This window comes from Gordonia spumicola (assembly GCF_009932475.1).
GTDB classification, from domain to species: domain Bacteria; phylum Actinomycetota; class Actinomycetes; order Mycobacteriales; family Mycobacteriaceae; genus Gordonia; species Gordonia spumicola.
The window spans coordinates 1,606,885-1,664,555 of record NZ_BJOV01000005.1; the positions used below are offsets into that span (position 1 = coordinate 1,606,885).

The following is a 57,671-nucleotide window of genomic DNA, read 5'->3' on the forward strand; positions in this document are numbered from 1 at the left end:
CGAGCATGCGCGACACCTCCGTCATCGACGACGAGAAGCGCATCATCTTCGGGTAGTTGTCGGTGAGCGCCGAGGTCAAGGTGCTCATCGACTTCAGGATGTCGGTGATCGCGTCGCCGTTGTCGGCTCCGGTCTTCGCGGCCGACGACAGGGCGTTGAGCGCGTCGCGCAGCTTGGCTCCGTTGCCGTCGGCGATGCCCGACGTCACGTCGACCAGGTCGGCGATCGGTCCGGTGCCCGGCTTGTCTCCGGACAGGTTCCGCACCAGCGAGTCGATGGCGTCGAACAGGGTTCCGATCTCGACCGGAGACTCCGTCTTCGCGACCGTGCCGCCGTCGCCGAGCTGCGGGCCTTTCGTGTACGCCGGAGTCAGTTCGATGTGTCGGGTCGTGACGATCGACGTGTTCACGATCGCCGCCGTCACGTCCTCCGGGACGGGTACGTCGTTGTCCACCGTGAACTGGACCTTCACCCGCGTGCCCTGCGGCTCCACGTTGGTGATGCGCCCGACGGGCATGCCGAGCACCGCGACGTCGTTGCCTTCGAAGAGGCCCGCCACGTCGTCGAAGTACGCGGTGACGGTCTTGGCCTGCCCGAGGGCCGTCGTCCAGCTTGTCGGCATCAACGAACAGCCGCTGACTCCGACGGCGACGGCGGCCGCCACGGCGATCGCGGCGAGGCCGCGACGGGGTGCACTCAGCATCCTTCCACCACCCTTGCGGCGCAGAGCCAGTTGTCGGGGAACAGACCCCACGGCAGGTAGCCGTTGGCGTACGGGCCGTCGCCCATGAGATTTGTCGTCAGACGCGCGGTCACCGGCAGGACCTCCAGCAGTTTGCGCAGATTGTCACGGTTCTTCTCCAGTCCCGTGGAGATCGTGTCCAAGTTCGCCATCAGCGGTGCGAACGTTCCCGCGTTCTCCGCCGCGACCGCACGCGTCTGCTCGGTCAGCTTCGCGATGCCGTCGAGCATTCGGGTGACGAGCTGTTCGCGGGTCGCGATCTTGGTGGCGAGCTGAGCGCCCTGGCCGACGATGATCGACAGCTGGAACTGGCTGCTCTGCACCTGTTCGGTGACGGCGCGGGTGTCGGTGAGCAGCGTGTCGATCTGCGAACTGCGGTTGTTGATCACGTCCGACATCCGCGTGAGGGCCTCCAGCGTCGGACCCATGATGGCCGGCGCGCCCTTGAGCTGCGTGTTCAGCGTTCGGATCGAGTTGGCGAGTTCGTCGGCCTTGATGCCCGCGAGAACCGGCGTGCCCCGCTGAAGGGTCTGCTGCAGGTCGTACGGCACGCGGGTGATCGTGATGCGGTCGCCGGACAGCTCCTTGTCGGAGTCGCCGAGTTCGACGTCGACGTACCGCTGGCCCAGGAGCGTCGACATCTTGATCTCGGCCGACCCGTCCTGCTTGACGTTGACGTCGTCGTCGACGGCCATCGTGACCGTGACGTGGTCGCCGGCGAGCTTCGTGTCGGTGACCTCGCCGACGTCGATGCCCGCGACCCGGACCTTGTCGCCCGGCCGGATGCCGCCCGCCTGGGCGAAGTCGCCGGTGTACGTGCGCTTGCCGATGTTCGCCTGGCTGATGCCGACCGTCGCGACGAGGACGACGATGATGCCGATGGCCCCGAGGATGCCCCACCAGAGGCGCCGGTTGCCGTTGAACGAGGACTTCAGTCGTTTCTTCACTTGCACACACTCGAATGGTTGGTCCCACCGATCTGAGTGATCAGACCGGGCGGGAACAGGACGTTGCCGATCGCGATGTCGAGCTGGCACGCGTAGATGTTCAGATACGCGCCCTGCGACATCACGAACGGGAAGTGCCCGAGGAACACCGGCAGCTGGGTGACGAGCGAGTCGAGTTTGGCTCCGACGTTGATCAGGCTCGACGTGGCGTGCACACCGACGGCGCCGATCGACTCCAGGTCGGGGCGACTGCGCGCGAGGACGTCGCCGAAGCCCGCGGCCGTCTGACCGATCTTGGTGATCGCGGTGCCGAACGCACCCGAGTTCGAGTTCAGGTTCGCCACCAGCGTCGACGCGCTCGACAGCAGCGTCTTGACCTGATCGCCCTGCGACGCGAGTTCACGCATCACGACCGACAGGTTGGTGATGATCGCCCCGAGGACCTGATCGCGGTCGGCCATGTCGCTCGCGACCTGGCCGATCTCGGAGATCGTCCGCGACAAGGACACTTCGTCGCCCTGGAACGCCTGGATGAGACTCTCCGACAGCGAGTTGACCTGTTCCGGGGTCAACGTGTCGAACACCGGCTGGAAGCCCGCGAGCAGGCGGGTGACGTCGAACGAGTCCTCGCCCGGCAGATGCAGCGCCGCACCCTTGGACAGCTCGGTTCCCGGCTTGTCCCCGTCGAGGTTCAGCGCGAGATACCGCAGTCCGACGAGGTTCTGGTAGCGGATGGCGGCCCGGGTGTTGTCGAAGATCTTCTGGTCGTCCTGCACTTCGAACGTGACCTTCGCCTTGCCGTCCTCCAGGCTGATGTCTTGGACGCGGCCGACACGGACGCCTGCCATGCGGACGTCGTCGCCCGATTTGAGGCCGGACGCGTCGGAGAACGTCGTCGAGAAGTCGGTGGTGCTGCCCGAGATGGACCGCTCCAGCGTCGACCAGATGACGTAGGTCAGCAGGAGTGCGACCACCGCGAAGGCTCCGAAGCCGATCAACGGCTTGCGGATGCTCTCGGTGTTCTTGCTCACCGGTCCCCTCCCTGCTCGGGCGCCACCGACACGAGCGGTCCGACCATCAGCGTCTCGGCGGTCGTCGGCTTACGGCCGAGCGCCTTGCTCAACGTCTTCTGGTCCTGGCTCGTGGTGACGCCCCTGGCCTTGGCAGTCTTCTTCTTCACCGACATTCCGGGCGGGTAGACGGCCAGCGGACCGGACATCGTCGGTCCTGTTCCCGTGCCGGGGCCCACACAGCCCGGCCCGCGGAGCTGACCGTAGGGACCGCCGTCGTACACCGGGCAGTTCTGGTGCGTGTACATCTCGTAGGCGCTGAAGTTGATGCCCAAGTTCAGCTGGACGTGGCCGTTGACGCCGGTGAAGACACCGAGCACCCGAGTGGCGAGGGTGTAGATCTCGCGCAGGCCCTCGGGCAGCGAGTTCGGCTCGTACATGAGCGCGCCGAGCATCGTGTTCAAGTCCCGGACCAGTCGCTTGCCCGCGTCGCCGTTCTTGGCGAACAACGTCTGAGTGGAGTCGAGCATCGACTGCGCATTGGTGAGGAGCGCCGTCAACTCGTCCTGCTTGTCCGCGATGGTCATGGCGGGCTTCACCGACTTGCCGAGCGTGTCGAGCAGTTCCGGGGTCGACGCGGCGAGCGCGTTGATCGACCGGTTGAAGTTGTCGAAGCCCGACGGGGCCCCCGCGGGGAACTGCGCGTTGATCGTCTTCCAGTACTGGTCGAGCACGCCGACGAACGTGGAGAACGTGGCTCCACCGCCGTCGAGGGCGTCGGCGATGGTGCCGAGCACCATGCCGAGGTCCTCCGGCGGGACGCTCTTGAGCAGTGTCCGCAGATCGTTCTGCGCGTCCTGCAGACGGATCGTCGGCTCGGACGTGTCCGCCTTGACGACGTCGCCGGACGACAGCCTGTCCTGCGACGGGTTCTGCGGCGCGATCAATTCGACGGAGTTCACGCCGAACAGGTTCGACGGCACCGTGCGGGCCGTCGTGTTCGCCGGGATGCCCTCGGCCTGGCTCGGGTCGAGCAACATCGCGACGTCGCGTCGCTGATCGCCCGCGGCTCCGACGACCGAGACCGTGTCGACCTGGCCGACGATCATCCCGTTGTATCGAACGTCCGCGCCGCTGATCAGACCGTCGCCCACGTCGGTCAGCTGGGCCGTCACCTCGGTGTTGTCGTCGAACTTGCCCTCGTACCGCATCATCAGCAGCACGATGACGAGCGCCGCGACGGCCGCGAAGATCACTCCGCGCACGAAGTACGTTCCGACTGACGGGTCACGCCCTCCGGTGTCGATTCTCATGCCCGATTACCCCGATATCCTGATTCCGGCGGTCATGCCCCAGAAGACGAGCGTCATGACGAGGTTCGCGAAGACGATCGTGATGATCGACAACCGGATCGCGTGTCCGGCCGCGACGCCGACGCCCTCCGGTCCGCCCGACGCGAAGAACCCGTAGTAGCACTGGATGAACGTGGTCAACAGGACGAACACGATCACCTTCATGAACGAGAACACGACGTCTCGGGACATGATGAACGAGTTGAAGTAGTGCAGATAGGTGCCGGTCCCCTGGCCGCTCTGGACCTGAAACATCAGCTGGCAGGCGATGTAGTTGGCGGCGAGCGAGATCGCGTACAGCGGCACGATCGACAGGACGGCCGCGGCCATACGCGTCGTCACCAGATACGGCAGCGGCCGGATGGCGATCGATTCGAGGGCGTCGATCTCCTCGCTGATGCGCATCGATCCGAGCTGTGCGGTGAACCGGCAGCCCGACTGCGCGGTGAACGCGGTCGCCGCCAGCAGCGGGGCGATCTCGCGGGTGGTCGCGAATGCCGAGAGGCCGCCGGTGACCGGCGACATGCCGAGCAGGTTCAGCGCCGTGTAGCCCTCGATGCCGACGGTCGCCCCGCCCATCACGCCGAGGATCACCATGACGCCGACCGTTCCACCGCCGACCACGATGGCGCCGTTGCCCCATGCGACGTCGGCGAGCAGACGCCAGACTTCCTTCTTGTAGTGCCGGAACGTGATCGGCGCGAGTCCGATGGACTTCACCAGGAAGGTGATGAGGTGTCCCATCGCGACGAGCGCGTCGCGCGGGGCCTCGAGCCCCTTGCGTCCCCACTCGACCGGCTTCAGGAGAGGCGGCGTGTACCGCGAGGCCGTCATGTCACACCACCTTTGCCGGGACCACGAGGGCGAACAACTGCGTCATGACGACGTTGACGGTGAACAGCAGCAGCACCGAGTTGACGACGGCCGCGTTCACCGAGTTCGCGACGCCGGCCGGGCCACCGCTGGTGTTCAGACCGCGGTCGCACGCGACGACGGCGACGATCGCGCCGAAGATCACCGCTTTCACCAGAGCGAATATCAAGTCGGACGTCCCGGCGAACGATGCGAACGTCCCCGTGTAGCTGCCCGGCGTTCCACCCTGTGCGTACACGTTGAAGACGTACCCGGTGATGAAGCCGACGAAGCAGACGAAGCCGCAGAGCAGGAAAGCGACGACCATCGTGGCGAGCAGACGCGGCGAGATGAGCCGCTGGATGGGATTGACGCCCATCACCTTCATCGCGTCGATCTCGTCGCGGATCGTGCGCGAGCCGAGGTCGGCGGCGATGGCCGATCCGACCGCGCCCGCGAGCAGCAGCGACGTGACGAGCGGAGCGCCCTGTCGGATGACACCGAGACCGGTCGCGGCGCCGGAGAACGACGTGGCTCCGATCTGCCCGGCGATGTTCGACACCTGGATCGAGACGATGACCCCGATCGGGATGGCGACGAGCAGTGTCGGGAACACCGATGTCGACGCCATGAAGGCGCACTGGCGGACGAACTCCTTGAACGGGAACCGCCGCTTCGCGATGTCGGTGGCGAGGACTTTGAAGACTTCGACGAACATCGCCAGTTGTCGGCCGAACGTCTCGAACGACTTGGTGACGTGTTCGTGAAACCAGGTGCCGACACCGCTGCGAGACCACCGCTCGCCCAATCCGGCGCGACTGCCGATCGTTTCCGTGCTCACTCCCCTGCCTTCACATCGTCGAGTGTCGTGCGGGAAGTGGTCGACGTCGCCGTCGACCCATCCCCCTGGTCGTTCTCGATGCGTCCGGGCCATGCCTGGGCATCGTGTGCGTAGGAGCATACACAGAAGAGCCGCTTCGCAGTGCCAGGGGTCACAGATAAAATTCAATCGAGACCCGCCCCACAGCATAGGTCGTGGTCACAGGGTTTTCTCAGCTTTGACCCGACGGCATGCCAGATGAGTCAGGATTGTTCGACGGTTGATCGAACAGGTGAATCCGCTCGGCTCCTCGGGTCGCGGCCGATCGAGGAGGAATAGCGTTCTCAGCAGTCGACAAACCGGGATGCCCGGGAGCGACCGTCGCATGGAGGACGCCATGTCCACTGTCCGTACCGTCGTCACGAGCGCGCTCGCGCTCACCATCGCCTGCCTGACAGCCGTCGCCGCGCCAGGGGTCGCACACGCCGGGCCGCCGGGCCCGCGATCACCCGATTTCGGCTCGTCCAGCCTGCCCGCCCCCGGACGCGAACCACGCCAACAGTTCAAGGTCCACTTCAACTTCTTCGTCGACCGAACCGAAGAGAACTACGGCGTGACGATCAAGACCGCGTACTCGAACTGCGTCGAGGAGGCCGCACCCGCCAACCTGTCGTTCACGGTGCCGATGAAGCCCCGCGACTTCGACGTGGAGCGCACCGAGACGTTCACCATGCAGCCGGAGGACCGCCTCAGCGGTGCGGGCTTCCCGACCCTCTGCATGTTCCAGACCACCTACCAGGTGTGGGCCGTGCACGTGACGACGTCGACCGGGACCCAGGACTGGCAGGTCGAGTTGCAGAACGGCGACGTCGTATGGGGTAAGGCAGGCAAGCGGATCATCGTCGACCGGGTGGCCGACGGCGTCGAGGTCTACATCCTCGGATCGGACCTCGGATGAACACCGCGGTCAGGCGCTGCGCCCTCGCCGCCACAACACTCGCCGTGCTCGCCGTCGCGCCCGCGCCCCGCGCCGCGGCCCTCCCCGACTTCGGGTCGCTCGGCACCGGGTCGCTCGACCCGCGCCCACCGGGCGCCGACTACCTGGAGGAGCACTTCGACGTCAACTTCGTGTTCGAGTCACGCCCGTCGTCGTCCGTCCTCTATCGCACCGAGATCACCTCGGCGCGCAGCCACTGCGTCGACGCCATGTCGCCGACCTCGCTGACGTTCAACCAGACGGTCGCCGCGGGCGCCGCCGACGGGACGCGCAAAGAGGTGTTCAGCTACGACCCGTCACCCGAGTTCGACGGCCTCATCCCCAAGTACTGCTTCTGGGAGAACAACTACGCGGTGTGGGCGGTGCACATCTACATCGACGGAGCCGACCGCCAGGACTGGCAGGTGGAGTTCCTCAACGGCAGCGGCATCGGCTACGGCACCGCGGGCGGCAAGATCTCCGTCACCCAGCAGGGACTCAGCGTGACCGTCCGCATCAAACGCTGAACACCGGCTCGCCCGCGAACTCGGCGCTCCCGGACGGCTAAGTCAGGTAGCCGTACGCGGGAGTGCCGGGTTCGAGCCGCTCGACGTTCAGTCGCGAATGCGCCATCCGGCGTTCGAGGCCGTCGAGCCCGGACCGTTCGCCGAGTTCGATGCCGACGAGCGCCGCGCCGGTGTCCCGGTTGTTGCGCTTGACGTACTCGAACAAGGTGATGTCGTCGTCCGGTCCGAGGACGTCATCGAGGAATCGACGCAGGGCCCCTGGCTCCTGGGGGAAGTTGACCAGGAAATAGTGCTTGAGACCGCGGTGGACGAGCGACCGTTCGATGATCTCCCCGTAGCGGGACACGTCGTTGTTGCCGCCGGACACCAGCGACACGACCCTGGCTCCGGGGGCGATCGGCAGGTCGACCAGGGCCGCCGTGGTCAACGCGCCCGCGGGCTCGGCGATGATCCCCTCGTTCTGGTAGAGCTCGAGCATCGTCGAGCAGATCGCACCCTCGTCGACGTGGGTGATCGTCACGCTGCCCGGCGCGAGGTCGACGTCGGCGGCGTCGATCACCGGGACGGCCGGACTGTCCGTGATGTCGGCGAGCACCGGATGGTCGACCACCCGAGCTCCCGCCGCCGCCATCACAGCGTGACCGAGGCCGCCGATCCGCTTGACCGACGCGCCGTCGACGAACGGATCGATCGTCTCCAGCGTGTACGGCGAACCGTTGACCAGCGCGGCGGCGAGCGACACCGCCCCGGACGGCTCGACGCCGACGATCGCGACGTCCGGATGGACGGCCCGTAGATAGGTGACGATGCCCGCCATGCAGCCGCCTCCGCCGACCGGCAGGACGACGACGTCGGGAGCCCCGTCGAGCTGGTCGATGATCTCCCTGGCGATCGTGCCCTGGCCGGACGCCGTCCGGGCGTCGTCGAAGGCGTGAATCCAGGTGGCCCCGGTGCGCATCACGTCGGACTGGGCGGCCGACGCGGCGGCGTCGTACGTGTCGCCGACCGCGATCAGTTCGACGAAACCGTCGCCGTGCCAGACGATGCGGTCCCGCTTCTGCTTGGGCGTGGTGGTCGGCACGTAGATCCGGCCGCGGACCTTCATGGTGGCGCAGGCGAACGCGACGCCCTGCGCGTGGTTTCCGGCGCTCGCGGCGACCACTCCGGCCGCGAGTTCGGCGTCGGACAGCTGCGCCATCACGTTGTACGCGCCGCGGATCTTGTACGAGCGGACGGTCTGCAGGTCTTCACGCTTGAGGTGGATCCGTGCACCGGTGTCGCGAGACAGCCGCGGGCACGGGTCGAGCGGGGTGTTCGAGACGACGCCTTCCAGCCTCCGCGCCGCCGCGAGAATGCTGTCGCGGGTCAGACCGGGGACGGGATGCTCAGAACTCTCGACTGCTCTCGACGGCGTACTCACGTCGTCCATCGTCCCACCGTCGGCCGTACCAGGCGTACCCGCCCCACCATGCGACGGTCGCGATCACGACGGCCGTCCAGGCGGCCGCCGTCACCGAGCCGCCGACCGCCACCACGACCACGGTGCCGAGGACACCGCCGACCACCGCGAGAACCTTGTTCAACGGCCAGTCGACGCCCGCGACGTCGACGGTCGGCATCGCGTGTGCCGCGGCGCGGTTCAGGGTGGTCATACGACCATCGTAGACCATCCTGATCAAAAGATTCGGCTCCCCGAATCATGATGTGTCGCACACCCCATCGACTTCGCTCGGGGATCGAGACCCTCAGGTGAGGCAGCTGGGCCCGAGCAGTGCCTTCAGGTCTCCCATCAGCGCGGACGACGGGTTCACGCGCAACGCGTCCATGAGCCGCAGCTGGGTCTGCTTACGCTCGCTGACGAGCGTCACGTGGACGTCGGACGTGCCTGGATGCCGCACGAGGACCTGCTTCAAGGCGCCGATGCGGTCGGGAGTGCATCGGTTCGCTGCGAGCGTCAGCATCAGCGGCTTGGACGTGCCGACCGCGGTGAGGTCGGGCACCGCGAGGTCGTTGGCGCTGATCATCAGCGACTCGTCGCGCTTGTTCACCCTGGCCTTCACCAGCACGATGTTGTCCTGCACCAGATCCATGCCGTACGCGGTGAACGCGCGCGGGAAGAAGTACACCTCGACGCCGCCGACCATGTCCTCGATCGTGACGGCGGCCCACGGCTCGCCCTTCTTGTTCACACGACGCGTCACCGACGAGATGATGCCGCCGATCGTGATCTGCGCGCCGTCTGCCACCGTGCCTTCGAGAAGTGTGGTGATCGACGTGTCGGTCTGCGCCGAGATCGCATGCTCCACCCCGGCCAGCGGGTGCCCGGACACGTACAGGCCGAGCATGTCGCGTTCGAGCGCCAGCTTGTGCTTGTTGTCCCATTCCTCGTCGGGGACCCTGACGGCGAAGACGTCGCCGACGTCTTCCACGTCGGCCCCGCCGAACAGATCGAACTGGCCCATCGCCTCGGCCTTCTTGGTCCCGAGAACCGAGTCGACGGCGTCCGCGTGCACGAGGAACAGTCCCTTGCGCGGATGCTCCATCGAGTCGAACGCGCCGGCCTTGACCAGCGACTCGGTCACCTTCTTGGTGCACGCGACGACGTCGATCTTGCCGAGGTAGTCCGAGAAGTTTGCGTACGAGCCCTTGCTCTCGCGGGTCGCGATGATCGACGACACCACGCCGGAGCCGACGTTGCGGATCGCGGCGAGACCGAACCGGATGTCTTCGCCGACGGCGGCGAAGTCGGCCCGCGACTCGTTCACGTCCGGCGGAAGGACCGTGATGCCCATCTTCCGGCAGTCCGCCAGATAGATCGCCGCCTTGTCCTTGTCGTCGCCGACCGAGGTGAGCAGGCCCGCCATGTACTCGGCCGGGTAGTTGGCCTTCAGGTAGGCGGTCCAGAACGACACGAGACCGTAGCCCGCGGCGTGCGACTTGTTGAACGCGTAGCCGGCGAACGGCAGGACGGTGTCCCACAGTGCGGTGATCGCCGCCTGCGAGAAGCCGTTCTTCTTCATGCCCTCCGCGAAGCCGTCGTAGGCCTCGTCGAGGATCTCCTTCTTCTTCTTGCCCATCGCGCGGCGCAGCAGGTCGGCCTCGCCGAGCGAGTAGCCTGCCACCTTCTGCGCGATCTGCATGATCTGCTCCTGGTAGACGATCAGACCGAACGTCTCCGAGAGGATCTCCTTGAGCGGCTCCTCCAGCTCGGGGTGGATCGGCTTGATGTCCTGCAGACCGTTCTTGCGCTTGGCGTAGTCGGTGTGCGCGTTCACGCCCATCGGACCCGGACGGTACAGCGCCAGGACCGCCACGATGTCCTCGAAGCCGGTCGGCTGCATCAGCTTGAGGAGTTCGCGCATGGCGGCGCCGTCGAGCTGGAACACGCCGAGTGTGTCGCCGCGGGCAAGCAGCTCGTACGTGGCCGCGTCTTCCAACGGAAGCGTGTCGAGGTCGAGGTCGATCCCCCGGTTGGTCTTGATGTTCTCGATCGCGTCGCCGATGACCGTCAGGTTGCGCAGACCGAGGAAGTCCATCTTGAGCAGGCCGATGGCCTCGCACGACGGATAGTCCCAGCCGGTGATGATCGCGCCGTCCTGCGCGCGCTTCCACACCGGGATCGCGTCCGTCAGCGGTTCGCTCGACATGATCACCGCGCAGGCGTGGACGCCCGCGTTGCGGATCAGGCCCTCGAGACCGAGGGCCGTGTCGTAGATGCGCTTGACGTCGGGATCGGTGTCGATGAGGGTGCGGACCTCCGACGCCTCGCCGTACCGCTCATGATCGGGGTCGGTGATGCCCGACACCGAGATGTCCTTCGCCATGATGGGCGGCGGCAGCGCCTTCGTGATGCGGTCGGCGATCGCGAAACCCGGCTGGCCGAACTGGACGCGGGCCGAGTCCTTGATCGCGGCCTTCGTCTTGATCGTGCCGAACGTGATCACCTGGGCGACCTTGTCGTTGCCCCACTTCTGCGAGGCGTAGACGATCATCTCGCCGCGTCGGCGGTCGTCGAAGTCGATGTCGATGTCGGGCATGGACACGCGCTCGGGGTTGAGGAATCGCTCGAACAGCAGACCGTGCGGGATCGGGTCGATGTTGGTGATGCCGAGCGCCCACGCGACGAGCGAACCAGCGGCGCTGCCTCGGCCGGGTCCCACGCGGATGCCGACTTCGAGGGCGTGCTTGATGAGGTCGCCGACCACCAGGAAGTAGGCGGGGAAGCCCATCTGGTTGATGACGCGCAGTTCGTATTCGGCCCGCTCGGTGTAGTTCTCCGGGACGGTCTGGCCGGTGAAGCGGCGGTCGAGGCCCGCCATCACCTCGTGCGAGAGCCACGACTCCTGCGTGAAGCCCTCGGGCACCGGGAAGATCGGCATGCGGTCGCGGTGCGTGAACACGTCGGCGTACGAGGTGACGCGCTCCCCGATCTCGACGGTGTTGTCGCACGCGCCGGGGACCTGGTGATCCCACAGTTCGCGCATCTCGTCGGCCGACTTCAGGTAGTAGCCGTCGCCGTCGAACTTGAACCGGGTCGGGTCGGACAGCGTCTTGCCGGTCTGCACACACAGCAGCGCCTCGTGCGACGTCGCCTGCTCGCGCGTCACGTAATGGCAGTCGTTGGTGACGATCGGCTTGATGCCGAGCTTGCGTCCGATGTCGAGCAGACCCGAGCGGACCCTGGACTCGATCTCGAGACCGTGCTCCATGAGTTCGAGGTAGAAGTTGTCCTTGCCGAAGATGTCCTGCCATTTGGCGGCGGCGGCAAGCGCCTCCTGCTCGTGGCCCAGACGCAGACGGGTCTGCACCTCGCCGGACGGACAGCCGGTGGTCGCGATGATGCCCTTCGCGTGCTCGGCGATGATGTCGGCGTCCATGCGCGACCATTTGCCGAGCTGCCCCTCCAACGACGCCAGAGACGACAGTTTGAACAAGTTGCGCAGGCCGTCGGCGTTCTCGGCGACCATCGTCATGTGCGTGTACGCGCCCGAACCGGACACGTCGTCGGACTTCTGGTCGCGCGTGCCCCACAGGACGCGTTTGGTGTTGAAGCGGCTGTCCGGCGCGATGTACGCCTCGATGCCGATGATCGGGGTGATGTCGTGCTTGCGCGCCGCGTTGTAGAACTCGGACGCGCCGAACATGTTGCCGTGGTCGGTCATCCCGATGGCCGTCATCCCGAGCCGTTTGGCCTCGGTGAACAACGGCGACACCTTGGCCGCACCGTCCAACATCGAGTACTCGGTGTGGTTGTGCAGATGGACGAACGACCCCGACACGTGCGGCTCCCCTGATCAGATTCGGCTTCGAATGACACCACTGTATGCCGCGGGTACGACAGCTCGGATCCGGCACACGCGGCTGTGACGGATGAGACGACGACGGCCGCCGTCAGACCGCGCGCAACACGTCGAGAGCGTGCTGCAGATCATCCGGGTAGTCCGTGGTGAACTGCACCCGACGGCCGTCGGCCGGATGCGCGAACGCCAACGACCGAGCGTGCAGCCACTGCCGGTCCAGGCCGAGTCGCTCGGCGAGCTTCGGGTCGGCTCCGTACGTCGGGTCGCCCGCGCACGGATGATGCAACGCCGAGAAGTGCACGCGGATCTGGTGGGTGCGGCCCGTCTCCAGGTGCACGTCGAGCAGGGACGCGGCGGCGAACATCTCGAGCGTCTCGTAGTGCGTCGTCGACGGCTTGCCGTTGGCGGTGACGGCGAACCGCCAGTCCGACCCCGGATGGCGGCCGATCGGCGCCTCGATGGTGCCCTCCGGCGGGTCCAGGTGGCCCTGCACCAGCGCGTGATACACCTTCTCCACCGTCCGGTACTTGAATGCACGTTTGAGCAGCGTGTACGCCCGCTCCGACGCGGCGACCACCATGATCCCCGACGTCCCGACGTCGAGCCGGTGGACGATGCCCTGCCGCTCCTGAGCACCGGACGTCGAGATCCGGAAACCCGCAGCGGCGAGCGCGCCGATGACCGTCGGCCCGGTCCAGCCCTGAGACGGGTGCGCGGCCACGCCCGGCGGCTTGTCGACGACGACGATGTCCGAGTCGTGATAGATCACGTCGAGGTCGTCGACCGGTGTCGGCTCGATCGTCAGGGGACGCTCCGGTTCCGGGAGCGTCACGTCCAGCCAACTGCCCGCGACCAGCTTGTGGGCCTTGTCGACGCTCACGCCGTCCACCGTGATGTCGCCCGCGTCGGCCAGACCTGCCGACACGGTCCGCGACAGACCGAGCAGCCGTGCCACACCCGCGTCGGTCCGCATGCCGTGGAGTCCGTCGGGCACGGGCATCGCTCGTGAATCACGCATCTTCGGTGGTCTCCTCGTCGTCGGTGTCGGCGGGCAGATTGCGGGCGGCCCAGCCCGTGCGGGTGCCGTCGTAGTCGTACCCGAGCAGCGTCAGGACCACCAGCAGGATCGCGCCGCACACGACGGCCGAATCGGCGACGTTAAAGGTCGGCCACCAGTCCCCGACCTTGATGAAGTCGACGACGTGGCCGCGCAGCGGACCCGGCGACCGGAACATGCGGTCGGTGAGGTTGCCGATCGCACCGCCGAGGACGAGACCGAGGCCGATCACCCATCCCGTCGACACCAGCTTGGACGCGTACCGCACGATGCCGAGCACCACGGCCAGCGCCACGAACGTGAGGACCCACGTGTAGCCGGTCGCCATGGAGAACGCCGCGCCGCTGTTGCGGATCAGGGTGAACGTGACGACGTCGCCGATCACACGCACCGGCTCGTACGGCGTCAGGAATGCGACGACGAGGACCTTGGTCAGCAGATCGAGCAGGTACACGGTCACCGCCACGAGGGCGAGCAGGGTCACGGTCCGGGCGGTGCTGCGCCCGGGCACGGTTTGCATCATCCCTCGATTGTCCCTCATCGGCCGCCCACTACTCTCGGTGGCGTGAGTGATCCGCATGTGAACGCCCCCGCGCCCTCTCGACCGACGACCTCACGGCGCCGCACGGCGGCCGCGCTGGCGGTGTTCCCGCTGGGTGTGGCGGTGGCGTTGACCGGATGCTCGTCCGACGACGCGCCTGCGGCCGACACCGGCCCCTGTGCCGCGGCGTCGAGCGTCGACCGCGGCGGCGTCCGACCGATCCCGGTGGCCGCGGCGGACGTCACCGTCCTCGATCCGGGCACCGGCACGCCGACCGTCCTGACCCCGAGGCCGGACACCACCCGCGCGCAGACCGTCACCCTGACGACCGACTCGCTCGAGGCCAGCATCGCACCGGGGTCGGACAATCAGCAGCAGGTGCAGAAGACGCAGCAGAATCTCACCACGCCGATCACCGCCCGCGTGGTATGCGACGACCCGACCAACGTCGAATTCACCATCGGCACCCCCACGACCGCCGACACCGAGCTGACTCCCGAACTCGCGGCGATCGCCGGATCTCCGGGCGGCGTCACATTCCGTCCGGGGTTGAACCCGCAGTCGTTGCGGTTGTTCCCGAACGACGCGTCCTCCTCGCCCGCGCGAAGCGCTCTCGAGCAGTCGTTCAGCGGGGCCTTCGATCACGCCGTGCCGCTCCCGACGCAGCCGGTCGGCGACGGCGCGACGTGGCAGGCGGTCCGCACGATCGTGTCGGCGGCGACCATCCGTCGCACCACCACCGTGACCCTGCAATCGCGGGTCGGCTCCGTGGTGACGTTGAAGGTGGACGTCGACGAGACGCCCGTCGACTCGGTGTTCCGCATCCCGGGGTCGTCGCAGACCCTGTCGATCGAGCGCTACTCGATGGCCGGGACCGGCGAGATCACGGTCGACCTGACCTCGATGCTGCCGACGGGCGGCACCATCGTCACCAAGGGCGCCCGCGAACTCGTCGGCGACCCCGGTTCCGCGCCCCTGCTGCAGCAGAACGAGTACACCGTCACCTGGGCCACACCGTGATACGACGAACGCCCCCGCAGTGATGGACCCGGTCCATCGTGCGGGGGCGTTCGCGAGGCGTCTCGGCTCAGCCGTTCTTCTTCTTCGACGTCGTCGCACTGGTCGTCGGGCACAGCGGCGACTTCATGTCGGCCATCGCCAGCAGCGGGCAGACCGTCTGCTTCGACAGCTTCCAGCGGCCGTTGTCGAAGACGATGGACGCGTCGATCGGGTTGGCCGGGTTGCCCGGAACCTTGACGACGACCTTCACCTTGGCCTTCTTCGGGCCGTTCTTGGTGACCGGGGCCTTGATCCGATAGGTGACCTTCGGGTTCTCCTTCTTCGCCTTGACCAGCGCGTCGAAGATCCCCGGATCCTTCTGTGCGTCTTCGACGAGGTCGATCTTGTCCGCGGCCTTGACGTTGGGGTCGAGCGCCTTGGTCAGCATGTCGTTCAGCGCGGCGACCGACGGCACCTTGTTCGGGTTCGTCATCTCGTCGTCCTGCGCGTTCGACGCGGGCGCGCTCGACTCGGCAGCGGAGCTGCTCGCGGCGGTCGGCACGGGCGGCAGATTGGAGTTGTCGTCCGAGCCGCACGCAGCGGTGGTGGCGACGGCGGCGGCCACCACGGCAACGGCCACGAAATTGCGAATCTTCAAGAGCTCAATCCTCACGTCTCATTCACCCGGGGCAGACGTTGCATCCGAGCACACATCCACTATGCCAAACGCCGACGCGGGCACGCATCCGTTCATATGAGGCACATCCGTCACTCGAGCCCCACGAACTGGCGGTGACCAGCGCACACACGAGTTGAGAAAGTGCAACAATCGGCGCATGAACTCACGCCGGGTTGTGATGATCACCACCGGAGGGACCGCTGCGTCCCGCACCACCGACGACGGTGCGGTGCCCGTGCTGTCGGCCGCCGATCTCGTCCCACCCACCTCGGACGACGTCACCGTCACGCCCGTCGAGCTGATGGCCGTCGACTCGTCGTCGATGACGACGCGCCAACAATTCGAGGTGGTTCGGGCGGTCGCCGACGCGTTCGCCGACCCCGAGGTGGTCGGCGTCGTCGTCACGCACGGCACCGACACGTTGGAGGAGACCGCGTTCCTCGTCGACCTGTTCGCCGCCGACCCGAGACCGGTCGTCTTCACCGGCGCGCAGTATCCCTCCGACCATCCCGACTCGGACGGACCGGCGAACATCGCCGCAGCGGCCGCTCTCGCCGCCGACCCCGACAATCGCGGACGCGGGGTCCTCGTGGCGCTCGGCGGCCGCGTGCTCGGGGCGCGGGGCGTGTTCAAGTGCTCGACGACCGACACGGCCGCATTCGACACCGTCAACGCCGGTCTCCCCCGCCCCCTGGTCGCCGACTCGGCTCCCGTCGCGCTGCCCTCTCGGGTCGATCTGGTGGCCCTCTACCCGGGTGTGTCGCCCGGAACGATCGCCGCGGCCGTCGAGCAGCGCGCGGCCGGAATCGTGTTGTCGGCGACGGGGTCGGGAAACACCCATCCGGACATCACGGCACAGGTGAGCCTCGCGGTGCATCGTGACGTGGTGGTCGTGGTGTCGACCCGCGTCCCGTTCGGCGCCGTCGAACCGACCTACGGCGGCGGTGGCGGCGGCGTCGACCTGCAGCGGGCCGGGGCGATCTTCTCCCCGTGGCTGCGCGCACCGCAGGCGCGCATGGCGTTGATCGCGCTGCTCTCGGCGGGCGCCGACCGTCAGGGTGTCGCGGACTTCTTCTCCGCATCGTCGCCCGCCTGATCCCAGTCGAGGCTCGCCAGCGGATCGGCCCTGGTCAACCCCGCCTCCGGCATTCGGAAGGTCCGCGTGCGACCGGGTCCGCTCGTCCGCGTCTCGAAACGGACGGTCACGAACCCGTGACCGCCGCCCTGAACCCATCCGTGACCGTGGTCGACGTGCGAGACGTCGGTGCCGGTCGGCAGGTCGTCGTCGTCGCGCGGTCCGCGTGGGATCTGTACGCCGCGCGGAACGTCCGACGGGGCTTGCGTGGCGCCGGGGTCGGCGTCGAGTTCGGGGAACAGGGAGTCCTGCCGGATATCGGACAGACCCGCGTAGCCGACGCCGACCAAGCGGATCGGGCCGATCTCCAGCGGGTCGAGCATCACCTTCAGGGCGGCCGTCGTGAGGACGTCGAGGTCGGTCGTGGCCGCCGTCAGCGTGGACGACCGGGTCAGGACCGACATGTCCGACCTCCGCAGCTTGACGACGACGGTGCGGGCGCCACGTCCGTCGTCGAGCAGTCGACGGTGTGCGTCCGACGCCGCCGCGAGCACCGCGGCCCGCAGTCCGACGAGGTCCACGATGTCGGTCGCGAAGGTCGACTCGGCGCTGATCTGTTTGGCGCTGGCCCGCTCGGCGACGGGGCGATGATCGATTCCCTTCGCCAGCTGATGCAGCGACGGGCCGACGGTCTGGCCCAGAACCGACGCCACCTCGGTGTCGGACATGGCTGCGAGGTCGCCGATCGTCTCGACACCGAGTCGCGCGAGGCGATCCCCGGACACCGGACCGATCCCCCACAACTTCCGTACGGGCAGTTCCTGCAGGAAAGCGAGTTGGCGGCTCGGCTCGATCACCCGCAGTCCGTCGGGTTTGGCGAGGCCGGACGCGATCTTGGCGATCTGCTTGCCCGTGCCGAACCCGACCGATGCGGGCAGTCCGGTCTGTTCGCGGATCGCGGTGCGCATCTCTTGCGCGAAGGCTGCGGCGTCGTCGACGCTCGCGCCCGCCAGTTCGGTCGGCTCGCCGAACGCCTCGTCGAACGACAGCGTCTCGATGACCGGCGCGAACTCGCGCACGACGCCGAACACCCTGGCGCTGACCACGCGATAGACATCGATTCGGGGCGGCAGCACCACCGCGGACGATCCCACGAGGCGGCGTGCCTGGTGCATCGGCATCGCCGAACGAGCGCCGTACACGCGGGCCTCGTAGCTGGCTCCGGCGACGACACCGCGTCCCCCGGCTCCACCGACGAGGACCGGCCGTCCCGCCAGTGTCGGCCGCGTGAGCTGTTCCACCGAGGCGAAGAACGCGTCCATGTCGATGTGGAACACCCACCGCGAGCTGCGTTCGGCGGTCACCGTCGTTCGCGGCAGAGTGCCAGTACGCGTGGATCGGATGTGACGAACCTGTCGACCTCTTCCCCGCCGTCGCACCGGAGTAGCGAGATCGTCGCCGACCCGGTCCGCAGCGCCGCCACCTCCCACTGTGCCCCGGCGTCCTCCCAGCGCCGCAGTCGTTCCAGGTCATCGGTGGGCATGGTGTCGATCCTAGACTCTTCGCGCGGCAGTTCTGTGCGACGCTCATCGTCGCGACGAGGAGCGATGACCAGAACTGCCGCGGGAGGCTCTCGGTAAGCTCGACGTGTGACGTTCCTCCGCTACACGGCCCTCGGCGACTCCTTCACCGAAGGAGTTGGCGACATCGACGAGACTCTGCCGAACGGCGTCCGGGGCTGGGCCGACCGGGTGGCGGGCGCGTTGCACGTCGTCGATCCTCGGGTTCGATACGCGAACCTCGCGATCCGAGGACGCAAACTGGTCCCGATCGTCGAGGAGCAGGTCGACGCGGCCATCGCCCTCGAACCCGACCTCGTGACGATCCACGCGGGCGGCAACGACCTGCTGCGGCCGAGCGTCGACATCGACGCCATCGCCGCCGTCTACGACGACGCGGTCCGTCGGCTCGTGGCGACCGGCGCGACCGTGGTCGTGTTCACGCCGCACGACCCGGGCGCGGCGCCGGTGTTCCGCGCCCTCCGCGGCCGGTTCGCCATCCTCGCCGAAGCGATGCGGGCGATCGCGGACCGCCGCGGCGCCGTCCTCGTCGACTACTGGCGCATCCGCGACTACGACGACGTCCGCCTGTGGAGCTTCGACCGCCTCCACATGTCGCCCGCGGGCCACCAGCGGATGGCGATCGCCGTGCTCGACGCACTCGGTGTCGAGCACGACCTCCAGCCGCTGCCGCTGCAGCCACTCCCGGAGCTGTCGAGTGTCGACCGTCATCGAGAGGACCTCGGCTGGGTGACCGGATTCCTCGGCCCCTGGCTCGGACGCAGGCTCCGCGGCGTCTCGAGCGGCGACGCCGTCGAACCCCGATTCCCCACCTGGTCCGTCCCGCCTGCCTGACCCCGGGGTTTTCCCGCCCAGGTCAGGCCTTGCTGATGTCCGCGGTCACGCCGTCGCTCAGTTCGATGGCTCCCGCTGTGTCGGTGGCGACGTCGAACGTGGTCGCGAGGACTTCACCGGCGATCATCGCGGCGTGCGTGCGTGCGACGTCCACGACGTCGTCGGCCACCACGAGCCGCACCACGATGCGATCCGAGACCTCGAGACCGAGGTTGCGGCGGGCATCCTGCAGTTCGCGGACGCGGTCCTTGGCCCAGCCCTCGGCCTCCAGTTCCGGCGTCACCGCGGTGTCGAGGACGACGAGGCCGCGTCCGCCGGGCATCTCCGCGGTCGAGTCCGGCGACGCCGCGACCAGCTTGCGGGTGAACTCCTCGCCGCGCAGCTCGATGCCGTCGGCGACGACGACCGGCTCACCCGTCTCCTCGCTGGTCCCGAATTCCCAGTTCCCGGACTTGACGGCCTTGATCGCACGCTGGACGTCCTTGCCGATGCGCGGACCGGCGGCACGGGCGTTGACGGCGACCTCCACCTTGCCGAACGCGTCGACGTCGGTCGACAGCTCGACCTTCTTGACGTTCATCTCGTCGGCGATCAGGTCGGCGTACGGCGCCATCGCGTCGGCAGTCGGCGAGGCGACGGTCAACCCCGGCAGCGGGAGTCGAACGCGCAGCTTGTTGGCCTTCCGGACGCTGGACGCGACCGAGCACACCGACTGGATCTCGTCCATCGCGGCGACGAGGTCGGCGTCGGCGGGCAGTTCGCCCTCGGCGGGCCAGTCGGTCAGGTGCACCGACCGCTCCCCGGTGAGCCCGCGCCACATGGCCTCGGTCGCCAACGGCAGCAGCGGAGCAGCCAGACGCGCGGCCACTTCGAGCACCGTGTACAGCGTGTCGAACGCATCGGCGTCCGACTCCTGACCGGCCCAGAAGCGCGCACGCGACCGTCGGACGTACCAGTTGGTCAGCGACTCGCAGAACTCGCGGAAGCTCTCGCATGCGCCCGCGATGTCGTAGACGTCGAGCGCCTGCGTCATCTCGTCACGCGTCACGGCGAGCTTGGCGAGGATGTACTTGTCGAGGACGTTCTCCGAGTCGGTCCGCCACGTCGCCTGACGGTCCGCGTACAGCTGCAGGAAGCTGTACGCATTCCACAGCGGCAACAGCGCCTGGCGGACGCCCTCACGGATGCCTCGCTCGGTGACGACGAGGTTGCCGCCGCGCAGGATCGGCGACGCCATCAGGAACCAGCGCATCGCGTCGGAGCCGTCGCGGTCGAACACCTCGTTGACGTCCGGGTAGTTCCGCTTGGACTTGGACATCTTCTGGCCGTCGTCGCCCAGCACGATGCCGTGCGCGGCGACCGTCTTGAACGCGGGGCGGTCGAACAGCGCCGTCGCCAGGACGTGCAGGTTGTAGAACCAGCCGCGCGTCTGACCGTTGTACTCGACGATGAAATCGCCCGGATTGTGCGGAAGCAGGCCCTTGGCCGCGTCTCCGTCGAACCATTCGGTGTTCTCGAACGGGTAGTGCGCCTGCGCGAACGGCATCGAACCCGACTCGAACCAGCAGTCGAGCACCTCGGGGACACGACGCATCGTCGAGCGGCCCGTCGGATCGTCCGGGTTGGGACGGGTCAGCTCGTCGATGTACGGGCGATGCATATTGGTCGGACGGACGCCGAAGTCGGCCTCCAACTCGTCCAGGCTTCCGTACACGTCGACGCGCGGATGCTCCGGATCGTCCGACACCCACACCGGGATCGGCGCACCCCAGAAGCGGTTACGGCTGATGTTCCAGTCCTTGGCGCCCTCGAGCCACTTGCCGAACTGGCCGTCCCGGATGTGCGACGGCGACCAGGTGATCTCCTGGTTCAGCTCCAGCATGCGGGCCTTGATCGGCTGCACGGCGACGAACCACGACGGGACCGCCATGTAGATCAGCGGCTTGCCCGACCGCCACGAGTGCGGGTACGAGTGCTCGATCGTCTCGTGACGCAGGATCCGGCCGGTTCCCTTGAGGTCCTTGATGATCACCGGGTTCGCGTCGAACACCTGCAGGCCCTCGTACGGAGGGACGAGCGCGGTGAACTTGCCGCCCGGATCGAGCGGCTGGACCACCTCGATGCCGTTGGCGCTCGCGCAGTCCATGTCCTCTTCACCGAAGGCCGGCGCGAGGTGGACGATGCCCGTGCCGCTGTCGGTCGTCACATAGTCGGCGAGCAGCACACGGTGTCGATTCGACCCGCTCGCTTCGCTCCCGGCGTCGTGAGAGTCCGAGTGGCCGACGAAGAAGTCGAACGGCGGCGTGTAGGTGAAGTCGGCGAGTTCGCGCCCCACATGGGTGCCGACGGTCTCGACCTCGCCGAGCTCCTTCGCGTACGCGCCGACGAGGGCGGTGGCGAGAAGATAGTCGACGCCTTCTGCGGTGCGGACGTGCGAGTACTCGACGTCGGGGTGGACGGCGATCGCCAGGTTCGACGGCAGCGTCCACGGCGTGGTGGTCCAGATCAGAGCGTTGACGCCGTCCAGCGGCGAACCGGGAGCGGTCAGCGGCATGGTGACGGTGACGGCCGGGTCCTGCCGCATGCGGTAGGCGTCGTCGAGCTTGGCCTCTTGGTTCGACAGCGGCGTCTGCTCGTACCAGGAGTACGGCAGCACACGGTAGCCCTGGTAGACGAGCCCCTTGTCGTGGAGACGCTTGAACGCCCACATGACCGACTCCATGAAGTCGAGGTCGAGCGTCTTGTAGTCGTTGTCGAAGTCGACCCAGCGGGCCTGACGGGTCACGTAGTCGCGCCACTCGCCGGTGTAGCGGAGCACCGAGTCGCGGCAGTACTCGTTGAACTTCTCGACGCCCATCACCTCGATCTCCGACTTGTCGGTGATCCCCAACTGACGTTCGGCCTCGAGTTCGGCGGGCAGCCCGTGGGTGTCCCAGCCGAACCGGCGGTCCACCTTCTTGCCGCGCATCGTCTGATAGCGCGGCACGACGTCCTTGACGTAGCCGGTCAGCAGGTGACCGTAGTGCGGCAGACCGTTCGCGAAGGGCGGACCGTCGTAGAAGACGAACTCCTCGGCGTCCGCGCGGTTCGCGATCGACGCCTTGAAGGTGTCGTCGGACGCCCAGAAATCGAGGACGCGCTGCTCCACGTCCGGAAACGACGGAGCACCGCGGCCGGTCCCGCCCGTCAGGTCGACGATCGGGTACACCGGTGCGGTGCTCTGGTCTGGGGTGTTCTCGCTCATCGCGGCTCCTCGTGCCCGTGCTGATCGCTCAGCGTGTCTGGCACGGGGACGCGAATCCCGCCGAGGGATCGCGCGGTACCACCCCGCTTGCGCCGCACACGTGCGACGCCACTCGAATCGACGGCTGTGACGGGCCTACCCGTTCGGTTCTACTGAGGCGGACGACCGCCTGTTCTTCCGAAAGCTCCCCGGTGATGGCCGGATCGTCGCCGTGATCGGTGGAGAGTCTACCCGCCCGCTCGCGGGTCGGTCGACTCGGTTTCGTCGCCGTACACCAGCTTCATCTCGGGCAGATTCGGGTCGTGCGTATTGACCACGACACCGTCCGACTCGCCTTCCACGCGTCGCCGACGTCCGACATAGCCGGAGTCGGTGTTGATCTGCGGCTGACCGCCGGTGATCGGGTCCGCCGCGGGGGCGGGCTGCGGGTTCGCCTCGTACGACGGTGTGACGGGAATGCGTCCGGTCGGCGTCGCCGCAGGGAACTGACCCGTCACCGAACGGATGTAGTCGTTCGCGTCGCCGGTCTCCGCCTGCACCGGCTGCTGGCCGGTGTCGTACTGGGGGCCGCCGACGTACCGCGGCTGTGAACCGGTGTCGTAGCGGGGCTGCGAACCGGTGTCATACCGCGGCTGCGAACCCGTGTCATAGCGGGGCTGCGCGCCCGTGTCGTAGCGAGGCTGCTCGTACGACGGCTCGCCGAACGGCGCCGCGGGCTGCGACCCGGAGTCGTACTGCGGCTGACGACCGGACACGAAGCGCGGGGCGTCGTCGACGGGCGAGCCGTGGGCGTCCGGCGACACGATGGATCCGAGCCCCCGACCAGGCGTCTGGGCCACCGGTTCCGACTCCCACGACGGTGCGACGTCCTCGGCCCGGTCCACCTCGTCGTCGACCAGTTCGTCGGCGTCGTCGTCGAGCGGCTTCGACCGCGACTCGCCGCCGCGGATGGTGAACAGCGGTTCGTCGGCGACACCGGATCCGCGCCGCTTGTTGGCACGCAGGGTGTCGACGAGGAGTACCGCGAGGCCGATGACGCACACGACGATGCAAGCGATCGCGAGCGCGAAGTTCGCGGTGATGAGAGCGAAGACGAGCAAGCCGAAACCGACGAGGGTCAACGCTACGGCAGCTATCAGCACGAGCGGGGTCCCCTCGTCGGTCCGGTTGTCAGGTGGTCGATCACGCTAGTTCTGCGGGTATCCGCCGTCGAAGCCCTGCGGCGCCTGGCCCGCGTCCGCGGGTGCGGCACTGCCGCGCTGCTGGAGTTCTTCCAACTGCGACTCGAGGTAGGTCTTGAGGCGGGTACGGTACTCGCGCTCGAACGTCTTGAGCTGCTCGATGCGGCCTTCCAGCACGCCGCGCTGCTGGTTGATCGTCGACATGATCTCGGTGTGCTTCTGCTCGGCGTCACGCTGCAGGAAGTCGGCGCGCTCCTGAGCCTGGCGGACATGGGCCTCGGCGCGGGTCTGCGCATCGGCGAGCAGGGCCTCGCTGCGCTGACGAGCGTCGGCCAGGGTCGCGTCGGCGTTGCCCTGCGCCTCGTTGACCATGTACTCGCTGCGCTGGCGCGCGTCGGTGAGGAGACTGTCCGCTTCGGCGCGAGCCGAACCGGTGACCCGGTCGGCGGCGTCCTGCGCGAGCGCGAGGACTCGCGCCGCGCGACCGTGCGCGTCTTCGTCGGGCGCGGGGGCGACGACCGGAGCGGGAGCCGGTGCGGGCTCGGGAACCGGAGCCGGTGCTGGAGCGGCGAACGCCTGGGTACGGTCGGAACCTGCGCGGGCACGGGCCTCGGCGAACTCGGTCTCGAGCTCGGAGACACGCTGCTTGAGGTCGTTGTTCTCGTCGATCAGCCGCGCGAGCTCCGCCTCGGCGAAGTCGAGGAACTGGTCGACCTCGTCCTCGTTGTAGCCACGCTTACCGATCGGCGGTTTGCTGAACGCCACGTTGTGCACATCAGCCGGTGTCAGCCGCATTCCGGGTTCCCCTCTTACATCTCCTCGAGTCCGGTCGGATTCGAGTCGCTATGTCCTGCGTCGAGTACATGCGGTCCGCGTCAGCGAACACGTCGATGCGATAGATCTTCCATCGCAATTCCATTAATACCAGTACCACTACGTCACTAGCGTGTCATCTCGTCACACCAGGACCAAGCTTCGACCACCGCCTCCACCGGTTCGAAATACAAACTCGGCCGAAACGTCACACACGGTGGAACTTCGCCGGTCGCGATAGCTGGCCTGACGCTGTGAACAGTGACTATGCCTCGACGGCCACGTCAGACGGGTCGATCGACCGTTCGGCCGACAGTCGACGCGCCCCGACTCGCATGTGTGACGCGCATTTCATTCCCGGTCGGCAAAAACATCCGGTGATACGACAGTCGACATTTCACAACAATGGCGAACAATTGTTCGAGAATGCGTTATCCGGCGGCGAAACTGAGCGTCACCTGCATGCCGATCGACACCACGATCAGGATGATCAGCAGCGAGAGGTCGAGCCGGATCGCACCCAGATTCAACGGCGGAATGAGACGGCGAAGGAGCTTCACCGGCGGATCGGTGAGGATGAACACGAGTTCGATCAGCACCACCGACGCACCTTTCGGTCGCCACCGACGCGCGAACGACTGCACCATCTCCACCACCAGCCTGCCAAGCAGGAGCAGCATGTAGACGAACAGCACGAAGTAGAGGATCCACAGAAACGACGTCACAGGACAATCGTGCCTGATTCCTGACGACGACGCCGCGTCGACCCGCCGGACGGCGGGTCGACGCGGCGTTCGCGCGACGGGTGAGCGGGTGTCAGGATCGGCTGGAGTAACCGGTCTCGGCGATGCGGCGGCGCTGCTCCGGGCTCACGTCGATGCCCGCGGGCGAGAGCAGGAACACCTTGGTCGCGACCTTCTCGAGCGATCCGCGAACCGCGAACGCCAGGCCCGCGGCGAAGTCGACGAGACGCTTGGCGTCGTCGTTGCTCATGTCGGCGAGGTCGATGATCACCGGATTGCCGTCGCGGTAGCGCTCGCCGATCGTGCGCGCCTCCGAGTAGTCGGCGGGACGCAGCGTGGTGATCTTGGCGGCCTGATCGACGACCTGGTCGATGTCGGGACGCAGTTCGGGGGCGATGGCGTTGGCCCCACGCACCTGCATCGACGGGCGATCGAGCGGTTCCAGACGAGAGCGGACGGGAGCCTCGTCGGCCAGTCGACGCGGGGCCTCCGCCCGACGAGCGGCGATGTACGGACGCTCCGAGCGCGGCGCGTAACCGCGTCCACCCGCGTACTCCGGCTCACGGTAGGGCGCGTCGCGGTACTCGCCGCGGAACTCCGACTCGCGGTACTCGTCCTCCTCGTAGAACGGCTCCTCGCGCAACGAGTTGGACCGGTACTTCTCCATGTACGTCCGCTCGCGGGCGTTGAGCGCGGGGCCCTCCGCCGGCTCGTCGAAGTAGTCGTCGTCGTACTCGTTCGGAGGCACCATGCCGAAATATGCCTTGAACTTCTGCATCGTCGTCATCGGAAGCCCTTCTCGTGATGCGCGTGGTGGATGGTGAAGTTGTCGTCAGATGATCCAGGTGATTCTGTTGTGACCAATGTGACTAGGGAGAGAGTAGCGGTCTCGCGCCCATGATCGCGGTTCCGACACGCACACACGTCGATCCCGCAGCAATCGCCTCTTCCAGGTCTCCTGACATGCCAGCCGAGAATTCCACAGCATCGGGATGCGACGCAGCGAACCGTTCGCGAATCGCCGCGGCATCGGCCATCGCGGCCTCCGGCGGACTCCCGAGCGGCGCGATCACCATCAATCCGTCCAGGCGGAGCGCATCGCTGCACGCCACGCGGTCGGCCGCCGCCGCCAGATCGGCCTCCACCAGACCACCGCGGTCGGGATCGCCGTCAAGGCTCATCTGCAGCAGGACTCCCAGCGGCGCGGTCCGCTCGCCGTCGTCGAGGCTCCGTCGGGCGGCCCCGCCGAGCGCCTCGATCAGATCGAGCGAGTCGACCGAATGGACCCGCCGCGCCCACCGGGCGACCGAACGCGCCTTCTTGCGTTGCACTCGCCCGATCATGTCGGCGTCGAAGGCTATGTCGGGCCGAGCCCGCGACACCTCGACGAGCTTGCGGCTCGCCTCCGGCTCCCGCGACTCCCCCACCTCACGCACCCCGAGGTCGAGGAGCGCGACCACGTCGGACGCCGGGAAGAACTTCGTGACGACGAGCAAGGTGACGTCGCCCTCCGCCCGTCCGGCGGCGCGGACCGCCGCGTCGACACGGTTCCGGGCGGCCGTCAGTGCCGCCGAGAGCTCGGCCGACCGAGCTTGCGTCACGCCCGAGCCCCGGCGGTGTCGATCCAGATGACCGACGCGATGCGGCCCGTCGGAGCCCCGCGGCGATGGCTGAACAGAGTCAGGTCGTCGATCGTGCAGCGCGGATCGAGCGCGACACCGCCGACACCGGCCTCCAGCAGCTGCCTGCGGATGCCGGCCCGCAGGTCGAGGCCCGCGGTGCCCTTGGACGTCCGACACGCACTGCCCGGCAGGTGCTTCTCGACGTCGGCCTGCATCGCGGGCGGAACCTCGTAGCGCTCACCGGAGGCCGCGGGTCCGAGAAACGCGCCGATCCGCTCGGCCTTCGCTCCGAGACCGACCATCGCGTCCAGGACGACGGGCACGATTCCGATCCGGGCGCCGACGCGACCGGCATGGACCGCGGCGATCACGCCCGCCTCGTCGTCGCTCAGCAGAATAGGGACGCAGTCGGCGGTCAGCACGGCGAGCGCGAGATCGGTCTGGGACGTGACCAGGGCGTCGGTCACCGGGACCGGTTCGGTCACCGGCCCGTCGACGACCGTCACCGTGCGGCTGTGCACCTGTTCCATCCAGACCACGCGATCGGGCCCCACCCCGAGATCGCGAGCCAGACGGGACCGGTTCTCCGCCACGGCGATCGGATCGTCGCCGACGTGATCACCGAGATTGAACGAGTCGTACGGCGACTGCGAGACCCCACCGGCCCGCGTCGTCACGGCACGACGGACCGTGAATGCCATGTGTCGAGGACCAGCTCACTTCATGAAGTCGGGGACGTCGACGTCGTCGTCGTCGAAGCGCGGACGCTTGGGACGCGACTGGTCGACGAACGGGCTCGACGACCGCTCGCCCGCATTCGGGAACAGCGGGTCGCCCGCCGCGGGCGTCGAGGTGTGACCCGAGCTCGCCGGGGCCACCGCGGGCTGTCGAACGGCAGTGGCGGCCTCGACCTTCTTACGGGGCGCCCCGCTGTCGAATCCGGCAGCGATGACGGTCACGCGGACCTCGTCGCCGAGGTTGTCGTCGATCACCGTGCCGAAGATGATGTTGGCCTCCTCGTGGGCGGCCTCCTGCACCTGCGACGCAGCGTCATTGATCTCGAACAGGCCGAGGTCGCTGCCGCCCGCGATCGAGATGAGCACGCCTCGGGCGCCCTCCATCGACGCCTCGAGCAGCGGAGAGTTGATCGCGGCCTGGGCCGCCTTGCTGGCACGACCGTCTCCGCGTGCCGCACCGATGCCCATCAGCGCGCTGCCCGCGTCGCTCATGACGCCCTTGACGTCGGCGAAGTCGACATTGATCAGGCCCGGCGTGGTGATCAGGTCGGTGATGCCCTGGACGCCGTTGAGGAGCACCTCGTCGGCGCTGCGGAACGCGTCCATCAGCGAGAGGTTCGAGTCGCCGAGCTGCAGCAGGCGGTCGTTGGGGATGACGATGAGCGTGTCGCACGATTCGCGCAGCGCGGTGATCCCCGCGTCGGCCTGGCCGCCGCGACGCTTGCCCTCGAACGAGAACGGCCGCGTGACGACGCCGACGGTGAGCGCCCCGAGCTTGCGGGAGATCGACGCGACGACCGGCGCGCCGCCGGTGCCGGTGCCGCCGCCCTCGCCCGCGGTCACGAAGACCATGTCGGCGCCCTTGAGGAGTTCCTCGATCTCGTCGCGTGCGTCCTCCGCGGCGGCCCGGCCCACCTCGGGGTTCGCGCCCGCGCCGAGGCCGCGGGTCGAGTCGCGGCCGATGTCGAGCTTCACGTCGGCGTCGGAGATCAGGAGGGCCTGCGCGTCCGTGTTGATCGCGATGAACTCAACGCCCTTGAGACCCTGCTCGATCATGCGGTTGACGGCGTTGACACCACCGCCGCCGATGCCGACGACCTTGATGACAGCCAGGTAGTTGTGGGGTGGCGTCATGATGCCTTCCTAATTCGAAACCGAAACCCTAAAGGTAAACCAGAGGGTTATAGTTATGTCAAGTACGTACCACTGAGTGACAACGGTATTGACTGCGCCGACCCGTGCCTCGTAAGGCGCATGGGCGTGTCGCAGATTGTTCGCTGAGAACCTCGACGGCGTCAGCTGACGGCGGGAAACTCCGGACTCGACACGTTGTAGGTGTCGCCCTGCACTTTCAGCACGCTCTGCAGGGCCGCGGCCTTGTCCGCGGTGCGTTCGGCGTCGCCCCACACCACCCGACGTTTGGACTTCAAGACGAGGGTGACATCGGCCGACGACGCCGCCTCGATCGTCGCCGTCCGTGCGCGGAGCCAGTCCGGAAGATCCTGGGCGACCGCCAGCGCGGCGAGCGTCGACGGGTCCTTCGCCCCGGGGTGCGCCACGGACAGCACCGGCAGCCCCGAGAACTCCTTCGGGACCGACTTCCGATCCGGAAAGGTCTGGTAGACCATGCCGAGCCTGTCCATCACGCCGATCTTGCCCGACCAGTCGAGCGTCACCACCGGCGTCCGTTCGGTCACCTCGATCGTCAGCGTCGACGGATAGCTCCGCTCCACCTTGACCTGCTCGACGGCCGGGATCACCGCTATCCGTCCGGCGATCGCACCGGTGTCGACCTGCAGGAGCGGCTTGCCCTCGGGCGCCTGCGCCAGCCGAAGCACCTCGTCGCGGTCGACGATGGTCGTACCCGTCACCTCGACGGACCGGACCGACATCAGCGGAGAGAAGTACGCGAGCGCGATTCCGCCCCCGACGAGCACCACGACGCCCACCGCGATGAGGATCACCGAGAGCTTGCCGGGTCGACGTCGCCGCTTCACCGGCTCCGCCCGGCGATGCCTGCCGCCGCGTTCGGTCATCCGTGCCGTGCCAACGCCGACAGGATGGACGCCGCCTGCATCGTGATGTCTCCCGCTCCGATCGTCAGCACCAAGTCGCCGCGTCGAGCGATCGACGCGACGGCCTCGGGGATCTCCGACACGTTGGGCACGAATCGTGCGGGAACCGTGACCGCGTCGGCGATCAGGAGTCCGCTCACTCCCGGCTGAGGCGCCTCGCGAGCGCCGTACACGTCGGCGACGATCACCTGGTCCGCCAGGCTCAGCGCGCGGGCGAACTCGACGGCGAACTCCGCGGTCCGCGAGTACAGGTGCGGCTGAAAGACGGCGATGACGCGACCCGAGCCGTGACGCACCACGTCGCGGGCCGCGGACAGCACCGCGCGCACCTCGGTCGGGTGATGCGCGTAGTCGTCGTAGACGTCGACCTCGCGTTCACGTCCGCGGAACTCGAATCGACGATGGACCCCGCTGAAGCCCTCGATGCCGTCGGCGACCAGATCGGCGTCGTGTCCGGTCCGCACGCACGCGACGAGCGCGCCCAGCGCGTTCAACGCCATGTGTCGCCCGGGCAGCGTCACGTCGAGTGATCGTTCGACGACGTCGGGGGTGACCGGTGGATGCAGGCGGACCGACGCGGTGCTGCCCGCGCCGCGCGGGGTCACCTCGAGCAGTTCCGCGACGAGCGGGACGCCGGGAGCCAGATCGGCGTGCTCCCCCGAGCCGTACCCCAGGACCGCGACGTCGCGGGCGGCCAACGCCTCGACACAGCGTCCGCCGAGGGCGGCCGACCCGGGATCGTCGAGGCAGATCACCAGCGTGCCGCCCGGCCGGATCAGCGCGGCGAACTCGTCGAACACCTCGACGTACGCCTGTTCCGTGCCGAAGAAGTCGAGGTGATCCACCTCGATGTTGGTGACGACGACGATGTCCGGGGTGTATTCGAGGAGCGAGCCGTCGCTCTCGTCCGCCTCGGCGACGAACACTCCGCCGCTGCCGTGATGGGCGTTGGTGCCCGACTCGTTGAGCTCGCCGCCGACCGCGAACGACGGGTCGGCGCCGCAGTGCTGCAGCGCGACGACCGACATCGACGTGGTCGACGTCTTGCCGTGCGTCCCGGAGATCAGCAGCGTCCGATGCCCCTGCATGAGGAGGGCGAGCACCTGCGGCCGGTACAGGATCTCGATCCCCCGCTCGCGAGCCTCGACGAGCTCGGGGTTGTCCTTCGGGATCGCCGCATGCGTGGTGACGACGACCGTCGGTCCGCCGTCGAGCAGGTCGAGGGCGGTGCGATCGTGGCCCACCCGGATCTGTGCTCCGCGCGTGCGCAGCGCCAGGATTCCGCGCGAGTCCTTGGCGTCCGAACCCGAGACGCTGCCGCCGCGGGCCAGGAGGATGCGGGCGAGGCCGGACATGCCAGCGCCGCCGATGCCGACCATGTGGACGCGTTGCAGTTGCGCTGGCAGGGGTGCGGGAGCGGTCATCGGGTCCTTCTCTCCTTCGCGAGCTCCACGGCTGCGGTCGCCACGGCCATCGCCGCATCCCGGTGTCCGACCGACGCCGCGGCCGCCCCCATGGCCGTCAGACGCTCGGTGTCGGTGATCAGCGACGGAATGGTCGCCGCCACCCACTCGGGTGTGACGTCCTCGTTGTCGACGATGAGGCAGCCGCCGACCTGTTCGACGGGCAGCGCGTTGAGCCGCTGCTCACCGTTGCCGTGCGGCAGCGGAACGTAGACGGCTGGCAGTCCGGTGGCGGAGATCTCGGCGACCGTCATGGCTCCGGACCGGCACATCACCAGGTCCGCGGCCGCATACGCGAGGTCCATCCGGTTGAGGTAGCTCACGTCGACGTACGGCGGGGCGCCGTCGGGCGAGCGCGGGTCGATCGAGTTCTTGGGGCCGTAGGCGTGCAGAACGCCGATGCCGGCCTCCCCCAGCGCCCCCGCGGCCGGGGCCACCGCCTCGTTCAGTCGCTGCGCTCCCTGCGAGCCGCCGAAGACGAGAAGTGTCGGCGCATCGGGGTCGAGTCCGAAGAACTGGCGCGCCTGCGCGCGCACGGCCGAGCGGTCGAGTGTGGTGATGGCCCCCCGCACGGGGATGCCGACCACGGTGGCTCCGGACAGTCCGCAGTCGGGCACGGCCGCCATCACCCGATCCGCGAGCTTGGCGCCGACCTTGTTCGCGACGCCCGCACTCGCGTTGGCCTCGTGGATGACGACGGGCAGGCGCGCGCCGCCGCGGATCGTCGACCGCGCGGCGAGGTACGCGGGCAGTGCGACGTAGCCGCCGAAGCCGACGACGACGTCGGCCTGCACCTCACGGAACACCTTGCGGGTGGCGCGGACCGACCGCATGACCCGCCACGGCGTCTTCGCCAGTTCGACGCCGGGCTTGCGGGGCAACGGCACCGGCGGGATCAGCTTGAGGTCGTAGCCGCGTTCGGGGACGATCGTCGTCTCCAGGCCACGCGTGGTGCCCAGGGCCGTGATCCGGGCCGTCGGGTCGAGCTGACGGACCGCGTCGGCCACCGCGAGTGCAGGCTCGATATGGCCCGCGGTGCCACCGCCCGCGACGACGACGGACAGCGGCCTGCCGGCCTCCTTCTTCGTGCTCACCGGCGCCTGGTCTCCCCTTCATTCCGTCTCGCAGAACGCGATCGCGGCGCTTGTGCGCCTGTCTGTCTGGTCCGTTCGGCTCGCGCCGCAGCCGTCCGCGGCATGCGCGGCTGCTCTCGACGGAACGTGCCCGGTTGCCTGACAGGATAGTGGATCTCTCCGGACGAGCTCGGCGTCGACCCGCGTCCCCGACCCGCGCGCGGCACACGCGCCGACCGGACGGGGGCCGGACGTCGACGATCCGACGTCGACGCCGCGCGTCGGGGATCCCGACGAGCCCGGTCGGACGGCCGACGCGGAGGCTTGTACGCCTGCGGGATCGGCAGCCGCAGCAGCCGTGCCAGCCCCTTGGGCTTCGGCGCCGTCAGCGCGGCGACGGCCGCCGGTTCGTGACGGGCCGCATTGGCGAGCAGGCCGAGCATCGTCAACATCGTCAACGCCGACGTTCCGCCGTACGAGAGGATCGGCAACTGGATGCCGGTGACCGGCAACAGGCCGATGACATAGCCGATGTTGATGAACGCCTGCGCGAGGAACAGGACGGTGATCGTGACCGACAGCAGGCGCAGGAACGGGTCGGCCGACCGGCGTGCGATGCGCATGCCGACCCAGCCGAGGCACATGTACAGCGTCACGACGCTGAGGGCGCCGACGAGGCCGAGTTCTTCGCCGATGATCGCGAAGATGAAGTCGTTGTGCGCGTTGGGCAGGTAGTTCCACTTGGCGGTGCCCTGGCCGAGGCCCTTCCCGAAGATGCCGCCGTCGGCGAGCGCGTACTTGGCCTGATTGGCCTGATAGCCGCTGCCCTGCACGTCCTGCGAGCCGCCGAGGAAGCTGAACACGCGCGCCGCGCGGTAGTCCTCGATGAGTGCGAAGGCCACCGCGCCGACGGCGAAGATCGCACCGAAGGACACGACGAACCGGCCGGGCAGGCCGGCGAAGATCAACAGCGTGCCGACGATCATGACCAGGATCATCATCGTCGACTGGTTCGGCTGGATGGCGACCAGGAAGGCCACGGCCCCGGCGACCGGCAGGAGCGGCAACAGCAGCTCGCGACTCAGCGTTCCGCCCGGTCGTTTGTGCGCGAGGATGCTGGCACCCCACAGACACAGGGCGACCTTCGCGACCTCGGACGGCTGCAGCGTCAGTCCGCCGATCTCGATCCAGCGCTTGGCGCCACCGCCCTGCACACCGACACCGGGGATCATCACCATGATCAGCAGGAACACCGACACCAGCAGCAGGGGGAACGACAACCGCTGCAACAGCGCGGGAGTCATCCGCATCGCCATGTAGAAGCACACGAAGCCCAGTGCGACGAACATCGCCTGGGTGGTGAACATGCCGTACGCCGATCCGTCCTTCGCGAAGCCGTCGACGGACGACGCCGACAGCACCATCAGCAGGCCGAGCACGGTCAAGATCACGGTCAACGACAGCACTATGTGGAAGGACGTGAGCGGACGCCCGAGGAGATTCGCGACGCCCTGACGGGCGGTGCCGAGCACGGCGCGCACATCGACCGTGGACAACGACATGTTGAGGCCTCGGCCCGGTTCGGCGCGCACGGCCTCGTCGGGGACTGCCGCGTCGCGTGCGTCGTCGCCCGTGTCCTCATCGGCGTTCGAGGCGTCGGCCGACGCCTCCGCGTCCGCCGTCTCGTCGTCCGTCGCCTGCTCGTCGACGTCCGGCTCGTCGGGCTCTGCGGCGTCTCTCATCGGCCGGCGGCGGAGTCGGCGAGGGCGGTCGACGCCGCGGCGAACGAATCGCCGCGCGCGCCGTAGCTTGCGAACATGTCGAGCGATGCGGCCGCGGGCGCCAGGAGCACCGCGTCCACGCCACGACCGGAGCCCGCCTGGTCTGCCTCTGCCAACTGCCAGGCGGCCGAGACCGCCTGCGCCATCACCGCGTCGGCGCTCGACGCGCCGGTCGGTGTGACGGCCGAAATGTCGTCACCGGTTCGCTGAGTCTTCACCGAACCATCGTCCCCTGTGAATACTGTGACTGCTGGGACTTCTGGGGCGTGTCGCGCAATCGCGTCGAGAATGATCCGCCGATCTGTGCCGATCGCGACCACACCGGCGAAGCGATGCGCGTTCCGCGCGATCAACTCGTCCACCGCGGCGCCCTTGAGCAGACCGCCGGCGATCAGCACCACCCTGTCGTACCCGGACACCGCGGCCTGCGCGGCGTGCGGATTCGTCGCCTTCGAGTCGTCGACGAACACGGTCCCGCCGATCCGAGCCACCGTCTGCCCACGGTGCGCCGCCGGCGAGAACGCGGTGAGTCCACGTTCCACGGCGTCGCCGTCGACGCCGATCGCCCGCGTCACCGCGGCCGCGGCCAGGGCGTCGAGCAGGCCCGACGGACCGGCCGGTCGGATGCGGTCGGCCGCGATGAGACTCCGCGTCCCCGGCCCGAACGCGCGGTCGACGAGGACGCCGTCGGCCACACCGAGCTCCCCCTCGTGCGGGACGGACAGGGTGAATCCGACCCGGCGCGACGACTGTCCGACCGGCAACGTGGAGGCGACGGCGTCGTCGAGCCCGACGACGGCGGTCTCGCCGAGCAGCGCCCGCTGTTTGGCCTCCGCGTAGGCGTCGAACGACCCGTGCCAGTCCAGATGGTCCTCGGCGACGTTCAACACGACGCCCGCATCGGGCCGCACGGACGGAGCCCAATGCAGCTGGAACGACGACATCTCCACCGCGAGGACGTCGGCCCGCGGGGTCGCCCGGAGCGCGTCGACGACGGTGAGCCCGATGTTCCCGCACGCCAGGACCGACCGGCCGGACGCCTCGACGATGGCCTCGACCATCGAGGTGGTCGTGGTCTTGCCGTTGGTGCCGGTGATCACCAGCCAGGTGCGCGGTGCGCCGTACAGTCCGGCCCGGTCGACGTGCCAGGCCAGTTCCACGTCGCCCCACACGGGGATCCCGGCGGCCGCCGCGGCGACGAGCAGACCGTCGTCGGGCCGGAACCCCGGGGAGACGACGATCAGATCGATGTCGGCGGGCGCGGCGGTGACGCCGTCGACGACGAAGGCGTCCGGCCCGACCGTCGCGACACCGCGTGCGAGGAGGTCCGGGTCCACCCCGCCGTCGGCGAACTTGGTGTCGAGCATGGTGACGTGCGCACCCTGCTCACCGAGCAGGTCCAACACCGCCAGGCCCGTCGCACGCGCTCCCGCGACGAGGACCCGTCGTCCGTGCAGATTCAGATCAGCGCTCATCCGATCAGCTCTGGTGCGAGAGGAACTCGCTGTAGAACAGCGTCAGACCGAGGGCGCAGGCGATCGCCGTGAGCAGCCAGAATCTGATGATCACCGTCGTCTCGGCCCAACCGCCGAGCTCGAAGTGGTGGTGGAACGGCGCCATGCGGAACACCCGCTTGCCGGTGGTCTGGAAGAACGCGATCTGCACGACGACCGAGATGATCTCCGCGACGAACAGCGCACCGAGCACCACGGCGAGGAGTTCGGTCTTGGTGGTGATCGACAGTCCGGCGATGAGACCGCCGAGGGCCAGCGAACCCGTGTCGCCCATGAAGATCTTGGCCGGCGCGGCGTTCCACCACAGGAAGCCGAGGCACGCCCCGCCCGCGGCGACGGCGACGACCGCGAGGTCGAGCGGGTCGCGGACCTGATAGCAGCCCGCGCTGTCGGCGTCCTTCGGGAGCAGTTCGCACGACTGGCGGAACTGCCAGAACGTGATGAGCACGTACGAGCCCATCACCATCGCCGCCGATCCGGCCGCGAGTCCGTCGAGTCCGTCGGTGAAGTTCACCGCGTTCGACCATGCGGCGACGACCAGCCAACAGAAGAACACGAACCCGATCGCGGTCAGCGAGATGATGCTGATGTCGCGAGCGTACGACAGGTGCTCGCTCGCGGGAGTGAGGTCGGCCCCGTTGCGGAACTGCAGGAGCAGGACGCCGAAGATGATCGCCGCCAGGAACTGGCCGACGGACTTCGCCGTCTTGTTGAGTCCGAGGTTCCGCTGCTTGCGGATCTTGATGAAGTCGTCCAGGAATCCGACGACGCCGAGTGCCGTCGCCAGGCCGAGGACGAGCAGACCGGACGCGCTCGGGCCCTCGCCGCCACCGATCAACCCGGCGAGATGCGCGCCGAGGTATCCGGCCCACAGTGCGGTGATGATCGCGACGCCGCCCATCGACGGGGTGCCGCGCTTGGCCTTGTGGCTCTCGGGGCCCTCGTCGCGGATCTCCTGGCCGAACCCCTGACGGGAGAACACCTTGATCAGCACCGGGGTGAGCAGAATCGACACCGCCAGCGAGATCGCTCCCGCGATCAGAATCTGGGTCACAGCTGATGAATCCTCACTCGTCGAGAGAACTTTGAATACTGAATCTATCCTGTGAACGGCTCGACCCCGGTCATCCGGTGGCCGGTTGCGCGTCGGATGTCACACTTCGACGACACGAACCCCCAGGTGGAGCTCGTTCCGCCAGTAGTCGATGAGTGCGGGGGCGAGATCGTCTGGCCCCGCCACCACCACAACGTCGCCCGGGCCCGGACGATAGCCCTCGACGGTCCGCATGTGGTCGACGGCGTCGGCCGGCGTGGCGACGAACGCCGCCTCGTCGCCCCACGAGCCCTCCATGACGGCGCCCTGATGCAGCGCCCTGACCACCCGGGACGTGCCGACGGCGACGATCTTGTCGACTGCGACGCGGACCGCCTGACGTCCGAGACCGTCGTGGTCGACGGCGCGCGCGTTGTCGTCGGACGCGGAGCGGTCGGCGAGTTCGCCGAACACGGCCCAGGTGCGCGCCGATCCGCCCGCGCGGTGCGCGCTGCCCGCACCGCTGTCCGCGGCGAGCGCGACCATCTCGCGAAGCAGCCTCTTCGCCGCGGCGACATCGGAGCCCGAGCCCGCGACGAGAACCTGCAGCGGCGACGCGGCCGCGGCGAGCGCCTCACCGAGGACCGCACGGTCGTCGAACAGATGCTTGACACCGTCGATCTCCTGCCCGGTCTCGTGGCCCTTGCCCGCGATCAGGACGACGTCGCCCGTGCTCGCCCAGTCGACGGCCGCGGCGATCGCCGCGCGGCGGTCGCCGATCTCGCGGATGTCGGTGGCCCGCCGCTCCGACTCCGGGACGCCCTCGGCTCCGGCGACGACGGCCGCGCGAATGCTCGCCGGATCCTCCGACCGCGGATTGTCGTCGGTGACGATCACCAGATCGGCGGCGCGGACGGCCGCGGCGCCCATCAGCGGGCGCTTCTCGGTGTCCCGATCGCCGCCCGCGCCGAGCACCACGGCGATCGACCCGTCGGTCTCGGCGGCGAGCGTCGCGAGGACCGCTTCGACGGCCGCGGGCTTGTGCGCATAGTCGACGACGGCGAGGAAGTCCTGCCCGCGGTCGACCTTCTCCACGCGGCCCGGAACGGCGACGTCGGCGAGTCCGCGGATCGCGACGTCGACGTCGATCCCGGCCTGCTCCACGGTCGCGAGGGCCACCAGCGCGTTCGCGACGTTGTACGCACCGGGCATCGGCACCGTCACGTCGCGTCGGACGTCGTCCGGTCCCACCACCGCCACCTGCTGGCTGCCCTGCTCGGCGACGGTGACCGCGGCCACCCGCCATCGCGCCCCGGTCTCCCCGGGCGTCCCGGTCTCCCCCGTCGACACCGTCACCGTCGGGTGGTCGCCGTCCGCGGCGATCGACGCCATCGCGCGTCCCCACTCGTCGTCGACGCAGATCACGCTGCGCTCGGCCCGATTGGGGGATCCCGCCGCGAAGAGCCTGGCCTTCGCGTGGAAGTACTCGTCCATCGTCTTGTGGTAGTCCAGGTGATCCTGCGACAGGTTCGTGAAGGCTCCGACCGCGAATCGGCAGCCGTCCACCCGCCCCAGCGACAAGGCGTGGCTCGACACCTCCATCACGACCGCGTCCGCGCCGCGCTCGAGCATCACCGCGAGGAGTCGTTGCAGGTCGGGGGCCTCCGGTGTGGTCAGGTCACTCGGGATCGGCTGCCCGTCGAGCCGTGACCCCGTCGTCCCGACGAGGCCGACGCTCCATCCCGCCGCCCGCAACGCCGACTCCGCGAGGTACGACGTGGTGGTCTTCCCCGACGTCCCGGTGATCCCGATGAGCGTCAGCGTCGACGACGGGTCGCCGTACACGCGAGCCGACAACCGGCCGAGCACGCCGCGCGGCTCGTCGTGGACGAGGACGGGCAGTTCGACGCCCGCGCCGCGCACCGACGCGAGCCCAGCCGGATCGGTGAACACCGCCACCGCTCCGGCGTCGACCGCCTGGTCGACGTAGGCGGCCCCGTGCGTCCGACTGCCAGGCATCGCGGCGAACAACTCGCCCGGACCGGCCGACTGCGCGCGCAGGGTGACCCCGTCGACCGCGACGTCGAGCCCGTCGAGCACCGCACCCGTCAGGGCCGCGAGGTGCGACAACGACACCGGCTCGGTGGTCGGTCGGAAACTCTCGCGCGGGGCGCCCGCTGCACTGCTCACGTCGAAATCTCTCCCAGTCGATGCCGCACGCACGCCGACCGGGCGCGCGTCTCGTCCGTTGAATCTACCGTGGAGGCCCGACGGTGCGACCAAGCCTGCCAGGGCGATCAGGCCTGCAACCGCAGACGGGGCGCGGGCTGCGCCGAGTACGGCACCCGCTCGTGCTGCAGCAACCAGGCTCCGATCGTCCCGAACAGCGGAGCGGCCGACTGGCCGCCGGAACCGTCCGAGCTGCGGACCGGGTTGTCCATCATGATCCCGACGACGTACCGCGGGTCGTCCGCGGGCGCGATGCCCGCGAACGTGATGTTGTAGCTCGACCGCGAGTAGCAGTTGCACGACGGGTCGACCTGCTGAGCGGTGCCGGTCTTGCCGGACGTCTGGTAGCCGGCGATGGCGCCCTTGACACCGGTGCCCTGCTGATCGCCCCCGCCGTCGTCCTGCATGACGGCACGGAACATGTTCCGGACCGTCGTCGCCGTCTCCGGCGACACCACGCGCACGGGATCCGGCCGGTCACCGCCCGCGATGATGCGCGGCGGAATCCGCACGCCGTTGTTGGCGATCGCCTGATACATGGACGTCATCTGCAGCAGGGTCATCGACAGGCCCTGGCCGATCGGGAGGTTGGCGAACGAGCCGCCCGACCACTGGCTCAGGGCGGGGACGTCGCCGGGGCTCTCGCCCGGCAGTCCCACACCGGTCATCGTCCCGAGCCCGAAGCGCGCCAGCATGTCGGCGAAACGTCGTTCGCCGACGCGTTGGGCGAGCATCAGGGTGCCGACGTTCGACGACTTCCCGAAGACGCCGGTCGTCGTGTACGGCGCACTGCCGTGTGCCCACGCGTCGTTCACGGTGATGCCGGACATCTTGATCGAGCCGGGGACGCTCAGCACCTCGTTCGGGTTGGTCACGCCGTACTCGATGGCCGCCGACGCGGTCACGATCTTGTTCACCGACCCCGGCTCGAACGGCGAGGTGACCGACCTGTTGCCGAGATCGGCGTCCTTCTGGTCGTCCAGCGGTTTCGACGCGTCGAACGTGCTGTCGTTCGCCATCGCGAGGACCTCGCCGGTCCTGGTGTCCATGACGACGGCCGAGACGTTCTTGGCGCCCGACGCCTTCTTCGCCATGTTGACCTGGCTCTGGACGAACCACTGGACGTCGGAGTCGAGCGTGAGGCGGACGGTCTTGCCGTCCTGCGCCGGGTGCACGTTCCGCATGCTGCCGGGGATCATGACGCCGTCGCGTCCCTGATCGAACGTCTCCGTGCCGCCGGTGCCCGCCAGCACGGGGTCGAGGGACGACTCGAGACCGATCAGACCGTTGCCGTCGTAGTTCACGTCGCCGACGACGTTCGCGGCGAGCGAACCGCCCGGGTACACCCGCACGCTCTGCTTCTCCGCGCCCACCTCGGGGAACTTGTCCATGACGTTCGTCGCCAGCTCAGGCGTGATGGCCCGCGCGAGGTACACGAAGTCTTTGTCCGAGGACAGTTTCGCCAGCAGGTCGTCCGAGGTCACACTGCCTCCGAGCATCGACGAGACGCCCGTCGCGATCTGCTTCAGACGCGTGGCCGAGTCCGGGAGGGCCGGATTCTTGGTGTGCTCGTCGTCGATCGACGCGCGGACGGCCTTCGGCTGGAACGTCAGGGCCCGCGCGTCGTCGGAATGCGCGAGCAGACGCCCGTTGCGGTCGACGATGGCCCCCCGGGTCGCGGGCAGCTGCAGCGTCACCGATCGCTGCTGTGCGGCCAACGCCGAGATCTGGTCGGCCGCGATCACGTTGACGTACACGAGCCGACCGGCCACCAGCACCAGCGCGATGATCACGATCGCCCACAGCATGCGCTGACGCCCGATGAAGCGGGACGACGCCGCGGAGTCCAGTTCGTCGAGGCGGTCGTCGTCTGGCGGGGGCGTCGGCGGCGTCATACCGCCCGCCCACCGCCCACCCGGCCGGGACGCGGGCGGGCGCACGGAACGAGATCGGGTCATGATTGACGATTCTCCACCCGCTCAGCGCGCACGTGCGGTATCCGGCTTCGGCGTGGCGGCCGACGTCGGGATCACATTCGGGGCGGGCGAACCCGACGGGACCGGTGCGACGGTCGTCGGCGTCGACTCCGCCTGGCGCGGCTGATCGCCGAGCCCCTCCGAGTCGTCGACCTTGGTCGGGTTGATCTTCTTCACCGGATCGGCGTCCGGATTGAGGTCGGGCAACGCCTTCCCGTCAGCCGGGGTCGCCGTGCCGCGCGTGCGGGTCTTGCCGTCGGGTCCGACCGTCAGCTGCACGGCTCCGTTCGCGGGCACCATGCCGAGATCCTTGGCCTGCTGCGCCAGCTCGGGTGCGGCGTCGGCCTTGTCGAATGTGCGCTGCAGATCGTCCCGCTTGTCGGTGAGCGCCTGATTCTGGCTCTTCAACGTCTCGAGCTCGTACGAGTCCTGCGCAGCCTTCGTCGTCAGGTACAAGGTGAGACCGAGCGCGCCGACGATCAGGGCGATCACCGGGAACACCAACGGCACTCCGCCGATGCGGCGGCGGGCGACCGTCGCGCCGGGAACCGCACCGCCCAGGCGCCGCTCGCGCCGGTCGAGGGCGCGCTGGGCGGCCTTGGACCGGTTCGCGCGGCTGCTCGCCGCCGCCTGACGCGTGCGCCGCGGACGCCGAGCGCCTCCCCTGTCGGTCCGAGGCTCGGCCCCCGCCGAGCGCTCGGGACCCGTTGTACGGTCGTCGAGCAGCATGCTCACCGTGTGCCCCCTTCGTCTGCTGCCACGCGTTCGATCGCGCGGATTCGGACCGGCGCGGAGCGGGGATTCGCTTCGCGTTCGGCCGCGTCGGCCTGTTCCGCTCCCCGTGTGACGAGGGCGAACCGGGCGGCCGTTCCCGGAAGATCCACCGGCAGTCCGGCCGGTGTGGTGTTGCGCACGGCTTGTGCGAAGTCTCGTTTGACGATGCGGTCCTCGAGGGACTGATAGCTCATCACCGCGAGCCGTCCACCCACCGCGAGGACGTCGAGCGACGCGGGGATCACGCCGCGAAGCGACTCGAGTTCACGGTTCACCTCGATGCGCAGCGCCTGGAACGTGCGCTTGGCCGGATGTCCGCCGGTTCGACGAGTCGCGGCCGGGATCGTCGCGTACAGCAGTTCGACGAGGCGCCCGCTGGTCGTGAACGGTTCGATCGCGCGTTCCCGCAGCACCGCTGACGCGATCTTGCCCGCGAAGCGCTCCTCGCCGTACTCGCTGAGCACGCGGGCAAGCGCCCCGTGGTCGTAGGTGTTCAGGACGTCCGCCGCCGTCAGTTCGTCGTCGGCGTTCATCCGCATGTCGAGCGGTGCGTCCACCGAGTACGCGAATCCGCGGTCGGTCCGGTCGAGCTGCATGGAGGACACCCCGAGGTCGAGCAGGACGCCGTCCACACTCGTCATGCCCGCGCGGGCGACGACGTCGTCGATCTCGTCGTAGCGGGCGTGATGGAAGACGACGCGGTCGCCGAACCCGGCCAGACGCTGCGTCGCGATGTCGATCGCCGACGTGTCGCGGTCGATCGCGTGGACGGTGAGGCCCGGCAGCCTGGAGAGGAAGTACTCCGTGTGACCGCCCGCGCCGAGGGTGCCGTCGACGAGGACCGCATCGGCGCCGTCGTCGGACCGCCGCGTGAGAGCCGGAGCCAAGAGATCGAACATGCGGTCGGCCATCACCGGCACGTGCCCGTGTTCACCCTGTTGCCGGTCGTTCACTGCGTCTCCTCCCCGGTATCGCGGTATGACGAAGTACGCCACGATCTCGTGGCGACGTGTGGTGTTGTGCTGGAGAAGAACCGGAGCGGAGACGACTCTGCGGTGAGGCGGGGTCCCCGCCCGAGCGCACCTGGCGTTGGGGAAGTACGTCAGGGTCGATCGGGCCGAGGCCTCGTCTCACCGCAGGTGTCGTCGTCCGTCGTTGTTCAGTTCGTCAAGTCAGAGGATCGAGTCGAGTGCGCTCGATCCGGCGTTCGAGAACGCCTCTTCGTGCTGTGCCTGGTACTCGCGCCACTTCTCCGCGTCCCAGATCTCGAGGTGATCGAACGAGCCGATCACCACGCATTCCTTGGTGAGCTCCGCGTATTCGCGATGCTCGGCCGAGAGGCTCACCCGCCCCTGCCCATCCAGTCGTTGCTCGTCGGTCCCTGCGAAGAAGTACCGCAGGTAGGCCCGCGCCTCGGGTTCGTTGCGCGATGCCGCCACCGCCTTCTCCGCGATGACGTCGTAGTCATCGATTCGATACACCGACAGGCTTCGGTCCTGGCCTCTGGTGACCATGACTCCTCCCGCCAGTGCGTCGCGGAACTTGGCCGGCAAGGTCAACCGCCCCTTGTCGTCGAGCTTGGGTGTGTAGGTGCCGAGAAAGCGTGCCACGTCGGCGCCTCCTCACCCGTTCTGGTTTCGGCGGATCCGGTCTCCCCCTCGCCCAGCGATGCCCACACTACCCCACTTTCCACCACTTTCCACCCCAGAAGCCCCACCGATCCCCCACGCCAAGTCATCTATGCAGGTCAAGGCGCATGACGCTTGGTAGATTCTCAGGAAACAACCAGCACACACACAGCGCGTCGCACGTCACTGATGATGCAAAACAGCAGCAGAGTGACGTTGGAGGCCGCAATACGGCCGTGGTGGGTGAAAGTGGGGAGCCCGTGTGGGGCATTGTGGGGAACCCGGGGGCGACGGGTGGGGAACCGACGAGAACGGGGCCGCACCCCTCTCCGAATGGAGAGTGGTGCGGCCCCGTTCTGCGGAGTCGGACTGTGGCTGGCGGCCCTTAGTGGTCGTCCTGCTCGAAGCGGCGCTGGAAGCGCTGTTCCATCCGCTCGCTCAACGACGACTTACCCGGCTTGGCCTTCGACGAACCGCCGCGCGCGGGTGCCGCCGAACCAGCGGCTCCACGCGGACCGAACATGCCGAACGCCGCGGATCCGAACATGACGAGGAATCCGATGAAGCTCAGAATACGGAGACCACCGACCTCCACGTCGACCATGAGGCCCCCGACGAGGAGCGCCAGACCGGCGAGGAAACCGAGCACGGCGACGAGACGCCGCCGTGCAGTGGGACGACCGACGCGCTGTTTGGTCACGCTCGAGGCGAACTTCGGGTCCTCGGCGTACAGCGCGCTTTCGATTTCGTCGAGCATGCGCTGCTCGTGCTCAGAAAGCGGCACCATCCCCTCCTCGCTGATCATCTGGGCGTCCTATGTCAATGCCCAGTACATGTTCATGATACGAGCAGATCCGCCTGGCGACCACCGGTCCGGCCGGACGAACGACGCCGAACGCCGATCTTGCCCTGTTCGTACGCCAACAGTGTGGCATCTGCCACGTCGAGGAACTCCATCGCCCTCCGCTCGACGCGCCCGCACAGCGTCGAGTCGACCGACCTGACCAGGCCCGCCTCCACGTGGCCCCGCATCGCCGACAGACCGCCGAAGTACTCTGCGAGGTCGCGCGCCTCCGGCGCGACCGCCTTGATCCGGCTCCACGCGTCGCGCGCGTCACGACGGCGTCGGACCGGTCCGGGCGGCTCGTGCACCGCGAGCACCGCGGCCGACGCGCGGATCGCGGCCAGGTAGAAGAGGCGGAACCGCTCGGCTCCGTCGTCGTCGACGGCGGACGCCTCGTCGAACAGCGCCTCGGCGCGTTCCAAGAACTCGCGGCTGCGCAACACGACGTGCTCGTCGACCGGATTGCCTGCCTGCGCCTGTGACCGTGCCATCTCGTGTCACTTCCCTTCGCGGTGTCTGCGCCTGCGACGGAGGGCCCGTCCGGCGATCTGCTGACACCGTCCCACGGGGGTCCGACAATTCCGTTCGCGCTATTGTCGCGTGAACTCCATCACCGACCGGATAGGACCGCACGATGACCTCGCGTTCGACGTCCCCGTACCGCCTCGTGGCGCTGCGCCCCGAGGACGTGAACGTGTGGCTCGATCCGGCTGTCCACACGTATGTGACCGCGATGGGCTACCCGAAGGGCACCGAGTCGATGCGCGCGCCGCTCTGGCGCGATCACCTCGGCAGGCCCGGCTGGTACGCCGTCGGCGCACTGACCCAGGTCTCGAGCCTCGACACGCTGAGACCGACGATCAGCAGGCTTCGGGTCGACTCGATGGCCGGCGGCGACCGGGAGATCCTGGTCGGCGTCGCGTACGGCTACCACGGCGCCCGCGATCAATGGTGGAATCAGCAGCTCCGGACGGGGCTGCGGCGCACCGGGCGCACGAGCGCCGAGATCGACGCGATCACCGGCGACTACTTCGAACTCACCGAACTCCACGTCCACCCGATGGCCCAGGGCGAAGGCCTCGGTCAGCGACTGCTGACCGCGCTCCTCGCCGACCGCCCCGAATCGGCCGTCCTGCTGTCCACGCCGGAGGTCGAGCAGGAGCGCAACCGCGCCTGGGCGCTGTACCGTCGCCTCGGCTTCCGGGACGTGCTGCGGGGATTCACCTTCGTCGGCGATCCACGTCCGTTCGCATTCCTCGGGCGCTCGCTCCCGTGTCGTGCCGAGGATGCGGCCGACCCTCTGGCACGATGACACCCGTGAAGTCACTGCGCAGAGCCCCGATTCTCGCCGTCGTCGCCCTGCTGGCGCTGATGCCCCTGCTGTCGGGATGCCTCACCAAGTCGACGACCGTCGGCGACCAGTTCTCCGGCCGGATCCTCGTCGTGACCAGCCCCGAGAGCAACCCGACCACGCCGACGTTCGACATCCCAGCTTCGCTCGGCGGCCAGGTGTGGGCCACCGAGTTCCCGTCGAAGGACGCGGCCGCCGCACCGACCGCCAGCAAGGCCCCGGACGCAGGCGACGCCGTCGTGCCCACCGCGGAAGGCAAGAAGGGCACGCAGCTCTCCTTCGACCATCTCTCGACCGGCCAGTTCGGCCAACTCGGCGACATCATCGCCGCCGCGCTCCCCGACCCGACCGCGACCGTCGATCTGAAGGTGACGCGCAGCGGCGACTTCGTGCGATTGCGCGGGTCGGCGGCGCTCGCCGGACTCGACCCGGCGACGTCGTTCCTGTCCATCACCGTCGACTTCGCGGGTCCCGTCGCGGCCACCAACGGCCATCAGGTCGGCGATTCGACGGTCGTCTGGATTCCGCAGCCCGGTCAGACGACCGAATTCAACGCCGACTCCGAGTACGCCGATCCGGCCACCGCGGCCGTCCCCAGCTGGACGTGGTTCATGATCCTGCTGTGCGCAGCGCTGGTCGCCTTCGTCGCGTTCGCCGCGTACAAGAACCGGGACAACAGTCCCCGCCCCGGCCGTGTCCAGAAGAAGGACAAGGACAAGGCCGACGCCTGAGCGAGCCGCCGGTCGAGAGGTCAGGCTCCGACGAGCGCGCCCCGGGTGTCGACGCCGATGCGCTCGAGGACCTCGCTCGTCGCCTTGGTGAAGTTGAGGCTGCAGAAGTGCAGGCAGGGCGCGCCGTCGTCGATGAGACGCTGGGCCATCTCGGCGCACAGGTCGATGCCGACCTCGCGGATCGCCGCCTTGTCCTCTTCCGGTCCGTCGCCGGCCGCCGCGACCAGACGCTTCTCGACGTCGGCCGGGATCGTGCTGCCGGACAGCTCGGTCATGCGGCGGGCGGACGCCAGTGACGTGATCGGCATGAGCCCGGGGATCAGCGGTTTCGCGCCTTGTTCGGCGTCCGCGGCCACCACCCGGTCGCGGAGACGGAAGTAGTCTTCGACATCGAAGAACATCTGCGTCACCGAGTACTCGGCCCCGGCACGGAGCTTGCGGACGAGGTTCGCGGTGTCCGCGTCGAGGTCGGGCGAGCGGTGGTGGCCTTCGGGGAAGGCGGCGACACCGGTGTTGAACTCGCCGAGCGATCCGATGAGTTCCACGAGTTCGGACGCGTATTCGACGCCCTCGGGATGCTTGATCCACTCGCCGAGCGGGTCGCCGGGCGGATCGCCGCGCAGCGCCAGCAGGTTGACGATCCCCTTGTCGGCGTACGCGCCGACGAGGGCACGCAGCTCGTCCACGCTGTGGTTGACGGCGGTGAGATGGGCGACTGTCAGCAGGGTGGTCTCGGTGGCGAGCTCACCCGCGATCCGCACGGTGCGGTCGCGGGTGGAGCCGCCCGCTCCGTACGTCATCGACACGAACGCCGGGTTCATTCGTTCGAACACGCGCACGGCGCGCCACAGCCGCGCTTCGGCTGCCTCGTCGCGGGGCGGGAAGAATTCGACCGAGAACGGCACCGGACCGCTGTGCGGTGCGGCCAGCCGTTCGACGACCGACTGTCCACGGTGTGCGGATGCCGTCGTCTCCTTGCGTTCACTCACTCCCCGATCATACGGATGCGACGGACGCGCCACGATCGACGCCGTGCCGCGCACCGACCCGACGCCGAGCGCCGTGAGTGCGGTCGGCGCGCTCGGCACCGGTAGGGTTGCCGACGTGGTGAATCTGACGGAGCTGCCCGCGGCGGTGGACGAGGTGCTCGGCGAGTTCTTCCAGGCCACGTCACCGATCCTGGAGGCGATCTACCCGACCGTCGGCGAAGCCGGATCGGCCCTGCGCGAGTTCGTGATGACCGGCGGCAAGCGTGTCCGGCCCCTGTTCGTGTTCGCGGGCAGGCAGTGTTCACCCCCCGCCTCCGGAGATAAAATCACCCTGAGCGAAACTCCGGACGCGCTGGCCGAAACCCTGCGCGTGTGTGCGGCGATCGAACTCATCCAGGCGTGCGCGCTCGTCCACGACGACATCCTCGACCGCTCCGACACACGACGCGGCAACCCGACCGTCCACCGCCGTTTCGAGGCGCTGCACGCCGCGCGCGGCTGGTCGGCCGCTTCAGGCCACTACGGTGATTCGGCGGCGATCCTGATCGGCGACCTCGCACTGGCCTGGGCCGACGACCTCTTCCACGGGGCGACGCCGACCGGCGCGACCGACCAGTCCGCCCCGCATCGGCCGGTCCCGTTCGACGCGACGGCCGTGTGGTCGCAGATGCGCACCGAGGTCCTCGCGGGCCAGTTCCTCGACATCACCAACGAGGTGTCCGGCGACGAGTCGCGGACCGCGGCCGAACGGGTGATGGCCTACAAGACCGCCGCCTACACGGTCGCCCGCCCGCTGGAGCTGGGCGCGACCCTCGGCGGAGCCGACACCGGACTGCGCCGTGAGTTGCACGGCATCGGCATCGATCTCGGCATCGCGTTCCAGTTGCGCGACGACCTGCTCGGCGTGTTCGGCGACCCGGAGGAGACCGGCAAGCCGTCCGGCGACGATCTGATCGCGGGCAAGCGGACGTCGCTGCTCGCGGTCGGACTGGAGTCGGCGTCCGACGCCGACGCCCGACTCCTTCGCGAGAGCATCGGCCGTGAGCTCGACGACGCCGAGATCGCCGCGGCGCGCGGGGCCCTCACCCGGTCGGGCGCCGTCGCGGAGATCGAACGGGAGATCGCCGAGCGTCGCGATGCGGGCCTGGCCCGCATCGACGCTCTCGGATGCCCGGACGCCGCACGCGCCGACCTGACGACGCTCGCGCACCGCGTGACGAGTCGGAACAAGTGACCGCGATGCGCACGCCGCACGTCGTCGTAATCGGCGCGGGACTGTCCGGGCTCTCGGCAGCGGCCCGCCTGCGGCGCACCGGCGTCGACGTGACGATCGTCGAATCAGGTTCCGTCGCGGGCGGACTGGTGCGAACGGAGACGATCGACGGTCACCGCTTCGACACCGGCGCGACGGTCCTGACCATGCCCGGCCTTCTCGCGGACGTACTCGCGGACGTCGGCGTCGACGAGGAGACGGCACGCGAACGCCTCGCGCTCGCACCGGTCGACCCCGGGTACGTGATGAACTACGCCGACGGAGCCACCCTGTCGCTCCCGCACGATGCGACCGCCATCCCGGACGCCGTCGCCGACACGTTCGGCCCCCGGTCGGGCCGTCAGACCGCCGAACTCCTGACCTGGCTCCGACGCGTGTACGACGCCGAGTTCGACGTCTTCATCGATCGGAATTTCGACGGCCTCGCCGATCTGACCGACGGACGCACCCGTCGCGCCGCCGCCGAGCTCGTCCGCCTCCGGACCCTCGGCGGGTTGACGGGCGCGGTGGGCCGGTTCGTCACCGACGAACGGTTGCAGCGCGCCTTCACGTTCCAGGCCCTGTACGCCGGGGTCCCACCGCATCGCGCGAGGGCGATCTACGCGATCATCCCCGACATGGACATCGGTCGCGGTGTGTGGGCGCCGCGCGGCGGCATGGGCGAGGTCGGAAACGTCGTGGCGTCCGCACTGGTCGACGCCGGAGTCCGGATCGAGTTCGACACCGCGGCCACCGGATTCACCACCGACTCCGACCGCCGGATCGTCGCGGTGGAGACGTCGAACGGCCCCATCCCGGCCGATGCGGTGATCGCCACCGCCGAACGGGACGCGGTCGCCCGTCTGACCGGCGAGGACCGCGGGCGTCGACGTCTCACGTACTCGCCGAGCGCCGTCGTCGTGCACGGTGTGCTGCCTGTCGGTGTGACGGACGCCTGGCGATCGGGTCACCACACGCTCGACTTCGGCCGCGCGTGGACGACGACGTTCGCCGAGATCACCGGGCGGCGCGGCTCCCTCATGTCGGACGGGTCGTTCCTCGTGACGCGGGCCGCCGTCGGCGACGCGGACACGTTCGTGACCGACGGACTCGAGTCGGTGTCGGTGCTGGCGCCGGCCCCCAACCTCGATTCGGCCGACCTGCCCTGGGACGTCCTGGCCCGACCGTACGTCGACGAGGTGCTCGCGACGCTCGCCGCCCGCGGCTATCCCGGAATCGACTCGATGCGGGTGCTGCGGATCGATCATCCACGCACCTGGGAGCGGGCCGGACTGCCCGCGGGCACCCCGTTCTCCGCCGCGCACACGCTCGGCCAGACCGGGCCGTTGCGCACACCCAACCGCTGGCCGACGATCGACAATCTTGTCCTCGCGGGCAGTGCGACCGTCCCCGGCGTCGGCATCCCGCCCGTCCTGGTGTCCGGCGGGCTCGCCGCGGCACGCGTCACCGACCTGCTGCGCGGTGACCGATGACGACAGTCGCGCCCGTACGGCGACGGACCGTCGGGACGTTCGTCGGCCGATACCCCGACGCCGTGCTCGGCTTCGTCGGAGCACTGGCGGTGACCGTCGGCACGTACGGGCTCGCCGACGTCCCACGCAACGACGGAACCCTCGCCGATCTCGGGCTCGCGCCGATGACGTACGGACATGGGAAGACGCTGTCGGGCTTCGTCTTCTGGACCGGTGTCGCGCTGATGGTGTGGGCGTGGGTCCGCATCGGACGGAATCCGAAGGCGATGACCGTGCGCGCGACCGTGACCACCGTCCTGGCGTGGGCGGCTCCGCTGATGATCGCGATCCCGGTGTACAGCCGCGACGTCTACGCCTATCTCGGGCAGGCGACGCTGCTGATGCACGGATTCGATCCGTATCAGGACGGGCCCGCGCACGTCCCCGGCCCGATCGTCGACTCGATGGCGCAGATCTGGGCTCCGACGACGTCGCCCTACAGCCCGGCGTTCATGCTGCTCGCACACGGCGTCGTCGCGGTGACCGGCCAGAACGTGTTCGCCGGTGTGCTCGCGTTCCGGATCGTCCTGCTGCCCGGGCTGCTGCTCGGGCTGTGGGCGGTCCCGAGGATCGCGGCGCATTTCGGCGCGAGTCGTCGCCGAGGGCTGTGGTTCGCGCTGCTCAACCCGATGCTGCTGATCCACCTCGTCGGCGGACCGCACGCCGAACTGCTGCTGATGGGTGTGCTCGCGGCAGGCGTCGCCCTCGTCCTGGACGGTCGGCACGTGCTCGGACTCCTGGTCCTCGGATGCGCGGGCTCACTCAAGGTGACGGCGTTCATCGCGGTGCCGTTCGTCGTGTGGATCTGGATCGATCACCGCCGCCGCGAACGCGCCGTCACCGCGCGCGACGGCGTGGGGGTCTTCGCCGCGACGGCCGCGATCCCCCTCGCCGTGTTCGGCGGGTTCACCGCCCTGCTCGGCCTCGGTCTCGGCTGGCTCAACGGACTCGCGTTCGCCGATCGGATCATCAACTGGTTCACCCTTCCCAGCCTCGTCGGCCACATCGCGAGTTACGTGCTCGCGCCGATCCACGTGTGGAATCTGCAGGCGATCCTGCCCGTCACCCGCACGGTCGGGCAGGCGGCACTGGTGATCGCGCTCATCTGGTTCTTCTGGCGCGGGCGCACCGACGAACGCGAGGCCATGCGCTACATGTGCTGGGCGATGTTCGCCGTACTGCTGCTCGAACCGTCGACACTGCCCTGGTACTACTCGTGGGTCACCGTCCTGGCCGTGGCGTTCACGCTGCCGATGTGGGCCAGGCAGAGCGTCGTGGGCGCGAGCACGTTCTTGCTCATCGCCTTCCAGCCGGACGATTCCATCATCTTCTACAAGCCCGTCGAAACCCTCCTCGCACTCGCATTGTCGACGCTGGCAGCCGTCTCCCTGCGTCACCCGGATCCCCTGCGCCTGCGCCGGGCGGGCGCGTTGCTCCGCGGCCATGAGTGACCCCGTCCGCGGCTTCGCGGTCGCGGCCTCGGTGACGGCCCGTGCGGGCCGCACCTATCACCTCGCTTCGCTCCTGCTGCCTGCCGCGCGACGCCGCGCCGTCCACGCGCTGTACGCCTATGCCCGGATGGTCGACGACGCCGTCGACTCCGGACTGCCGCCCGAGATCGCGGGCGCCCGGATCGACCTGCTCGAGAACGGGCTGCGCGCCGCGCTCCGCTCCGAACCGGCGCCGGCGGCGTTGAGCGTCGACGACGCCGACGTCCTCGCCGCTCTCGCCGTCGCCGTGGCCGACAACGGGATCGCCGCGTCCACCTTCGACGCGTTCGGCAGGTCCATGCGCATGGACCTGCCCGGTTCACCCCTGTTCCGCAACCGCTACCGCAGCTTCGACGAGCTGGCCGAGTACACGTACGGGTCCGCCGCCGTGATCGGGCTGCAGCTGATCCCGGTGCTCGACGCCGACCCGTCTCTCGCCGACGGAGCCGCCCTTCTCGGCGAGGCCTTCCAGCTGACCAATTTCATCCGCGACGTCGCCGAAGACCTCCGTCGCGACCGCGTCTACCTTCCGCTGGACGAGTTGGCCGCGTTCGGCGTCGACGAGGCCATGCTGTCGGCCGACCTCGACCGCCGCCGCACCTCGCGTCCCGTGCGCCGCGCGGTTGCGCACCTGATCGCGGTCAATCGGGATCAGTACCGGCGCACCGCGTCCGCCATCGCGGGCCTGCCCCCGACGACGCGGCCCGCGATCGCCGCCGCGGCCCGCTCGTACAGCGACATCCTGCGGGTCCTCGACGACGCCGACCACGACGTCATGGCGCTGCGCGCCGTCGTCCCGCGCCGCACCCGGCTGCGCCACGCCGCGACGTCCCTGGTCGTGCCCTACCGCTGACGCGGGTGCCCCTCCCGGTGCACACGCAGGGCTATCTCGTCGTCGGACAGGCGATGTCCGTCGGCGCAGCGCATCTCCACCCGGACGGGCGCGTCGCAGTCGATGTGGGCGAGCCGCAGCGGGACGGGGGCGTCGGCGTGCGCCTCGCCCCACTGGAACAGCCCGAAGACGACGGGCATGAGGTCGCGCCCGGAATCGGTGAGCACGTACTCGTGGCGGGTCCGCTCTCCTTCCGGACGGTAGGCGCGTTTGTCGAGCAGCCCGGCGTCCACGAGGCCCTTGAGATTCGCCGACGCCGTCGCGGGTGACATGCCGACGCGGTCGGCGAAGTCGTCGAAACGCGTGGTCCCGTAGAACGCTTCCCGCATGACCAGCATCGCACTTCGGCTGCCGACCACGCTCATGGCCTTCTCGATCGGGCACCGCCCCCTGGTCGTCCACGCGTCTCGGTCCTCCAGCACGCCGTCCAAACGCATGATGCACCTCACATGATCGACTGGGTTCGCCTTACTGAAGTCAGAGTACAGTCACAACTGACTTCAGATGACTGAAGTCAGTGGATGAAGGAGAATCCCATGACCGGAGCCAACCGCGACGCCGTGATCGTCGACGCCGTTCGCACCCCCGTCGCCACCGGCAAGCCGAGCGGCGCATACGCCGACATCCACCCCGTCGACCTGCACGCGCACGCGCTCTCCGCCCTGGTCGAACGCACCGGGATCGACGCGGCCGTCGTCGACGACGTGATCTCGGGCGCCGTGGGACAGATCGGCGAGCAGTCCGGCAACACCGCACGATGGGCGGCCCTCGCCGCAGGCTTCCCCGAATCGGTGCCCGCCGTGACGGTCGACCGCCAATGCGGATCGAGCCAGCAGGCACTCCACTTCGCGGCGCAGGGGGTCATCGCGGGCGCATACGACGTGGCGATCGCGTCCGGCGTCGAGTCGATGAGCCGGATCCCGATCGGCTCCCAGTTCCGAGGCGACGACTTCGCCGGACCGACCGTCGCGCGACGCTACCGGCCCGGACTGATCCCCCAGGGGGTGAGCGCCGAGCTGATCGCCCAGAAGTGGGGCTTGTCCCGCACCCGCCTGGACGAGTTCTCCGTCGAATCGCATCGACGAGCGGCCGCGGCGTGGACCGAAGGACGGTTCGAATCGCAGGTGACGTATGTGAACGACCTCCGCACGGACCAGACGATCCGCCCCGGATCCACCGTCGAGATCCTCGCGGGCCTGCGGCCCGCATTCGCCGGAGACGCCTGGGCCGAGCGCTACCCCGACATCGACTGGCGGATCACGGCGGGCAACAGTTCGCCGGTCAACGACCGGTCCGCAGCGGTCCTCGTCGCCTCCGACGACGCGGCCCGGCGCCTCGGTCTCACACCGCGAGCCCGCGTCCACTCGTTCGCGGTGGCGGGCGACGACCCGATCCTCATGCTGACCGGCATCATCCCGGCCACCCGCCGGGTGCTCGACAGGGCGGGCCTGAGCATCGACGACATCGACGTGTTCGAAGTGAACGAGGCGTTCGCGAGCGTCGTCCTCGCGTGGCAGGCGGAGACCGGGGCCGATCTGGACAAGGTCAACATCAACGGCGGGGCCATCGCGATCGGCCATCCGCTCGGCGGCTCCGGCGCCCGTCTGACGGCTGCGCTGCTGAACAACCTCGAGCAGGTCGACGGCCGTTTCGGCCTTCAGGTGATGTGCGAGGCGGGCGGCCTCGCCAACGCCACGATCATCGAACGGGTGTAGGGCGTGTTACCCGGACGCGGTCAGAAGGCCTGAGCCTGGGCCCGGCGGATGATCTCCCGCGCGGAGTGCGTGTGGAGGGCGTCCGCCGGGCGAAGACCGAGGTCCTCCTGCTCGGTGAACAGCCACGACATCGCGTCGTCGCGCGTGTACCCGCCGTCCAGCAGGGTCCGGACGAGCCCCTCGAAGTGCTTCGCGAGTCCGTCGGGACCGAAGAAGGCCCGCGGGATCACCGGAACGCCGCCGCGCGACGCCGCGAGGAGATTGTGGTCGCGGATCAACGTCCGGACGCGGTTGGACGAGACGCCGAGTCTGCGGGCGGCTTCGTCGAGGTCGACGGTCTCGACGTCGTCGGGAAGGATGTCGATGGAGAGCGGAAGGGAAGCCACGGGCGAAACACTACCCGCACGGCCCGCCGCCTCACGCGACGCTCCGGACGTACCGGGTAGATTCGGTGATCATGACGACCCCCGCCGACCCGCTGATCGGCCGCGTCCTCGAACGCCGGTACCAGATCGACGCGCCGATCGCGCGCGGCGGCATGTCGGCGGTGTACGTCGGCACGGACGTCCGACTCCATCGACGCGTCGCGATCAAGGTGATGGACGCCCGCTACGTCGGCGACCCGCAGTTCCTGCGCCGCTTCGAGTTCGAGGCGCGCGCCGTCGCGGGACTCAGTCATCCCGGACTCGTCGCGGTCTACGACCAGAGCATCGACGGCGACATCGCATTCCTCGTCATGGAACTGGTCCGCGGCGGAAGCGTCAGGGAACTGCTCCGCGAACGCGGTCCTATGCCGCCGCACGCGGTCGCCGCGATCGGCATCCCCATGCTCGGCGGGCTGGGGACCGCCCACCGCGCAGGCCTCGTCCACCGGGACGTCAAACCGGAGAACGTCCTGATCTCCGACACCGGCGACATCAAGGTCGCCGACTTCGGCCTGGTCCGCGCGGTCGCCGAAGCCGGTGTCACCTCCGCGAGCGTCATCCTCGGAACGGCCGCCTACCTGTCGCCCGAACAGGTGTCGTCGACCGACATCGACGCACGCAGCGACGTGTACTCGGCGGGCGTCCTGATGTTCGAGCTGCTCACCGGCCGCCAACCGTTCAGCGGCTCCACTCAGCTGGCACTCGCCTACCAGCGACTGAGCTACGACGTCCCCGCGCCGAGCGATCTGATCCCCGGCGTGCCGCCGCAGATCGACGACATCGTCCTGCGCGCGACCGAACGCAGGCCCGACGACCGTTTCGCCGACGGCTTCGCGATGCAGCACGCGATCCTGGACGCCGTCGACGAGATCGGCCTGCCGCCGTTCACCGTCCCGGCGCCGAGCCAGGCGTCCGCACGGGTGACCAACGCGATCGCGCGGCCGGTGGTGCCCCGTGACATCGCGCCGCCCGCGGTGGCCCGTCCACGAGACGTCGCGGGCACTCGCCAGGCGACCGATCCCGAGGGCTACCCCTACGATGCCGACGAGTACGACGACTACGCGCCCGACGACTCCGACCTGTACGACGCCGACTACGACGATCCGCCGGAGCCGCGGAACGCCCGACGGGCCGACGAACCCTCCCGCGATCTTCTGCCGACTACCCGCGGCACGGCGACGTTGGTGTGGTTCCTGCTGGTCATCGCGGTCGCGGCCGGCCTCGCGGCCCTCGGGTGGGCGCTCGGGTCGGCCGTGTCCTGAGCGGGGTCGGCCCCGCGCGTCGTCAGCCGCGCAGCATCTCGGCGACGAGGAACGCCAGTTCCAGCGACTGCTGAGTGTTCAGACGCGGATCGCACGCCGTCTCGTAGCGGCCTTCGAGGTCGAGATCCGAGATGTCCTGGGCGCCGCCCAGACATTCGGTGACGTCCTCGCCGGTCAGCTCGATGTGGATGCCGCCGGGGTGAGTGCCGAGCGCACGGTGCACCTCGAAGAACCCCTGGACCTCGTCGACCACCCTGTCGAAGTGGCGGGTCTTGAAACCGGTCGACGCGGTGTGCGTGTTCCCGTGCATCGGGTCGCACTGCCAGATCACCTTGTGACCGGTCGCCTCGACGGCCTCGACGATCGCGGGCAACACCTCGCGGACCTTTCCGTTGCCCATGCGCGAGACGAGCGTCAGACGACCCGGGCGGTTGTCGGGATCGAGGAGCTTCACGTACTCGACGGCCTGTTCCGGCGTCGTCGTCGGACCGATCTTCATTCCGATCGGGTTGCTGATCAGCTTGGCGAGCGCGACATGAGCGCCGTCGATCTGGCGAGTGCGCTCGCCGATCCACAGGAAGTGAGCCGACAGGTCGTAGAGGACCGGTTCGTCACCGCCGCGCGGATCGTCGGCCAGACGCAGCATGCCACGCTCGTAGTCGATGACCAGCGCCTCGTGCGAGGCGAAGATCGACGCCGACTCCAGGCTCGAGTCGGTGACGCCGCAGGCGTCCATGAACTTGAGGCCGCGATCGATCTCGGCGGCCAGCGCCTCATAGCGCGCCCCCGCGGGCGACGTGCGGACGAACTCGCGGTTCCAGTCGTGCACGCGCGCCAGACGCGCCTCGGCTCCGGTCAGGGCCCGCACCAAGTTCATCGCCGCGGACGCGTTCGCGTAGGCGCGGACCAGGCGTGACGGGTCGTGGACGCGGGCCGACTCGTCGGCCGCGAGCGAGTTGATCATGTCACCGCGGTACGACAGCAGACCCAACGAGTCGGTGTCCGACGACCGCGGCTTCGCATACTGACCCGCGATGCGAGCGACCTTCACCACCGGGAGGCTGGCTCCGTAGGTGAGGACGACCGCCATCTGCAGCAGGGTGCGGATGTTGCCCTTGATGTGCGGCTCGGTGTTCGCCGCGAAGGTCTCGGCGCAGTCGCCGCCCTGCAGGAGGAACGCACGGCCGTGGGCCACCTCGGCCAACTGGTCGGCGAGATTCTCCACCTCGGTCGGCATGCAGATCGGCGGCACGCTCTCGAGGACGGTCCGCATCTTGCGGGCCTCGTCCGCGGGCCAACTCGGCTGCTGGAGAGCCGGACGCGACAACACGTCCTCAAACCTGGCAGCGAGCGAGCCCGGCAGTGGGGGCAGCTCGGGGAGCTCGTCGAGGGGCACGTCTACGGTCCAGTTCACCACGCCGCTCAGCCTATCCTGCGTGGGCGCCGTCACGTCGCGCCGCCTCGATCGAGAGCCACTTGTTCAGATTGTGGCGGGCATCGGCCAACGCGTCGTGGGCGTCCCGCGGCAGCGGCGGGAGCTCGGGAGAACCCGCGTCCTCCCAGTGCTGCTTCAGCTCTCGGGTGAAACGCGGCAGGTCACGCGGAAGTTCGGTCATCGGACCCCACAGCTGGCAGAGGACGACATGGTCGTATGCCGCGACCCACGCCCAGAGCTCGACGGGACCGTCGCCCGCGGTGAGGAACTCGTACACGTCGTCGCGGATGGCCCGGCGGGATCGCCACGCCTTGTTCGACGGCGACGGCAGTTTGTCCAGGACATTGGTCCGCACCCACCGACCCGCGCGGCCCGGGTCGAACTCGGTGGACACCGCGTAGAACTCTCGGCCGTCCTCGGCGACCACACCGATCGACACGAGATCGATCGTGGTTCCGTCTTCGATGAACTCGGTGTCGTAGAAGTAGCGCACGAGTTGAAGGTTATCGCCCCGGAGCGGCCATAATCTCCCTATGCCCTTGTCGATCCGCGCCGCCGACTCGGCGCTGCGCGCCT

The 57,671-nt window shown here is 68.7% G+C and carries 54 protein-coding genes (2 of these 54 only partly in view); 14 read left to right on the top strand and 40 right to left on the bottom strand.

All coding sequences use genetic code 11. The features are described from left to right. The 6 genes in view from GYB83_RS18710 to GYB83_RS18735 are tightly spaced (at most 6 nt apart) and all read right to left on the bottom strand, a layout consistent with a single transcriptional unit that may run on beyond the window. On the bottom strand, window positions 1-703 hold the 5' portion of the coding sequence (locus GYB83_RS18710; RefSeq protein WP_161896839.1) for an MCE family protein. The gene continues 398 nt to the left of window position 1, outside the view; only the first 703 of its 1,101 coding nucleotides appear in the window; its start codon is at window positions 701-703; its stop codon lies off the left edge, out of view. Beyond that, window positions 697-1,689, bottom strand: coding sequence for an MCE family protein (locus GYB83_RS18715; protein WP_186349811.1), 993 nt, complete (start codon window positions 1,687-1,689; stop codon window positions 697-699). Before GYB83_RS18715 ends, GYB83_RS18710 begins: the two co-directional genes overlap by 7 nt. After that, a complete protein-coding gene (locus tag GYB83_RS18720) occupies window positions 1,686-2,720 on the bottom strand; it encodes an MCE family protein (RefSeq protein ID WP_161896840.1) in 1,035 nt (344 codons plus the stop codon). Before GYB83_RS18720 ends, GYB83_RS18715 begins: the two co-directional genes overlap by 4 nt. Continuing rightward, on the bottom strand, window positions 2,717-4,012 hold the full coding sequence (locus tag GYB83_RS18725; protein WP_161896841.1) for an MCE family protein: 1,296 nt from the start codon (window positions 4,010-4,012) through the stop codon (window positions 2,717-2,719). The genes GYB83_RS18720 and GYB83_RS18725 overlap by 4 nt, the downstream gene beginning before the upstream one ends. 6 nt (window positions 4,013-4,018) lie before the next feature. Next, the gene (locus GYB83_RS18730) at window positions 4,019-4,885 is read right to left on the bottom strand and encodes an ABC transporter permease (protein WP_161896842.1); all 867 of its coding nucleotides are present in this window, start codon (window positions 4,883-4,885) and stop codon (window positions 4,019-4,021) included. 1 nt (window position 4,886) lies between these two features. After that, window positions 4,887-5,744, bottom strand: a complete 858-nt coding sequence (locus GYB83_RS18735; protein WP_371865237.1) for an MlaE family ABC transporter permease — start codon at window positions 5,742-5,744, stop codon at window positions 4,887-4,889. A gap of 376 nt (window positions 5,745-6,120) precedes the next feature. Between GYB83_RS18735 and GYB83_RS18740 the strand changes: the two genes are divergently transcribed. Both GYB83_RS18740 and GYB83_RS18745 read left to right on the top strand, forming a co-directional pair. Continuing rightward, window positions 6,121-6,681 carry a hypothetical protein gene (locus GYB83_RS18740; RefSeq protein WP_161896843.1) on the top strand — a complete coding sequence of 187 codons (561 nt, stop codon included), beginning with the start codon at window positions 6,121-6,123 and terminating at the stop codon, window positions 6,679-6,681. Continuing rightward, window positions 6,678-7,226 carry a hypothetical protein gene (locus GYB83_RS18745; RefSeq protein WP_161896844.1) on the top strand — a complete coding sequence of 183 codons (549 nt, stop codon included), beginning with the start codon at window positions 6,678-6,680 and terminating at the stop codon, window positions 7,224-7,226. Before GYB83_RS18740 ends, GYB83_RS18745 begins: the two co-directional genes overlap by 4 nt. Before the next feature lie 37 nt (window positions 7,227-7,263). Here the strand turns inward: GYB83_RS18745 and ilvA are convergent, their stop codons facing one another. The 5 genes from ilvA to lspA all read right to left on the bottom strand — a co-directional run bounded on the left by ilvA (window position 7,264) and on the right by lspA (window position 14,106). Then, a complete protein-coding gene (gene ilvA / locus GYB83_RS18750; protein WP_161896845.1) occupies window positions 7,264-8,655 on the bottom strand; it encodes a threonine ammonia-lyase IlvA in 1,392 nt (463 codons plus the stop codon). After that, the gene (locus GYB83_RS18755; protein WP_161896846.1) at window positions 8,612-8,878 is read right to left on the bottom strand and encodes a hypothetical protein; all 267 of its coding nucleotides are present in this window, start codon (window positions 8,876-8,878) and stop codon (window positions 8,612-8,614) included. The genes ilvA and GYB83_RS18755 overlap by 44 nt, the downstream gene beginning before the upstream one ends. A 93-nt stretch (window positions 8,879-8,971) precedes the next feature. Further along, on the bottom strand, window positions 8,972-12,505 hold the full coding sequence (dnaE, locus tag GYB83_RS18760; RefSeq protein ID WP_161896847.1) for a DNA polymerase III subunit alpha: 3,534 nt from the start codon (window positions 12,503-12,505) through the stop codon (window positions 8,972-8,974). Between the two features lie 112 nt (window positions 12,506-12,617). Next, window positions 12,618-13,544, bottom strand: a complete 927-nt coding sequence (locus GYB83_RS18765) for an RluA family pseudouridine synthase (RefSeq protein WP_161896848.1) — start codon at window positions 13,542-13,544, stop codon at window positions 12,618-12,620. Further along, entirely contained in the window at window positions 13,537-14,106 is a 570-nt protein-coding gene (gene lspA, locus GYB83_RS18770; RefSeq protein WP_161896849.1) for a signal peptidase II, read from the bottom strand. The genes GYB83_RS18765 and lspA overlap by 8 nt, the downstream gene beginning before the upstream one ends. A gap of 42 nt (window positions 14,107-14,148) precedes the next feature. Here lspA and GYB83_RS18775 point away from each other — a divergent pair, with 42 nt between their 5' ends. Then, window positions 14,149-15,144, top strand: a complete 996-nt coding sequence (locus GYB83_RS18775) for a hypothetical protein (RefSeq protein WP_228461614.1) — start codon at window positions 14,149-14,151, stop codon at window positions 15,142-15,144. Window positions 15,145-15,211: 67 nt separating this feature from the next. Here the strand turns inward: GYB83_RS18775 and GYB83_RS18780 are convergent, their stop codons facing one another. Beyond that, window positions 15,212-15,781 (bottom strand): WKL family lipoprotein, encoded by a 570-nt coding sequence (locus GYB83_RS18780; RefSeq protein WP_161896850.1) that lies wholly within the window; start codon window positions 15,779-15,781, stop codon window positions 15,212-15,214. A gap of 178 nt (window positions 15,782-15,959) precedes the next feature. Between GYB83_RS18780 and GYB83_RS18785 the strand changes: the two genes are divergently transcribed. Next, on the top strand, window positions 15,960-16,898 hold the full coding sequence (locus GYB83_RS18785) for an asparaginase (protein ID WP_161896851.1): 939 nt from the start codon (window positions 15,960-15,962) through the stop codon (window positions 16,896-16,898). On the opposite strand, the gene GYB83_RS18790 is transcribed toward GYB83_RS18785, so the two are convergent. Both GYB83_RS18790 and GYB83_RS18795 read right to left on the bottom strand, forming a co-directional pair. Further along, on the bottom strand, window positions 16,856-18,199 hold the full coding sequence (locus GYB83_RS18790) for a DNA polymerase IV (RefSeq protein WP_371865344.1): 1,344 nt from the start codon (window positions 18,197-18,199) through the stop codon (window positions 16,856-16,858). The genes GYB83_RS18785 and GYB83_RS18790 overlap by 43 nt on opposite strands. Window positions 18,200-18,237: 38 nt before the next feature. Further along, window positions 18,238-18,420, bottom strand: coding sequence for a hypothetical protein (locus tag GYB83_RS18795; protein ID WP_161896852.1), 183 nt, complete (start codon window positions 18,418-18,420; stop codon window positions 18,238-18,240). Window positions 18,421-18,526: 106 nt separating this feature from the next. Between GYB83_RS18795 and GYB83_RS18800 the strand changes: the two genes are divergently transcribed. Beyond that, window positions 18,527-19,291 carry an SGNH/GDSL hydrolase family protein gene (locus tag GYB83_RS18800; protein WP_161896853.1) on the top strand — a complete coding sequence of 255 codons (765 nt, stop codon included), beginning with the start codon at window positions 18,527-18,529 and terminating at the stop codon, window positions 19,289-19,291. A gap of 22 nt (window positions 19,292-19,313) precedes the next feature. Here GYB83_RS18800 and ileS read toward each other — a convergent pair whose 3' ends face one another. The 21 genes from ileS to GYB83_RS18905 all read right to left on the bottom strand — a co-directional run bounded on the left by ileS (window position 19,314) and on the right by GYB83_RS18905 (window position 44,512). Next, a complete protein-coding gene (ileS, locus tag GYB83_RS18805) occupies window positions 19,314-22,535 on the bottom strand; it encodes an isoleucine--tRNA ligase (protein ID WP_161896854.1) in 3,222 nt (1,073 codons plus the stop codon). Between the two features lie 227 nt (window positions 22,536-22,762). After that, the gene (locus tag GYB83_RS18810; protein ID WP_161896855.1) at window positions 22,763-23,677 is read right to left on the bottom strand and encodes a hypothetical protein; all 915 of its coding nucleotides are present in this window, start codon (window positions 23,675-23,677) and stop codon (window positions 22,763-22,765) included. 45 nt (window positions 23,678-23,722) lie between these two features. Next, a complete protein-coding gene (wag31, locus tag GYB83_RS18815) occupies window positions 23,723-24,511 on the bottom strand; it encodes a DivIVA-like cell division protein Wag31 (RefSeq protein WP_161896856.1) in 789 nt (262 codons plus the stop codon). A gap of 449 nt (window positions 24,512-24,960) precedes the next feature. Then, the gene (locus GYB83_RS18820) at window positions 24,961-25,254 is read right to left on the bottom strand and encodes a YggT family protein (protein WP_161896857.1); all 294 of its coding nucleotides are present in this window, start codon (window positions 25,252-25,254) and stop codon (window positions 24,961-24,963) included. A gap of 91 nt (window positions 25,255-25,345) precedes the next feature. Next, complete coding sequence (locus GYB83_RS18825; protein WP_161896858.1) at window positions 25,346-26,059, bottom strand: cell division protein SepF; 714 nt, start codon at window positions 26,057-26,059, stop codon at window positions 25,346-25,348. Between the two features lie 82 nt (window positions 26,060-26,141). Then, the gene (locus GYB83_RS18830; protein ID WP_161896859.1) at window positions 26,142-26,873 is read right to left on the bottom strand and encodes a YggS family pyridoxal phosphate-dependent enzyme; all 732 of its coding nucleotides are present in this window, start codon (window positions 26,871-26,873) and stop codon (window positions 26,142-26,144) included. Continuing rightward, a complete protein-coding gene (gene pgeF / locus GYB83_RS18835; protein ID WP_161896860.1) occupies window positions 26,870-27,595 on the bottom strand; it encodes a peptidoglycan editing factor PgeF in 726 nt (241 codons plus the stop codon). Before pgeF ends, GYB83_RS18830 begins: the two co-directional genes overlap by 4 nt. A 15-nt stretch (window positions 27,596-27,610) precedes the next feature. Then, entirely contained in the window at window positions 27,611-28,765 is a 1,155-nt protein-coding gene (gene ftsZ, locus GYB83_RS18840) for a cell division protein FtsZ (RefSeq protein WP_161896861.1), read from the bottom strand. Window positions 28,766-28,926: 161 nt separating this feature from the next. Further along, window positions 28,927-29,667 (bottom strand): cell division protein FtsQ/DivIB, encoded by a 741-nt coding sequence (locus GYB83_RS18845; RefSeq protein WP_186349812.1) that lies wholly within the window; start codon window positions 29,665-29,667, stop codon window positions 28,927-28,929. Continuing rightward, window positions 29,664-31,130: a UDP-N-acetylmuramate--L-alanine ligase gene (murC, locus tag GYB83_RS18850; protein WP_161896862.1), complete on the bottom strand. Its 1,467-nt coding sequence runs from the start codon at window positions 31,128-31,130 to the stop codon at window positions 29,664-29,666. The genes GYB83_RS18845 and murC overlap by 4 nt, the downstream gene beginning before the upstream one ends. Further along, the gene (gene murG / locus GYB83_RS18855) at window positions 31,127-32,263 is read right to left on the bottom strand and encodes an undecaprenyldiphospho-muramoylpentapeptide beta-N-acetylglucosaminyltransferase (protein ID WP_161896863.1); all 1,137 of its coding nucleotides are present in this window, start codon (window positions 32,261-32,263) and stop codon (window positions 31,127-31,129) included. Before murG ends, murC begins: the two co-directional genes overlap by 4 nt. Beyond that, window positions 32,260-33,984, bottom strand: a complete 1,725-nt coding sequence (gene ftsW / locus GYB83_RS18860; RefSeq protein ID WP_267130335.1) for a putative lipid II flippase FtsW — start codon at window positions 33,982-33,984, stop codon at window positions 32,260-32,262. Before ftsW ends, murG begins: the two co-directional genes overlap by 4 nt. Further along, window positions 33,981-35,498, bottom strand: coding sequence for a UDP-N-acetylmuramoyl-L-alanine--D-glutamate ligase (gene murD, locus GYB83_RS18865; protein ID WP_161896864.1), 1,518 nt, complete (start codon window positions 35,496-35,498; stop codon window positions 33,981-33,983). Before murD ends, ftsW begins: the two co-directional genes overlap by 4 nt. Before the next feature lie 4 nt (window positions 35,499-35,502). Next, window positions 35,503-36,591 (bottom strand): phospho-N-acetylmuramoyl-pentapeptide-transferase, encoded by a 1,089-nt coding sequence (mraY, locus tag GYB83_RS18870; RefSeq protein ID WP_161896865.1) that lies wholly within the window; start codon window positions 36,589-36,591, stop codon window positions 35,503-35,505. Window positions 36,592-36,690: 99 nt separating this feature from the next. Then, window positions 36,691-38,760, bottom strand: a complete 2,070-nt coding sequence (locus GYB83_RS18875) for a UDP-N-acetylmuramoyl-L-alanyl-D-glutamate--2,6-diaminopimelate ligase (protein WP_161896866.1) — start codon at window positions 38,758-38,760, stop codon at window positions 36,691-36,693. Window positions 38,761-38,867: 107 nt separating this feature from the next. Beyond that, window positions 38,868-40,757, bottom strand: a complete 1,890-nt coding sequence (locus GYB83_RS18880; protein ID WP_161896867.1) for a peptidoglycan D,D-transpeptidase FtsI family protein — start codon at window positions 40,755-40,757, stop codon at window positions 38,868-38,870. A 21-nt stretch (window positions 40,758-40,778) separates the two neighbouring features. Beyond that, window positions 40,779-41,504: a cell division protein FtsL gene (ftsL, locus tag GYB83_RS18885; protein WP_228461769.1), complete on the bottom strand. Its 726-nt coding sequence runs from the start codon at window positions 41,502-41,504 to the stop codon at window positions 40,779-40,781. Between the two features lie 2 nt (window positions 41,505-41,506). Then, window positions 41,507-42,502, bottom strand: coding sequence for a 16S rRNA (cytosine(1402)-N(4))-methyltransferase RsmH (gene rsmH, locus GYB83_RS18890; RefSeq protein WP_186349813.1), 996 nt, complete (start codon window positions 42,500-42,502; stop codon window positions 41,507-41,509). A 219-nt stretch (window positions 42,503-42,721) separates the two neighbouring features. Further along, a complete protein-coding gene (gene mraZ / locus GYB83_RS18895; RefSeq protein ID WP_161896869.1) occupies window positions 42,722-43,159 on the bottom strand; it encodes a division/cell wall cluster transcriptional repressor MraZ in 438 nt (145 codons plus the stop codon). A gap of 403 nt (window positions 43,160-43,562) precedes the next feature. After that, window positions 43,563-43,961 (bottom strand): SCO2097 family morphological protein, encoded by a 399-nt coding sequence (locus GYB83_RS18900; protein ID WP_161897598.1) that lies wholly within the window; start codon window positions 43,959-43,961, stop codon window positions 43,563-43,565. A gap of 53 nt (window positions 43,962-44,014) precedes the next feature. Beyond that, window positions 44,015-44,512, bottom strand: coding sequence for an SAV_6107 family HEPN domain-containing protein (locus tag GYB83_RS18905; protein WP_161896870.1), 498 nt, complete (start codon window positions 44,510-44,512; stop codon window positions 44,015-44,017). A 143-nt stretch (window positions 44,513-44,655) separates the two neighbouring features. On the opposite strand from GYB83_RS18905, the gene GYB83_RS18910 reads away from it, so the two are divergent. Beyond that, window positions 44,656-45,333, top strand: a complete 678-nt coding sequence (locus GYB83_RS18910) for a GNAT family N-acetyltransferase (protein WP_161896871.1) — start codon at window positions 44,656-44,658, stop codon at window positions 45,331-45,333. Window positions 45,334-45,338: 5 nt separating this feature from the next. Further along, window positions 45,339-46,103, top strand: coding sequence for an LppM family (lipo)protein (locus GYB83_RS18915; protein ID WP_161896872.1), 765 nt, complete (start codon window positions 45,339-45,341; stop codon window positions 46,101-46,103). 20 nt (window positions 46,104-46,123) lie between these two features. Here GYB83_RS18915 and GYB83_RS18920 read toward each other — a convergent pair whose 3' ends face one another. Next, complete coding sequence (locus tag GYB83_RS18920; RefSeq protein ID WP_161896873.1) at window positions 46,124-47,092, bottom strand: methylenetetrahydrofolate reductase; 969 nt, start codon at window positions 47,090-47,092, stop codon at window positions 46,124-46,126. A gap of 73 nt (window positions 47,093-47,165) precedes the next feature. On the opposite strand from GYB83_RS18920, the gene GYB83_RS18925 reads away from it, so the two are divergent. From GYB83_RS18925 to GYB83_RS18940, 4 genes are read left to right on the top strand one after another with little or no spacing between them, the layout of a single operon-like run. Continuing rightward, window positions 47,166-48,326, top strand: coding sequence for a polyprenyl synthetase family protein (locus tag GYB83_RS18925; protein ID WP_161897600.1), 1,161 nt, complete (start codon window positions 47,166-47,168; stop codon window positions 48,324-48,326). Window positions 48,327-48,331: 5 nt separating this feature from the next. After that, a complete protein-coding gene (locus GYB83_RS18930) occupies window positions 48,332-49,837 on the top strand; it encodes a phytoene desaturase family protein (protein WP_161897599.1) in 1,506 nt (501 codons plus the stop codon). Further along, window positions 49,834-51,327, top strand: a complete 1,494-nt coding sequence (gene mptB / locus GYB83_RS18935; protein ID WP_161896874.1) for a polyprenol phosphomannose-dependent alpha 1,6 mannosyltransferase MptB — start codon at window positions 49,834-49,836, stop codon at window positions 51,325-51,327. Before GYB83_RS18930 ends, mptB begins: the two co-directional genes overlap by 4 nt. After that, window positions 51,320-52,219: a phytoene/squalene synthase family protein gene (locus tag GYB83_RS18940; protein ID WP_161896875.1), complete on the top strand. Its 900-nt coding sequence runs from the start codon at window positions 51,320-51,322 to the stop codon at window positions 52,217-52,219. Before mptB ends, GYB83_RS18940 begins: the two co-directional genes overlap by 8 nt. Here the strand turns inward: GYB83_RS18940 and GYB83_RS18945 are convergent. Next, window positions 52,210-52,695 carry a winged helix-turn-helix transcriptional regulator gene (locus tag GYB83_RS18945; RefSeq protein WP_371865242.1) on the bottom strand — a complete coding sequence of 162 codons (486 nt, stop codon included), beginning with the start codon at window positions 52,693-52,695 and terminating at the stop codon, window positions 52,210-52,212. The two genes, GYB83_RS18940 and GYB83_RS18945, sit on opposite strands and share 10 nt — an antisense overlap. A 99-nt stretch (window positions 52,696-52,794) precedes the next feature. Between GYB83_RS18945 and GYB83_RS18950 the strand changes: the two genes are divergently transcribed. After that, on the top strand, window positions 52,795-53,973 hold the full coding sequence (locus GYB83_RS18950; RefSeq protein WP_161896876.1) for a thiolase family protein: 1,179 nt from the start codon (window positions 52,795-52,797) through the stop codon (window positions 53,971-53,973). Window positions 53,974-53,993: 20 nt separating this feature from the next. Here GYB83_RS18950 and GYB83_RS18955 read toward each other — a convergent pair whose 3' ends face one another. Continuing rightward, the gene (locus tag GYB83_RS18955) at window positions 53,994-54,359 is read right to left on the bottom strand and encodes an Rv2175c family DNA-binding protein (protein WP_161896877.1); all 366 of its coding nucleotides are present in this window, start codon (window positions 54,357-54,359) and stop codon (window positions 53,994-53,996) included. Between the two features lie 71 nt (window positions 54,360-54,430). Here GYB83_RS18955 and GYB83_RS18960 point away from each other — a divergent pair, with 71 nt between their 5' ends. Beyond that, window positions 54,431-55,660, top strand: a complete 1,230-nt coding sequence (locus tag GYB83_RS18960) for a protein kinase domain-containing protein (protein WP_161896878.1) — start codon at window positions 54,431-54,433, stop codon at window positions 55,658-55,660. 22 nt (window positions 55,661-55,682) lie between these two features. Here the strand turns inward: GYB83_RS18960 and GYB83_RS18965 are convergent, their stop codons facing one another. Together GYB83_RS18965 and GYB83_RS18970 are read right to left on the bottom strand one after the other, a co-directional pair. After that, window positions 55,683-57,077: a class II 3-deoxy-7-phosphoheptulonate synthase gene (locus GYB83_RS18965; RefSeq protein ID WP_161896879.1), complete on the bottom strand. Its 1,395-nt coding sequence runs from the start codon at window positions 57,075-57,077 to the stop codon at window positions 55,683-55,685. A 10-nt stretch (window positions 57,078-57,087) separates the two neighbouring features. After that, on the bottom strand, window positions 57,088-57,588 hold the full coding sequence (locus GYB83_RS18970; protein ID WP_161896880.1) for a polyadenylate-specific 3'-exoribonuclease AS: 501 nt from the start codon (window positions 57,586-57,588) through the stop codon (window positions 57,088-57,090). Window positions 57,589-57,628: 40 nt separating this feature from the next. Between GYB83_RS18970 and GYB83_RS18975 the strand changes: the two genes are divergently transcribed. Then, window positions 57,629-57,671 carry the beginning of a glycosyltransferase 87 family protein gene (locus GYB83_RS18975; protein WP_161896881.1) on the top strand. It continues 1,241 nt past the right edge of the window, so the window shows 43 of its 1,284 coding nt (coding positions 1-43); it begins with the start codon at window positions 57,629-57,631; the stop codon falls past the right edge of the window.

What these genes read in the sequence shown, in the direction of transcription:
- GYB83_RS18725 (WP_161896841.1), bottom strand. Translation starts at nt 4,012, where the DNA reads ATGAGAATCGACACCGGAGGGCGTGACCCGTCAGTCGGAACGTACTTC.
- GYB83_RS18730 (WP_161896842.1), bottom strand. Translation starts at nt 4,885, where the DNA reads ATGACGGCCTCGCGGTACACGCCGCCTCTCCTGAAGCCGGTCGAGTGG.
- GYB83_RS18740 (WP_161896843.1), top strand. Translation starts at nt 6,121, where the DNA reads ATGTCCACTGTCCGTACCGTCGTCACGAGCGCGCTCGCGCTCACCATC.
- GYB83_RS18745 (WP_161896844.1), top strand. Translation starts at nt 6,678, where the DNA reads ATGAACACCGCGGTCAGGCGCTGCGCCCTCGCCGCCACAACACTCGCC.
- ilvA (WP_161896845.1), bottom strand. Translation starts at nt 8,655, where the DNA reads ATGGACGACGTGAGTACGCCGTCGAGAGCAGTCGAGAGTTCTGAGCAT.
- GYB83_RS18755 (WP_161896846.1), bottom strand. Translation starts at nt 8,878, where the DNA reads ATGACCACCCTGAACCGCGCCGCGGCACACGCGATGCCGACCGTCGAC.
- GYB83_RS18765 (WP_161896848.1), bottom strand. Translation starts at nt 13,544, where the DNA reads ATGCGTGATTCACGAGCGATGCCCGTGCCCGACGGACTCCACGGCATG.
- lspA (WP_161896849.1), bottom strand. Translation starts at nt 14,106, where the DNA reads ATGATGCAAACCGTGCCCGGGCGCAGCACCGCCCGGACCGTGACCCTG.
- GYB83_RS18785 (WP_161896851.1), top strand. Translation starts at nt 15,960, where the DNA reads ATGAACTCACGCCGGGTTGTGATGATCACCACCGGAGGGACCGCTGCG.
- GYB83_RS18790 (WP_371865344.1), bottom strand. Translation starts at nt 18,199, where the DNA reads ATGGACGCGTTCTTCGCCTCGGTGGAACAGCTCACGCGGCCGACACTG.
- GYB83_RS18795 (WP_161896852.1), bottom strand. Translation starts at nt 18,420, where the DNA reads ATGCCCACCGATGACCTGGAACGACTGCGGCGCTGGGAGGACGCCGGG.
- ileS (WP_161896854.1), bottom strand. Translation starts at nt 22,535, where the DNA reads ATGAGCGAGAACACCCCAGACCAGAGCACCGCACCGGTGTACCCGATC.
- wag31 (WP_161896856.1), bottom strand. Translation starts at nt 24,511, where the DNA reads ATGCGGCTGACACCGGCTGATGTGCACAACGTGGCGTTCAGCAAACCG.
- GYB83_RS18825 (WP_161896858.1), bottom strand. Translation starts at nt 26,059, where the DNA reads ATGACGACGATGCAGAAGTTCAAGGCATATTTCGGCATGGTGCCTCCG.
- pgeF (WP_161896860.1), bottom strand. Translation starts at nt 27,595, where the DNA reads ATGGCATTCACGGTCCGTCGTGCCGTGACGACGCGGGCCGGTGGGGTC.
- ftsZ (WP_161896861.1), bottom strand. Translation starts at nt 28,765, where the DNA reads ATGACGCCACCCCACAACTACCTGGCTGTCATCAAGGTCGTCGGCATC.
- GYB83_RS18845 (WP_186349812.1), bottom strand. Translation starts at nt 29,667, where the DNA reads ATGACCGAACGCGGCGGCAGGCATCGCCGGGCGGAGCCGGTGAAGCGG.
- murC (WP_161896862.1), bottom strand. Translation starts at nt 31,130, where the DNA reads ATGACCGCTCCCGCACCCCTGCCAGCGCAACTGCAACGCGTCCACATG.
- ftsW (WP_267130335.1), bottom strand. Translation starts at nt 33,984, where the DNA reads ATGAGAGACGCCGCAGAGCCCGACGAGCCGGACGTCGACGAGCAGGCG.
- murD (WP_161896864.1), bottom strand. Translation starts at nt 35,498, where the DNA reads ATGAGCGCTGATCTGAATCTGCACGGACGACGGGTCCTCGTCGCGGGA.
- GYB83_RS18880 (WP_161896867.1), bottom strand. Translation starts at nt 40,757, where the DNA reads ATGACCCGATCTCGTTCCGTGCGCCCGCCCGCGTCCCGGCCGGGTGGG.
- ftsL (WP_228461769.1), bottom strand. Translation starts at nt 41,504, where the DNA reads ATGCTGCTCGACGACCGTACAACGGGTCCCGAGCGCTCGGCGGGGGCC.
- GYB83_RS18905 (WP_161896870.1), bottom strand. Translation starts at nt 44,512, where the DNA reads ATGGCACGGTCACAGGCGCAGGCAGGCAATCCGGTCGACGAGCACGTC.
- GYB83_RS18910 (WP_161896871.1), top strand. Translation starts at nt 44,656, where the DNA reads ATGACCTCGCGTTCGACGTCCCCGTACCGCCTCGTGGCGCTGCGCCCC.
- GYB83_RS18930 (WP_161897599.1), top strand. Translation starts at nt 48,332, where the DNA reads ATGCGCACGCCGCACGTCGTCGTAATCGGCGCGGGACTGTCCGGGCTC.
- mptB (WP_161896874.1), top strand. Translation starts at nt 49,834, where the DNA reads ATGACGACAGTCGCGCCCGTACGGCGACGGACCGTCGGGACGTTCGTC.
- GYB83_RS18940 (WP_161896875.1), top strand. Translation starts at nt 51,320, where the DNA reads ATGAGTGACCCCGTCCGCGGCTTCGCGGTCGCGGCCTCGGTGACGGCC.
- GYB83_RS18945 (WP_371865242.1), bottom strand. Translation starts at nt 52,695, where the DNA reads ATGCGTTTGGACGGCGTGCTGGAGGACCGAGACGCGTGGACGACCAGG.
- GYB83_RS18950 (WP_161896876.1), top strand. Translation starts at nt 52,795, where the DNA reads ATGACCGGAGCCAACCGCGACGCCGTGATCGTCGACGCCGTTCGCACC.
- GYB83_RS18960 (WP_161896878.1), top strand. Translation starts at nt 54,431, where the DNA reads ATGACGACCCCCGCCGACCCGCTGATCGGCCGCGTCCTCGAACGCCGG.